At 60.3% G+C, this 55810-nt stretch carries 50 protein-coding genes and 6 pseudogenes; 26 read left to right on the top strand and 30 right to left on the bottom strand.

The annotated features are described in order from the left end of the window. Positions 1 to 94: 94 nt before the first annotated feature. The gene (locus EV665_RS27285) at positions 95 to 2509 is read right to left on the bottom strand and encodes a TOTE conflict system archaeo-eukaryotic primase domain-containing protein (protein ID WP_245507855.1); all 2415 of its coding nucleotides are present in this window, start codon (positions 2507 to 2509) and stop codon (positions 95 to 97) included. 233 nt (positions 2510 to 2742) lie between these two features. Here EV665_RS27285 and EV665_RS27290 point away from each other — a divergent pair. Next, a pseudogene (locus tag EV665_RS27290) lies at positions 2743 to 2913 on the top strand (DUF736 domain-containing protein); the annotation flags it as partial. A gap of 113 nt (positions 2914 to 3026) precedes the next feature. After that, positions 3027 to 3290, top strand: a pseudogene (locus EV665_RS27295) (type II toxin-antitoxin system prevent-host-death family antitoxin); the annotation flags it as partial. Positions 3291 to 3480: 190 nt separating this feature from the next. Here EV665_RS27295 and EV665_RS32935 read toward each other — a convergent pair. From EV665_RS32935 to phnA (EV665_RS27310), 3 genes and pseudogenes are all read right to left on the bottom strand, one after another. Next, a pseudogene (locus EV665_RS32935) lies at positions 3481 to 4749 on the bottom strand (ABC transporter substrate-binding protein); the annotation flags it as partial. Positions 4750 to 4781: 32 nt separating this feature from the next. Then, the gene (locus tag EV665_RS27305; protein ID WP_133036520.1) at positions 4782 to 6080 is read right to left on the bottom strand and encodes an alkaline phosphatase family protein; all 1299 of its coding nucleotides are present in this window, start codon (positions 6078 to 6080) and stop codon (positions 4782 to 4784) included. 4 nt (positions 6081 to 6084) lie between these two features. Then, a complete protein-coding gene (gene phnA / locus EV665_RS27310) occupies positions 6085 to 7329 on the bottom strand; it encodes a phosphonoacetate hydrolase (protein ID WP_133036521.1) in 1245 nt (414 codons plus the stop codon). Positions 7330 to 7385: 56 nt separating this feature from the next. On the opposite strand from phnA (EV665_RS27310), the gene EV665_RS27315 reads away from it, so the two are divergent. Beyond that, positions 7386 to 8312 (top strand): LysR family transcriptional regulator, encoded by a 927-nt coding sequence (locus EV665_RS27315; protein ID WP_133036522.1) that lies wholly within the window; start codon positions 7386 to 7388, stop codon positions 8310 to 8312. A gap of 26 nt (positions 8313 to 8338) precedes the next feature. Here EV665_RS27315 and EV665_RS33330 read toward each other — a convergent pair whose 3' ends face one another. The 6 genes from EV665_RS33330 to psrA all read right to left on the bottom strand — a co-directional run bounded on the left by EV665_RS33330 (position 8339) and on the right by psrA (position 15508). Further along, positions 8339 to 9157 (bottom strand): phosphodiesterase, encoded by an 819-nt coding sequence (locus EV665_RS33330; RefSeq protein ID WP_425376503.1) that lies wholly within the window; start codon positions 9155 to 9157, stop codon positions 8339 to 8341. After that, entirely contained in the window at positions 9154 to 10815 is a 1662-nt protein-coding gene (locus EV665_RS27325; protein ID WP_133036524.1) for a dipeptide ABC transporter ATP-binding protein, read from the bottom strand. The genes EV665_RS33330 and EV665_RS27325 overlap by 4 nt, the downstream gene beginning before the upstream one ends. A gap of 4 nt (positions 10816 to 10819) precedes the next feature. Then, on the bottom strand, positions 10820 to 11668 hold the full coding sequence (locus EV665_RS27330) for an ABC transporter permease (RefSeq protein WP_133036525.1): 849 nt from the start codon (positions 11666 to 11668) through the stop codon (positions 10820 to 10822). Beyond that, positions 11665 to 12633, bottom strand: a complete 969-nt coding sequence (locus EV665_RS27335) for an ABC transporter permease (RefSeq protein WP_133036526.1) — start codon at positions 12631 to 12633, stop codon at positions 11665 to 11667. The genes EV665_RS27330 and EV665_RS27335 overlap by 4 nt, the downstream gene beginning before the upstream one ends. 78 nt (positions 12634 to 12711) lie before the next feature. Further along, on the bottom strand, positions 12712 to 14268 hold the full coding sequence (locus EV665_RS27340; protein ID WP_133036527.1) for an ABC transporter substrate-binding protein: 1557 nt from the start codon (positions 14266 to 14268) through the stop codon (positions 12712 to 12714). Between the two features lie 103 nt (positions 14269 to 14371). Further along, on the bottom strand, positions 14372 to 15508 hold the full coding sequence (gene psrA / locus EV665_RS27345; RefSeq protein ID WP_210234686.1) for an iron-containing alcohol dehydrogenase PsrA: 1137 nt from the start codon (positions 15506 to 15508) through the stop codon (positions 14372 to 14374). A 78-nt stretch (positions 15509 to 15586) separates the two neighbouring features. On the opposite strand from psrA, the gene EV665_RS27350 reads away from it, so the two are divergent. The 5 genes from EV665_RS27350 to EV665_RS27370 all read left to right on the top strand — a co-directional run bounded on the left by EV665_RS27350 (position 15587) and on the right by EV665_RS27370 (position 21366). Further along, positions 15587 to 16486: a LysR substrate-binding domain-containing protein gene (locus tag EV665_RS27350; RefSeq protein WP_133036528.1), complete on the top strand. Its 900-nt coding sequence runs from the start codon at positions 15587 to 15589 to the stop codon at positions 16484 to 16486. A gap of 98 nt (positions 16487 to 16584) precedes the next feature. After that, positions 16585 to 17844 (top strand): phosphonoacetate hydrolase, encoded by a 1260-nt coding sequence (gene phnA / locus EV665_RS27355; RefSeq protein WP_133036529.1) that lies wholly within the window; start codon positions 16585 to 16587, stop codon positions 17842 to 17844. 26 nt (positions 17845 to 17870) lie between these two features. Next, positions 17871 to 19337: a phosphonoacetaldehyde dehydrogenase gene (phnY, locus tag EV665_RS27360; RefSeq protein WP_133036530.1), complete on the top strand. Its 1467-nt coding sequence runs from the start codon at positions 17871 to 17873 to the stop codon at positions 19335 to 19337. A gap of 19 nt (positions 19338 to 19356) precedes the next feature. Beyond that, positions 19357 to 21018: a Na/Pi cotransporter family protein gene (locus tag EV665_RS27365; protein ID WP_133036531.1), complete on the top strand. Its 1662-nt coding sequence runs from the start codon at positions 19357 to 19359 to the stop codon at positions 21016 to 21018. 132 nt (positions 21019 to 21150) lie between these two features. Next, entirely contained in the window at positions 21151 to 21366 is a 216-nt protein-coding gene (locus tag EV665_RS27370) for a hypothetical protein (protein ID WP_133036532.1), read from the top strand. Positions 21367 to 21481: 115 nt separating this feature from the next. Here EV665_RS27370 and EV665_RS27375 read toward each other — a convergent pair whose 3' ends face one another. Genes EV665_RS27375 through traC form a run of 4 tightly spaced genes read right to left on the bottom strand, consistent with a single transcriptional unit; the run spans position 21482 to position 24389 of the window. Beyond that, positions 21482 to 22000 (bottom strand): thermonuclease family protein, encoded by a 519-nt coding sequence (locus EV665_RS27375; RefSeq protein WP_133036533.1) that lies wholly within the window; start codon positions 21998 to 22000, stop codon positions 21482 to 21484. Beyond that, entirely contained in the window at positions 22000 to 23922 is a 1923-nt protein-coding gene (gene traG / locus EV665_RS27380; protein ID WP_380688415.1) for a Ti-type conjugative transfer system protein TraG, read from the bottom strand. The genes EV665_RS27375 and traG overlap by 1 nt, the downstream gene beginning before the upstream one ends. Then, the gene (gene traD, locus EV665_RS27385) at positions 23909 to 24115 is read right to left on the bottom strand and encodes a conjugal transfer protein TraD (protein WP_133036535.1); all 207 of its coding nucleotides are present in this window, start codon (positions 24113 to 24115) and stop codon (positions 23909 to 23911) included. Before traD ends, traG begins: the two co-directional genes overlap by 14 nt. A gap of 13 nt (positions 24116 to 24128) precedes the next feature. After that, on the bottom strand, positions 24129 to 24389 hold the full coding sequence (gene traC / locus EV665_RS27390) for a conjugal transfer protein TraC (protein WP_133036536.1): 261 nt from the start codon (positions 24387 to 24389) through the stop codon (positions 24129 to 24131). A 257-nt stretch (positions 24390 to 24646) separates the two neighbouring features. On the opposite strand from traC, the gene traA reads away from it, so the two are divergent. The 5 genes from traA to EV665_RS27415 all read left to right on the top strand — a co-directional run bounded on the left by traA (position 24647) and on the right by EV665_RS27415 (position 31501). Beyond that, positions 24647 to 28225 (top strand): Ti-type conjugative transfer relaxase TraA, encoded by a 3579-nt coding sequence (gene traA / locus EV665_RS27395; protein ID WP_133036537.1) that lies wholly within the window; start codon positions 24647 to 24649, stop codon positions 28223 to 28225. Further along, the gene (gene traF, locus EV665_RS27400) at positions 28222 to 28755 is read left to right on the top strand and encodes a conjugative transfer signal peptidase TraF (RefSeq protein ID WP_035031807.1); all 534 of its coding nucleotides are present in this window, start codon (positions 28222 to 28224) and stop codon (positions 28753 to 28755) included. Before traA ends, traF begins: the two co-directional genes overlap by 4 nt. Beyond that, entirely contained in the window at positions 28718 to 29911 is a 1194-nt protein-coding gene (locus tag EV665_RS27405; protein WP_245507858.1) for a conjugal transfer protein TraB, read from the top strand. The genes traF and EV665_RS27405 overlap by 38 nt, the downstream gene beginning before the upstream one ends. 14 nt (positions 29912 to 29925) lie before the next feature. Beyond that, positions 29926 to 30528, top strand: a complete 603-nt coding sequence (locus EV665_RS27410) for a lysozyme family protein (RefSeq protein WP_035031805.1) — start codon at positions 29926 to 29928, stop codon at positions 30526 to 30528. 235 nt (positions 30529 to 30763) lie between these two features. Further along, positions 30764 to 31501 (top strand): helix-turn-helix transcriptional regulator, encoded by a 738-nt coding sequence (locus tag EV665_RS27415; protein ID WP_063608103.1) that lies wholly within the window; start codon positions 30764 to 30766, stop codon positions 31499 to 31501. Here EV665_RS27415 and EV665_RS33200 read toward each other — a convergent pair. Further along, a complete protein-coding gene (locus EV665_RS33200) occupies positions 31485 to 32246 on the bottom strand; it encodes a transcriptional repressor TraM (protein WP_133036539.1) in 762 nt (253 codons plus the stop codon). The genes EV665_RS27415 and EV665_RS33200 overlap by 17 nt on opposite strands. 399 nt (positions 32247 to 32645) lie before the next feature. On the opposite strand from EV665_RS33200, the gene EV665_RS27425 reads away from it, so the two are divergent. Genes EV665_RS27425 through EV665_RS27435 form a run of 3 tightly spaced genes read left to right on the top strand, consistent with a single transcriptional unit; the run spans position 32646 to position 35180 of the window. Further along, positions 32646 to 33170, top strand: coding sequence for a Spy/CpxP family protein refolding chaperone (locus EV665_RS27425; protein ID WP_133036540.1), 525 nt, complete (start codon positions 32646 to 32648; stop codon positions 33168 to 33170). 36 nt (positions 33171 to 33206) lie between these two features. After that, a complete protein-coding gene (locus EV665_RS27430; RefSeq protein WP_133036541.1) occupies positions 33207 to 33902 on the top strand; it encodes a response regulator in 696 nt (231 codons plus the stop codon). A 6-nt stretch (positions 33903 to 33908) separates the two neighbouring features. Beyond that, a complete protein-coding gene (locus EV665_RS27435) occupies positions 33909 to 35180 on the top strand; it encodes a HAMP domain-containing sensor histidine kinase (RefSeq protein WP_133036542.1) in 1272 nt (423 codons plus the stop codon). Positions 35181 to 35200: 20 nt separating this feature from the next. On the opposite strand, the gene EV665_RS33405 is transcribed toward EV665_RS27435, so the two are convergent. Continuing rightward, entirely contained in the window at positions 35201 to 35440 is a 240-nt protein-coding gene (locus EV665_RS33405) for a luciferase domain-containing protein (protein ID WP_446692604.1), read from the bottom strand. Here EV665_RS33405 and EV665_RS27440 point away from each other — a divergent pair. Beyond that, complete coding sequence (locus EV665_RS27440; protein WP_133036543.1) at positions 35340 to 35909, top strand: TetR/AcrR family transcriptional regulator; 570 nt, start codon at positions 35340 to 35342, stop codon at positions 35907 to 35909. The genes EV665_RS33405 and EV665_RS27440 overlap by 101 nt on opposite strands. Positions 35910 to 36049: 140 nt before the next feature. On the opposite strand, the gene trbI is transcribed toward EV665_RS27440, so the two are convergent. The 11 genes from trbI to trbB are packed head-to-tail and all read right to left on the bottom strand — an operon-like array spanning position 36050 to position 45555. Then, positions 36050 to 37354, bottom strand: a complete 1305-nt coding sequence (gene trbI, locus EV665_RS27445; protein ID WP_035031573.1) for an IncP-type conjugal transfer protein TrbI — start codon at positions 37352 to 37354, stop codon at positions 36050 to 36052. Beyond that, positions 37351 to 37818 (bottom strand): conjugal transfer protein TrbH, encoded by a 468-nt coding sequence (gene trbH, locus EV665_RS27450; protein ID WP_035031576.1) that lies wholly within the window; start codon positions 37816 to 37818, stop codon positions 37351 to 37353. Before trbH ends, trbI begins: the two co-directional genes overlap by 4 nt. 3 nt (positions 37819 to 37821) lie before the next feature. After that, positions 37822 to 38646, bottom strand: coding sequence for a P-type conjugative transfer protein TrbG (gene trbG / locus EV665_RS27455; RefSeq protein ID WP_035031578.1), 825 nt, complete (start codon positions 38644 to 38646; stop codon positions 37822 to 37824). 19 nt (positions 38647 to 38665) lie between these two features. Next, positions 38666 to 39328 (bottom strand): conjugal transfer protein TrbF, encoded by a 663-nt coding sequence (locus EV665_RS27460; RefSeq protein ID WP_035031581.1) that lies wholly within the window; start codon positions 39326 to 39328, stop codon positions 38666 to 38668. A gap of 10 nt (positions 39329 to 39338) precedes the next feature. After that, positions 39339 to 40505: a P-type conjugative transfer protein TrbL gene (gene trbL / locus EV665_RS27465; protein WP_133036544.1), complete on the bottom strand. Its 1167-nt coding sequence runs from the start codon at positions 40503 to 40505 to the stop codon at positions 39339 to 39341. Next, positions 40486 to 40695: a DUF2749 domain-containing protein gene (locus EV665_RS27470; protein WP_133036545.1), complete on the bottom strand. Its 210-nt coding sequence runs from the start codon at positions 40693 to 40695 to the stop codon at positions 40486 to 40488. The genes trbL and EV665_RS27470 overlap by 20 nt, the downstream gene beginning before the upstream one ends. Beyond that, the gene (gene trbJ, locus EV665_RS27475) at positions 40692 to 41492 is read right to left on the bottom strand and encodes a P-type conjugative transfer protein TrbJ (RefSeq protein ID WP_133036546.1); all 801 of its coding nucleotides are present in this window, start codon (positions 41490 to 41492) and stop codon (positions 40692 to 40694) included. Before trbJ ends, EV665_RS27470 begins: the two co-directional genes overlap by 4 nt. Beyond that, complete coding sequence (locus EV665_RS27480) at positions 41464 to 43914, bottom strand: conjugal transfer protein TrbE (RefSeq protein ID WP_133036547.1); 2451 nt, start codon at positions 43912 to 43914, stop codon at positions 41464 to 41466. Before EV665_RS27480 ends, trbJ begins: the two co-directional genes overlap by 29 nt. 7 nt (positions 43915 to 43921) lie before the next feature. Continuing rightward, the gene (locus tag EV665_RS27485) at positions 43922 to 44221 is read right to left on the bottom strand and encodes a conjugal transfer protein TrbD (RefSeq protein ID WP_133036548.1); all 300 of its coding nucleotides are present in this window, start codon (positions 44219 to 44221) and stop codon (positions 43922 to 43924) included. Continuing rightward, the gene (locus tag EV665_RS27490; RefSeq protein ID WP_133036549.1) at positions 44214 to 44597 is read right to left on the bottom strand and encodes a TrbC/VirB2 family protein; all 384 of its coding nucleotides are present in this window, start codon (positions 44595 to 44597) and stop codon (positions 44214 to 44216) included. The genes EV665_RS27485 and EV665_RS27490 overlap by 8 nt, the downstream gene beginning before the upstream one ends. Then, on the bottom strand, positions 44587 to 45555 hold the full coding sequence (gene trbB / locus EV665_RS27495; RefSeq protein ID WP_133036550.1) for a P-type conjugative transfer ATPase TrbB: 969 nt from the start codon (positions 45553 to 45555) through the stop codon (positions 44587 to 44589). The genes EV665_RS27490 and trbB overlap by 11 nt, the downstream gene beginning before the upstream one ends. Before the next feature lie 473 nt (positions 45556 to 46028). Between trbB and repA the strand changes: the two genes are divergently transcribed. The 3 genes from repA (at position 46029) to repC (ending at position 49751) form a co-directional block, all read left to right on the top strand. Then, positions 46029 to 47216, top strand: a complete 1188-nt coding sequence (repA, locus tag EV665_RS27500) for a plasmid partitioning protein RepA (RefSeq protein WP_091523825.1) — start codon at positions 46029 to 46031, stop codon at positions 47214 to 47216. A 72-nt stretch (positions 47217 to 47288) separates the two neighbouring features. After that, on the top strand, positions 47289 to 48284 hold the full coding sequence (gene repB, locus EV665_RS27505) for a plasmid partitioning protein RepB (protein ID WP_091523828.1): 996 nt from the start codon (positions 47289 to 47291) through the stop codon (positions 48282 to 48284). Between the two features lie 162 nt (positions 48285 to 48446). Continuing rightward, positions 48447 to 49751 (top strand): plasmid replication protein RepC, encoded by a 1305-nt coding sequence (repC, locus tag EV665_RS27510; protein WP_133036551.1) that lies wholly within the window; start codon positions 48447 to 48449, stop codon positions 49749 to 49751. An 86-nt stretch (positions 49752 to 49837) separates the two neighbouring features. Here the strand turns inward: repC and EV665_RS32945 are convergent. Beyond that, positions 49838 to 49975 (bottom strand): annotated as a pseudogene (locus EV665_RS32945) (VapC toxin family PIN domain ribonuclease); the annotation flags it as partial. Between the two features lie 142 nt (positions 49976 to 50117). Here EV665_RS32945 and EV665_RS27520 point away from each other — a divergent pair. From EV665_RS27520 to EV665_RS27530, 3 genes and pseudogenes are all read left to right on the top strand, one after another. Beyond that, on the top strand, positions 50118 to 50384 hold the full coding sequence (locus EV665_RS27520) for a type II toxin-antitoxin system ParD family antitoxin (protein WP_091523833.1): 267 nt from the start codon (positions 50118 to 50120) through the stop codon (positions 50382 to 50384). Further along, entirely contained in the window at positions 50381 to 50677 is a 297-nt protein-coding gene (locus EV665_RS27525) for a type II toxin-antitoxin system RelE/ParE family toxin (protein WP_091523836.1), read from the top strand. Before EV665_RS27520 ends, EV665_RS27525 begins: the two co-directional genes overlap by 4 nt. 70 nt (positions 50678 to 50747) lie before the next feature. Continuing rightward, positions 50748 to 51517 (top strand): annotated as a pseudogene (locus EV665_RS27530) (IS5 family transposase). A gap of 170 nt (positions 51518 to 51687) precedes the next feature. Here EV665_RS27530 and EV665_RS27540 read toward each other — a convergent pair. Next, a complete protein-coding gene (locus tag EV665_RS27540) occupies positions 51688 to 52617 on the bottom strand; it encodes a recombinase family protein (RefSeq protein ID WP_133036554.1) in 930 nt (309 codons plus the stop codon). 281 nt (positions 52618 to 52898) lie between these two features. Here EV665_RS27540 and EV665_RS27545 point away from each other — a divergent pair, with 281 nt between their 5' ends. From EV665_RS27545 to EV665_RS27555, 3 genes are all read left to right on the top strand, one after another. Continuing rightward, a complete protein-coding gene (locus EV665_RS27545; protein ID WP_133036555.1) occupies positions 52899 to 54011 on the top strand; it encodes an RHE_PE00001 family protein in 1113 nt (370 codons plus the stop codon). 118 nt (positions 54012 to 54129) lie between these two features. Then, positions 54130 to 54723 (top strand): DUF6088 family protein, encoded by a 594-nt coding sequence (locus EV665_RS27550; protein ID WP_133036558.1) that lies wholly within the window; start codon positions 54130 to 54132, stop codon positions 54721 to 54723. Beyond that, complete coding sequence (locus EV665_RS27555) at positions 54716 to 55735, top strand: nucleotidyl transferase AbiEii/AbiGii toxin family protein (RefSeq protein ID WP_133036556.1); 1020 nt, start codon at positions 54716 to 54718, stop codon at positions 55733 to 55735. The genes EV665_RS27550 and EV665_RS27555 overlap by 8 nt, the downstream gene beginning before the upstream one ends. Here EV665_RS27555 and EV665_RS27560 read toward each other — a convergent pair. Then, positions 55729 to 55810, bottom strand: a pseudogene (locus tag EV665_RS27560) (transposase); the annotation flags it as partial. The gene EV665_RS27555 and the pseudogene EV665_RS27560 sit on opposite strands and share 7 nt — an antisense overlap.

The following is a 55810-nucleotide window of genomic DNA, read 5'->3' on the forward strand; positions in this document are numbered from 1 at the left end:
ACGCCTCCCTGGTCCAGGGCGACAAGGGCGAGCACAAGCTCATCTGGTCGCGATGAACCAGCAAGGGCGCTCCGCTCACCAGCGGGGCGCCCGGCTACTCGATCACGTAGCCCAGTGCGCGATAACCCGCTCGTCGCTTCCCAGCCATCCGGGCGAGGACGGGAACCGTCTGATCGACATAGTCCACGACCAGTACGTCACTCTTTCCGTGGTGCTCCCGATGCAGACGACCGACATACTGGGCCAGAGTTCCTTTCCAGGCGATCGGCATCGTCAGGAACAACGTGTCGAGACGCGCATCATCAAAGCCCTCGCCGATATAGCGGCCTGTCGCCAGTATCAGCCGCTCACGATCATCGGAGACATTCAATGCCATATTGGCTATCTTGCGGTCCTTCGCCGACATGCCGCCACGCAGTACCACAAGATTTTTCACGAATGGCGAGAACCTCTGCTGAAGATAATCGAGGTGGTCCTTCCGCTCCGTCAGGACGATGGGCGAACGCCTGGCCTCAAGCGATTTCAGCACATCATCGAAGATCAGATCATTCCGGGCACTGTCCTGAGCCAGCGCCGCATAGATCGCTGGCATCGACGGTCGTTCGGACGAAGTCAGCGATGCCGGGAGTTCAAACTGCGTCGAGCGATCGCGCGCGCGGTGGCGGATACCACGTTCGGCAGCTTGAACCCGTGCATCGACGCGATGGCGAACAGGGCCGCATTGCATGAAGATGATTGGATGATGTCCGTCTTTCCGGGCAACGGTAGCCGACAAGCCAACGACGTATCGTGCCTTTGATCGCCGGGCGACGAGCTCGAAGCTGGCTGCGGACAGGTGGTGGCACTCATCGACGATCAGATGGCCGTAATCGGCGACCATGTCCGCAACCTCACCCTTGCGCACCAGGCTCTGGATGAGCGCAACATCAATGATACCTGTCGGCTTTCTTTTTCCGCCGCCAATAACACCTATCTGTTTCGGGTCTATGCTCAGAAACGATCGAAGACGCTCCACCCATTGATCGAGGAGCTCGCGCCGGTGAACCAGAATGAGCGTATTTCGGGCTCGTTGCGCAACGAGCGCCGCTGCGACGACCGTCTTGCCAAACGCGGTTGTCGCGGCGAGTACACCGTTCTCATGGGGGATAAGAGCATCGAACGCTGCCAACTGCGGCCGTCGCAATTCGCCCTCGAAGGATACGTCTTCAGGAAGTGCCGTGCCAATTTCGCGTAGATCTTCCAGAGCAGCAACTGCGCCATGGCTTTTCATCAGATCGATTGCTTCCTCAAGACAACCCCGAGGTAGCGCGACATGCTGCGGATATAGCTCAGCGCACGAGACGATCCGAGGCTTGCCGAATGTCGGCAACCGCATGGCTTGTGCGCGATAGAACTCCGGGTTCTGGAAAGCTGCCAGACGAACAAGCTGCGCAATCAGATCCGGCGGGAGTTCTTTCCTGTCAATGTAAATCTGATCGGCAACCACTACCCCGATGCTGCATGGTATCGCGGCCTCAATGCGCTGCGGCGCTGCGCGGCGCGACGGCGACATCTTCCACGGCTCGTCGGCATGTTCGTCGTCCACCGGCATGCGAACGCCCAAAACTCGACCTGACAGTTCCGCCTCGTCCGCAATCCTGAAGGCCATGTCAGCCGACAATCTGGGTAGGGACGACAGATATGCCCATTGATCGTCGTAAGGCCGCAGATCCTCGTCCACAAAAACGCTGTTGCCATTCTCCCGTGCCATTCTTTGCAACGGCAGTGCAATCAGATTGCCAAAACCCCCAAGGGGCATCGTGTCCTGGCTGGGAAAGAAGCGATCATAAGATGTGAAGCCGATCTCGGGACGTTTTTCCATCGTCTCCGTGATCAGGGCAGAACCCATCTGCCTGGCGGTCCTTGCCGGAACAGGTTCGGAGAAGAATATCCAGACATGGCCACCATTCCCCGACCTCGACCGCTCGAGGGCGGCGGCGATTCCTTTCGCATGACAGGTGCCGAGCAGGGCTCTGGCATCATCCGCCCAGTTGTCCTTGTCGAAGTCCGCGGCGAGGAACCAGCATGTTTCGTCTTGCAGCAATGGATACACACCCGCGACGAAGTTACCCGAGCGGGCATCGCCGCCGCGCAGATGCTTTTCGATGATGTTCTCGGATGGCGGGACAAATGCCTGATGCGGGCATTCTCCACATTTCACCTTCGGTTTGCCACAGATCCCTCTCGCCCATTCATTGGAACAGGCTGGCGAATATCCTGAACCTCCCGTCTTCCGGTTTTCCCATCGAACCGGAAAGATATCGGGACGTCCGGCGAACAGACTGCGGAACAATTCGATTTTCTCGGCCGACGGCGAGTTGTTGGTAACGGGCGAATCGGCACGCAATGACTGCTCGGGCGAGTGATTGTGAGATTTCAGCTTCTGCTCAAGCGTTTCCACTTCGGACATGAGCCTCGCGCGCTCGCAATCGATATCGGCCAGCCGCCGCCGAATGCGCGTGATTTCCATCGAAACATCGTTCTCGTCCGCCAAAGTCGTAGCTCGTTCCCCAGGATTTAGCTCAAGGGCACCATAGACTAAAGGCAGCACACGCTTAAGGCGGACAACACGTAACTTGCGCATCAATAGCTGTCGTTATGTGGAGTAAAATCCGCACGAACGCCCGGAATCCAGGCACCTCACGCCGCTAACTCCGCATAACGACGTGCTACGCATAATCAACTTTATGCAGAGCTCTGCATAATGTTGAACTCGGCGCCGCCTGGCAAAAAACCGCCAAAGAGAGCGAGCGTGACTACCTCTCGGTCAAGCTGGACGATCCGAGCTTCCCGGCTCCCATCTACGCCACCCTGATCGAGGTGGACGGACAGGAAGGCCTCCAGCTCATCTGGTCCCGCCCCAACCGGGACTGACCCAGACCGAAGCGGCCTCGCCAACCAGGCGGGGCCGCCTTCCTTGCTGACGAGATTACAGCATATACAACAATGCTGTATTTTACAGGAAGCGGATAATGCGAGGAAAACCCATGGCACGCAGCGATACGACCTACTCGACCAGCGATTTTTCACGCAGGTCTGGCGATATCATCGCTGAAGCGCTGCGCCGCCCGGTCACAATCACCCGGCGTAGCAAGCCACGCCTGGTAATCCTCAGTATAGAAGATTACGAGCACATGTGCCGCCAGGCAGACAACCGGCTTGCCGGAACGCTTGAAACCGTGCCGGATCGGCTCCTCGATGAGGTCGAGAGCGCGATCGAGGCCTATGCGGATGATGTCGAAGCGCCCGCTCGTGAGTTTCGAGGACATTCAGACAGCCAGCGTCATTCGCTGAAAGGCCTGGATCGGGTGCGCTGATGCTTGCGCCATAAGCTGCCCGCCCGCGGCAGTTTCTTACGCATGCGACCGCGTCAATCAAGCCGGGCCGCATCCTCATGTCGCGCGGGGGACCGGGGTCGGTATCCCCGGTTCCGCCTGACCCGCAGCACTTCGAGAAAAAGTTCGACGGCTTCATCTTCCTTGGCGAACACATGACGTTCATGTCCCAGTCGTCACCTCCCAGACGTTGCTGCGCGCCTACGTCATCGAGAGCCGCATGGTCGATCTGGAAGCCGAGTTGGCGCAGCATCTGGACGATTACCTGCGCATAGTCTTCCTGCCAGGAAACAAAGCGGATGGTGTGCTCGACCGGGTTGACGCCGGCTTCCGCCAGAAGAGCCTTCGCCTTTTCCAGATCGGGCGCGCGATAGGGGTCGGCATCATGCATGGCCTGGTCGAAGTAGAAATTGCCGGGGGGCGTCATCTGGTTGGTGACCACACCGTGCTCGCCGCCTTCAAACTCCATAAAGGCCGCCTTGTCGATGGCGTGGGCAAGCGCCTGACGCACGCGAATGTCGTCGAAGGGTGCGCGTGGCGTACGGTTGTTGAACGCGACCGAAAACCAGTTGGCGTCCCCGAGAGGCGCCAGGCTGGCGATATTGGCCTGTTTGATGGTTTCCGCGGCTTCGACCGAGACCACCGCGATGTGAAGATCACCCCTTTGCAGGGCCAGCGCCTTATCGGCCTGGTCGCGCAGGTCAAACCATACCGAGGCCACCTTGGGCAAGCCGGGCACCCAATAGTCGCCAAAAGCGTTGCCGGTGAAACTGTCTTTTGGGCGCCATGTGTCGAAAGTGAAAGGGCCGGTGCCGATCGGTCGCGTGATGGTCCCGTCCCAGCCGTCCGAGCGGGGGCTGACGATCCACAATTCGGACATGAGATTGAGCAACGGGGCATAGGCGTTTTGCATCGTGATGACGACTGTAAGATCGTCTGGCGCTTCGACCTTGTCGACATAGCCCATGGCGGAGACCAGCCATCCGCCTTTGATTTCCTTCCTGACGCGCTCGATATTGGCGACGATGTCGGAAGCTTTCAGCACGTCGCCGTTATGGAACTTGACGTCCGGCCTTAATTTGAAGGTATAATTCAGCCCGTCTTCGGAGACATCGATAGATCCGGCGAGCCATGGTTCCACGCTGCCATCGCGCCCGATCGAAGTGAGCGCCTCGACATAGACCTGCTGAACGCCGATGCTTCCGGTATGGCGGTGCGGGTCGGCCGTATCGAGCCCGAGAGTTCCGATCCTGATCGTTCCCTGACGTTCCTGCGCGAACGCCAGTCCGGGTGTGTGCATCACTGCGATCGTCATTGCTGCGCTTCCCAGCAAGAAATGACGACGGTCGATGGTAGGTGATCTTGAAAACGTCATAGTATTTCCTCCTCCTATGGAATTCTACGATGTTAATTCAGCTCCTGCAGCGCCCTCCCGTCCAGGTCCGCCACGGCACGACCGAGAAAGTGCAACACGGTCGGTGCGATTTCGACGGCGGACGTTTCTGAAGTAACCGTTTCTCCTGCTTTGAACCCTCGGCCCTCGGCGATCAGGTAGGGTGATTGCTCATAGCGACCGAGGCCGCCATGCTGCCCGCAACCGGCAGGCTTCTTTTGACCATTCGCGGACAGGACCGCATAGCTGCGCCCCGGAACGCCGTATTCGTTCGTCCCGTCGTCCCAGGCCATGGCGACGCCGAATGCCAGATTGCCGCCCGCAGGGATGCCCACATCCCTGAAATTCTGCGGATCGAAAATTTGACCGCACCATGGCTGGCTTTCGAGGAAGTTCCTGATGGCTTCAATATCCGAAACCTGGCCGGGGTCGACATAGATCAACGCCGCAGTGCCGTTGGGAGCGACCACCACGTCGTCTGAGTCCAGGCTGCGCTTCAGGCCCGCATCAACCATCTCGGCGGCGATATCGACATAATCGACCGTCGTCTCATGCCCGTGGTCCGACGCCACCATGACCAGAATATCCTCGCCCTCCTCCCGGCATTGGCTGACGGCAGCGAGCACCCGCGCGACATTCCGGTCGGTCTGGCGCAGCATCTCCAGATGGCGTGGCGATCCGAGGGGGGTGATGTGCTGTGTCGTATCCGGCTCGGATAGCCAGAGAACCGCAAGCGTCGGGCGACGTTGCAAAACCACCTCATCGACAAAGCGTTCGGTTGCCGCTGTGTCGCCCTCGATCCCCTGGACAATATCGAGCGCGTTCGGGCCGTTGATCGGGACCCTCCCCGGACCGTAGGAAGCGGCGCGATGATAGACGTGACCGTGGCCATCCGGATCGTGTACATAGGCTGCGCCCGGAGACACATTGTTGAAGATGATGGCGCCGTTCATCGAGGCCAGGCGCTCGGCCATAGTGGGAATATTGAGCACGCGTCCGGTAAGTCGGCGCTTATCGTCGACAAATTGCGGTTTCCCGGCATCGTGCAGGGTCAGCTTGCCATCCTCGATTAGGCAAACCGAATTGCCTGCCAACCCGTGCTTCGCCGGCAGGCAGCCGGTTGCGACAGAAGAAGAAACCACTCGCGTGCAGGACGGAAACACGCTTCTATGGCTGGCAAACCAGGTGCCAGTCGATTTCAAATTCGCGATCACGGGCGTGTTCTCGGTCGAGATGAAATCACGACGCATTCCATCTGTTACGACAAGGACCACTCTGGGGCTGGAGCCGCCGACGTTTTGTGCAGACACCATCGTTCTACTCCGCTCCATTCAGGACAAAATGGAATATGTCGTAATTGTAAATTGGCGCGTCGCCGCGTTCCTGCAGATAGGCGGCCTTGATCGGGCGCGAAACCACAAAGGGAATGTCGCGCTCTGCAAAGCTTCCGTGGGAACGCAGGCGCGCGCCGGCCAGCTGCTCCAGTTGATGTGCTCCCTTGTGACTCCCGAGCGCAACGCCCTTGGCCCCGATCACTGCTATGTCGCCCTCCCGTTCGAAGTTGAGTTCAAGCTTCCGGCAGGCTTCTTCACGCACGAGCGCCGTGTGGACGCCCGGCGTCGAGGAGATGAAGCGCAACACCTCGTCGCGGTCGAGCCTGTCGAGAATATGCACGCGGACGAATCCGCCCAGCGCTCCGTGATGACGCACGAAGGGATCCGTGATGGGACAGATGACTTTCGTGCGGCCCTCGCCGAAACGGTTATCCAGAAGGGCGCCCAGATAGAGAATATTGGGCTCGCCGCCATGGAGGGAAAGATCGGTCATGCCATGGTCGGCGACGATACCGACGGTCGCACCGAGCCCCAGCAGCCGCGCCACCCTGGCATGGACGGCCTGCATGAAGTCATCCGACTCGCGCGCGCCCGGCGCATGGGCATGCTGCACGAAATCGGACAAGGACAAATACAAAAGATCGGCTCTGCCACTCTCGACGAGACGGACGCCCGCGTCCAGCACGAACAGGGACAGGTCCGGCGAATACTGATCGGGCAACATCCGGCCGGACATGACGTCGGCGGCGTCGACGCCGTTTTCCGCAAGGGTGCATTGATCCGCCTTCTCGGCGGAAAACGCGATACCCACATTCCCCGGCCCGACGAGGCCGGCTGCCAAGGCGCCGCGGAGTTTGTCTTTCGCCGTGACGGCAGCAACCTTCACGCCCGCCTTTGCCATCTCGGCCAGAATTGTCGGGGCCGCCAGCGGACCCGCGTTGACCATCATGACTTCCTTGCCGGCTTCACGGTCGAACCAGTAATTACCCGAGATGCCGTGCACGGAGGGCGGCGCGCCACAGACTATCGAAACATTGTTCGGATTAGTAAAACTCGGCATCGCCGACAGGCCACTTGCATAAAACCCGGTCCGGGCCATCGATGTTATGGCAGGAGAAATTCCGCGAATAGCTGAATCTGCTATATAGTTCGGATCACACCCGTCGTAGCAAATCACTACGACGGTCCTGCCAGGCAAACTATACTTCCTTCCATTGACCGTTATCATGATGTTTCCTATTTTTCACGTTCATGCTATCCGGCGACCTGTGAAGGGCAAGCGATATGATCTCACCCGATGTGAGGAAAACTCAAATTACGCCCCACCTTCCCTCATTCAGGGCCCTGATCGCCCTTGAAGCGGTCGTCCGCCATGGGAATATCGTGAAGGCCGCCGACGAGTTGGGGGTAACATCGGGAGCCGTCAGCAAGCAGCTTTCCGCCCTGGAGGGAGCTTTGGGCGCCCGGCTGTTTGAAACCGGACATCGGCTGGTGCCGCTGCCGGCCGCGCTGACTTTGTCACGATCCGTCGGTTATGCCGTCAGTATCGTGCGTGATAGCTGGAACGAAGTAGCCCAGAATGCGGCCGGACGCACGATGTTCATCGCGGCCAACGCCAGTTTCTGCATGCAGTGGTTGGCCCCGCGCTTACTCCAGGCGCAGAAGATTGTCGGCGGCCGTCCTGTGCAGATGAGTTGGCTGAGTTCTTCAGACAGTTGGATACGCAACAATGTCGACTTCGCTTTTCTGCGAGGACGAGTTCCACCCGGCGACTGGATTTGCGAGGATGTCGGCGGGGAGACCGTCACCTTTTTCGGAAATCCCGAATGGTGCAGCCGCGCGCGGGAAATGGGACCTCAAAGACTGGCCCAAGCCCGGTTCATCAAAGCAACGACGCGTCCCTTCGTGCTCGAACGTCTGCTGACGGCGGCAGGCGTTGATAGTACCGTCGATGCGCAGGAAACCACGCAGTTCTATATCGCGATCGAAGCGGCACTCGCGGGCGACGGGCTGCTGGCGGCTCCGATCGCTCTGTGTCGCGAACTCGTGATGCTGGGCCGTTTGGCCATCCCTTTTCCCGAGATCACCGTTGCAGGCGAACGAATTATCTTCGCTTCCAATCCGTCCACGTGCAGCCCGGCTGTCCAAAGACGCATGTCTCAATGGGTGCAGGAAGAGTTCCGAGCAAGCGACCGCTTGTGTACGGACTGAATTGACGCTGCCGCCTGACGGTCAAACTAACTCAGGTAATCGTGAAAATGGACCACGACCTGATCGGGCTGCATAAATATAACCCGGTATTGGGGCCCCTCGTCGGACTTGGGTACATGGTCCAGTTCCCTGAGGTCGAATGGAACCTGATGATTTGTCGCGCGCGCGCTGGAGAAGGGTATTCCCTTCCAGGAGCCCGCCATCGGCCGATGTACGTGACCGAGGAAAAGATGCTTGATCCGCGCATCGCCGCCAACAATACGGGCGATGTCCGCCTGGTCGTTCTGGCCGATGCGGTCGAGGCAGGGGATACCGCAATCAAAAGGCGGATGGTGCATGAAGAGATAGATATCCCGGTCGCCGGCATGCTCAAGCTGCCCTACCAGCCACGTCTGCCTTTCTTCGCAATAACTCCCGCCATTAGAGCCTTCTTCCACGGTGTCCATCAGGATGAAGCGGCCGACAGGCGTATCGAATGCGGATTGAACAAAGCCGTTTTCATCACTTGGCGCGACCGGAATCCTCTCCCGCAGGAGGGATCTGCGGTCATGATTTCCGATCATGAGGTGGACCGGCATGGGCAGAGGGGCCACGATCTCCCGAAAAAGATCATAGGCCGCCGGCTCGGCTTTATGCGCCAGATCGCCCAGTATGACGCAGGCGAACGCATCTGCGTGGTTTTGCACGATATCAGCGATGCAGGCACGCAGGCGCGCCTCAGGATCCAGCCCGTGAAGCATTTGACCGCCCGGTACGAGGTGCGTGTCGCAAATGCAGACGAGCTTGTGAGCAGCTGAATTTCGATCTGACATTGTTGTCTCCGGGAGTGAAGCCGACGCCATCATTGCACGGCGAGGGCCGCTTCATCCGATGCCGCCGGCCGTACATCGAACACGTTCCGCGTCGCCTCGAGAAGCAGTTGTGTGTAGGGATGCGACGGCGCAGTAAACACGTCGGAAGTCGGCCCCGCGTCGCGAACCTCGCCCGATTGCAGCACGATTACATCGTCAGCAACGCGTTTTATGACTCCGAGATCGTGGCTGATGAACAGGCAGGAAACACCGCTTTCCGCCTGCATGGACAATAGGAGATCAAGGACGCTGGCCTGAACGGAGACGTCGAGAGCCGATGTCACTTCATCGCAGATTATGAGATCGGGTCTGGCGGCGAAGGCGCGTGCAAGCGCGACCCTTTGTTGCTGGCCGCCCGAAAGCTGTCGTGGAAAGCGGTCGAGAAGTTCGGCGCGCATATCCATGCGTTCCAGCAACCGCGCCGCTTCCTGCCTCGCCTCTTCATGGCCCATGGCGAAGAAGACCCGCAACGGGCGCATGAGGATGCGCCCGATGCTCAGTCGCGGGTTGAGGGAAGAAAGCGGGTCCTGGAAAACCATCTGGATTCGTCGTCGCAGATCGGCTGGCCGCTCGGGCGCTGCCCGGTTAAGCGGGACACCGTCGAAGGCGATCTTGCCGCTTCCCGGAGGAATGATGCCCGATATCACGCTCGCGACAGTCGATTTGCCGCTTCCCGATTCACCAACCAGCCCCAGGGTTCTGCCGCGATTGATCGAGAAGGACAGATCCTGCACGGCTAGGGTTCCCGGTTTCTTCGGGGAAAATGGTATCCCGAGCCCCGTTGCGGGATACCGGTATTTCAGATTCGTGACCTCGAGTATCGGAGCCTCCCCGGAATCGGCCCTGAGGGGGCGGACCGGGCCGGAGGCATTGACCCGGGGAATCGCGTCCAGAAGACGGCGGGTGTAGCCGTGCACCGGCGATGCGAATGTTTTTCGAGTGTCGCCCGCCTCGATGACCCTGCCGTCCCGCATCACACAAATCCTGTCACACACCCGGGCAATGACATTTAGATCGTGGCTGATGTAGACGAGTGCGGTGTCGAATTGTTCGCGCAGCTGCGAAACCAGCTCCAACACGCGCAGTTCCGTCGTCTTGTCGAGCGCGGTCGTCGGTTCATCGAGGACGAGGATACCGGGTCTGCAAGCCAGCGCTGCTGCGATGACCACGCGCTGCCGCTGGCCGCCGGACAATTCGTGCGGATATCTCCGGTAGATCGCATCCGGTTCCGGCATTCCGGTAGCGGCGAGAAGTGCGACGCTCTTTTCTTGTGCCTGACGCCGCGACAACCCTTCGTGCCGGCATACGATCTCGTCGATCTGCGCGCCGACACGCATGTGAAATGTCAGGGAACTCAGCGGATTTTGCGGCACCATCGCGATACGGCTGCCCCGTATCGCGTGCTTTTGCCGATCCGGCAGTGCCAGGATATCGGTTCCGTCAAGGAAGACGTTGCCACCGACGATCTTGCTGCCGGGACGGGTATAGGCCATGAGCGCCCGCGCCAGAGTGGTCTTGCCGCAACCGCTCTCCCCCGCGATTCCGAGCGTCTCGCCCTTGTCGAGCGCCAGGCTCACGCCGTCGACGGCGATGCGGAACTGTCGATCGTCGGTACGATACCCGACCGTCAGATTCTTGACGTCCAGCAACATCACGTCACCCTTTTGTCATGCCGCGCGCGGCGTCGAGTCCGAGCGCGTTGGCGACGCCTTCCGTCGTCAGATTGAGCGCGACGACGAGAGTGCTCAGTGCGATGGACGGATAGATTACAAGCCACGGATCGGTATGGATGTATCCGACGCCCTCGGAGACCATAAGGCCCCAATCCGGCGTGGGGGGAGAGATGCCCAGGCCAAGGAAGGACAACGAACTCACCAAAAGGATTGCCGACGACATTCGTATGGCGAATTCCACGCACAATAGATCAAGGACGTTGGGCAGAAACTCCCGGCACATGATCGAAAGGTTGGATTCGCCACGCAGGACGGCCGCCGTAACGAACCCCTGTGGCGCAATTGTGAGGGCCAGAGCGCGCACGGTCCGGATCACGCCGGATACATAGACGAGCGCAATGACCAGGATCAGCACCGGTACCGATTGCCCGAATCCGGGAATGAGAACGCCGACGAGCAGAATGCTCGGTATCGCGACCTTGGTGTCGACGAGGCGCATGATCACCTCATCAATCATCCCGCCATGCCACGCTGCGGCAAGACCGAAAAATGCGCCGGCGACGATAGCAATGAAGACACCACACAGAGCCACGCTGATGGTGATGCGTCCGCCCATCAGAAGGCGGGTCAGATAATCGCGGCCGAGGATATCCGTCCCTAGCCAGAATTCGCGACTCGGCGGCTCGAAGGGCATGCCTGCCAGTTCGCTGGAGCCGTAAGGCGTAAGCCAGGGAGCAAGGGCTGCAATCGCCATGTGCGCTGTCAGAACGGCGATGCCGATCATCGTCACGGGCGAGCGCAGGATACGTTTACCGGATTTTTTCAACATCATCCCCTGCCCGCGCTGCGCCGGACACGAGGGTCCAGTGCGATGATTGACAGGTCCGCCAGCAAGTTCATCAGAAGCACGCCGACAGCGCCGAGGAAGACCGTCGCCTGCACGACCGGCACTTCGCGCTTGAGGACAGCATTGATGAGTTCCAGTCCGAGACCAGGATATGCAAACACCTTCTCGACCACGACGATGCCCGAAAGCAACCCCGCGACATAGAGAGCCGCCGCGTTCAGCGTAGGTACAAGAGAGGCGGGGACCGCATGCGTAAAGACGACGCGCCATTCACTGACTCCAGCCAGTCGCGCGCGCTCGACATAGTCGCTAACCAACGCTTCCACCAGGCCAAGCCGCAGAAGCCTGCTCAAATAGGCGATCGAACCGATTACGATTGTCGCAACCGGCAAGATGGAGACCGCCAGCATCTCAAGAATCGGCCCATCTGTGTACAGAACGATCGTTGCAGGAAATATCGGAAGCCAGATGGCGAAGATTAGAATGAGGGCGTTGCCGGAAACGAACTCGGGGATCGAGTATCCGACGATCGCGCTTGTCGAGACGATGGTGTCGGGCGCTCGATCGCGCCAATAGGCTGCCAGAATGCCGATGAAATGCGCAACCGGAATGGCGACGGCTGTCGTTGCCAGCGCCAGCAGAATTGAATTGCGCAGCGGACCCATGATGATGTCGGCGACCGGCGCGCGCGTAATGATCGTATTACCGAAATCGCCAACAAGCGCACCTGACAGCCAGGATAAATACCGTACCGCCGCTGGCCGGTCGAGGCCAAGTTCCGCCCTCATTTCCGCGAGTTGTTCCGGCGTCAGAACGGCAAGGTCGTCATCGGTCAGGCTGACGTCGAGAGCGTCGCCCGGCAGAACCTCGGTAGCGAGGAAGACGAACAGGGAAACAAGGATCAGAATCAGGAAAGACAGGCTGATCCGTCGCGCTATGGCTGCAAACATCGGGTCGCTTCGGCTAGGATGGGTGCGTCGCCGCGCCCGGGAGTTGCCCGGGGCGCGGCAGGAGGAACCGGGCGGCGCTCAGAGTCGATGCACCTCGTCAAACCGGATCGACCATGCTTGCGGGTGATTGTCGAGGCCGGCGATATTCGACTTGTGTATGAGAATGTTGCGGCGTCCGACCGGAAGAATGGCGGGCGCGTCCTCGAAGGCGATTTCCTGCATCTCGTGATAGATCTCGCGACGCGCAGACGGATCTCCGGTCACCAGCGCCTTTGCATATAGCTCCATATAGCGCTCGGCTGACTCGCCGGACCAGTAACCGCTTTCATTGTTGTCGGGCCGCATCCGGTAAAGACTGATCCCCGGATTGCGGATTCCGACCGGGCCGTAGGCGAAGCGATGCTTGCGTGTGCCTTCCGCGTCTTCCACCCGCCACTGCCGATAGCCGTCATTCGGTCTTTCCTCGATCGGCATCGTGATGCCTGCCTCACGCAGCATCTCGGACATGACCTGGAAAATTCGGGGAATTTCGGGCCAGTAGGGAGCAAAGTAGAATGTCGGCAAGGTGATGCCGTCGGGATAACCCGCCTCGGCAAGCAATGCCCGCGCCCGCTCGGTGTCATATTTGTAGGGATAGGCAAGGAAATTCGGATCGCTGCTCGCAAGCGGCGTATCGTTGCCCACCCAGCCGCCGTCAGATCCGTAGACAATGCGAGCTATGCGGTCGCGGTCGATCGCCGCGGCAATCGCCTGACGCACGCGCTTGTCGTTAAACGGCGAACCATCATATTTCGGCAGTATCATCAATGCCTGGTCGCCACCGCTGGCATAGACGATGGACGTGTCGTCACGGCCTTGAAACTGTCGCACGAAGCCGGGATCGATATTGGTGACCGCATCGAACTGCCCCGATAGGAAACCATTAACCGCGCCCTCCATCTGGCCGCCGCGGTTCACCACCTCAAGCGTTTCGAGATAGGGATGACCCGTACGCCAGTAGCGTTCATTGGCCACCATCTTGATACTGCGGCGCGGATCGAAGCCCACAGGCTTGAAAGGACCGGTTCCGATTCCGCTGAGACCGATCTTGTCCGGCTCGGCCGCAGGCATGATCATGCAGTGATATTCGGCAAGGATATAAGGAAACTCGCTGTTTCCTTCCGTTAGCCGGAAGCGCACCTTGTGATTTCCGATCGCTTCCACACTCGCAATCTGTCGTGCAAAGGAGGTTTCCGTGCGATGGAACTCGAAGGAGGAAACGACGTCTTTTGACGTCATCTCGCTGCCGTCATGAAACTCCACCCCTTCGCGTAGATCGACTTCCCAGACTTCCTGCCCATCGTCGGCCTCCCAGGAGGTCGCAAGTTCGGGCTGGAGCTCAAGATTTTCATCCACCCAGACCAGCGCGTTGTAGCAGGTACGGTTCGCCAGATCGATCCAGTTATGCGGATGCAACCCGTTGGTCGCGTCACCCAGACGATTATTCGGCGAGGTGACCGCATAAACGAGGCCGCCGCCGGGCTTTGGAGCCGGCTGAGCGGAAGCTGAGTCGATGATGCCCACTCTGGCCATGTAGGCCGCTGCCGCAGACCAGGCGGAAGCCTTCAACACTGCCCGTCGTGAAATAGTCGTCATAATCTAATCCTCCCAGATCCGAATTCATGCTGTAGCCGAAATTCGTCACGTCATCGCCCGTCATCTCGTCATCAGGCGGGATCTTCCCTCCCGGCCGTTTCCCCTATGCGGCCGATACTTTTTCCTTCAGACCGGCAGCAAGGAGCAGGTCCTGCCGGCTGCCGATGAAGTTCTGTCCGCGCTCTCCCTCGAATGCGCTTTCGATAAGGTTGCGCCACTCGGCCTCCTCGATGCCGTAGTGACGGTAGTCGGTTGCGACCCCGAGCTTTGCGAGTGTGGCTTCCAGGCGTTCGGCAGCGCCGGCTGCGTCAGCGCCGAAAATGGCCCGCAGTCCTTCGTCGCAGATTCCCTCCCGACCGGCGACGCTGCGAATGATCATCGGCAGGCTGAAGGAACAGGCAATGCCATGCGGCACGCCATGGCGCAGGGTGATCGGATAGGACAGCGAATGTGCGATCGCCGTCTTTGTGTTGGAGAAGGCGAAGCCGGCGAGCGTCGCCGCGCGGGCCATCCGTTCGCGCAGGTGAAGATTGCGCAGGTCGCCAACGAGCGCCGGAAGCGTCGAAAGGACGCCGCGTGCGGCCGCCACCGCATGCGCCATCGACACCGGGTTGGCGTTGCGGTTCCACAGGCTTTCCAGCGCGTGCGACAAGGCGTCGAGGCCGGTCTGGACCGTGAGTTCCTGCGATTTGCCAACCATGAGCGCCGGGTCGACCACCGCATATTCCGGATAGAGGCCCGGATGGGCGAGCGAATGCTTGACGCCGGCGGCGTTGTCCCAGACCGTTCCCCAGCACGTCACCTCGCTGCCTGTGCCGGCCGTCGTCGGAACGGCGATCAGCGGCCAGGGCGACACGGTTGCGGCGTCGGCCTGCTTCCTGAGATAGTTCTCCATGGCCGCAAAGTCGCCACGCGCTGCGGCGAACACCTTGGCCGAATCGATTACCGAACCGCCACCCAGCGCCACAATGGCCTCCGGCTGTTTCGCCAGCGCGGTAAAGCGCGCAGTCTGTTGCCGCAGCCTTGCGATGTCGGGATTGGGCGCGATATCGTCTATTGTCAGCAGGGGTTTTCCGGCAGACTTCTGCAGTTCTTCGGCGAGCGAACGAAAATACGGCTCACCATAGGTGACGAGGACGTAGCTGCGGCCTGCAAGCAGTTCTGCGAGGACTGCGAAGCTGCCTTGTCCGAAACGGACGTCAACCGGATTTCGATACGACCACACGGCAATTTCCTGCATTGGCGTTCTTGATGCTCCGAAGCGTGGCCGACTTCAGCACCATTGACTAATACAAATTTCCGGCGCCTATCATAGATAATGTCTATAGTTTTCACCCATCTCCGCTCCTTCAACGCCGTCGCCGAACACCGCGGCTTCACCGCCGCCGCGCGGGCGCTGAACATCAGCCAGCCGACGGTGACCACCCAGGTCAAGGAGCTGGAGGAGCGATATGGGGTGGAACTTCTGGTTCGCCGGGGCCGCAAGGTGGAACTGACGGAAACCGGCGCAACCCTTTACGACATAAGCCGCAGCATCATGCGCCTGCACGAAGAGGCCGGCGAATTGTTGCTGAGCAGCGGCCGGCTGACAATCGGGCAGTTGCGCGTTGCGGCGGTGGGACCGTTCCACGCCACCGAGATGGTCGCGCGGTTCCTGCACGACTATCCAGAGATCAAGGTGTCGATGCTGCTTGGCAATTCCGATCAGACGCTGCAACGCATTCTCGAGCTTGAGGCGGATATCGCCATCCTCGCCCATGTCGTAGACGATCCGCGGGTGTTTTCAGTGCCGTTCAGCACGCATGAGGTCGTGGTCTTTGTCGACGCCGACCATCCGTGGAACGGGCGTGACAGCATCGGCATCGGCGAGCTTGCCGGCCAGCGGCTGATCCTGCGCGAAACCGGGTCCACCACCCGCCGCGCGCTCGAACAGGCGGCTCAAACCGCCGGCGTCGAGATCGCGCCATTCCTTGAGATCGGCAGCCGCGAGGGCATCTGGAAGGCCGTCGAACGCGGACTGGGCATTGGAGTCGTCGCCGATTTCGAGTTTGTCGCCCACCCGCGCCTGACGACGATCCGCTTTTCCGACGCCGATGTCAGGACCGAATATCGTCTCGCCTGCCTGCAGGAACGCCGTCATTCACCCAAGATCGAGGCATTCCTCGCCTCCGTATTCAGCGACCGGACCGCTGCTCCGTCCCACACCACTAATCCATAGTTTTTTTCAATCATACATATCCATAATAACGATTAGGCAAATAAGGCGGCATGTTTCTAGGATGGCGCGTAGCAACTACGCGTAACCGAGGAATAACCATGGCTCTACCCTTTCCCGCCAGCGTCTCCGCGAACGACCGTTCCTATTCCTGGCCTCGCGTGTGTGCGATTGCGATCTGCCTTGACGGGTGCGAGCCTGCCTATCTGGATGCGGCGATTGCAGCGGGGCTGATGCCGGCGCTGGAGAAGATCAAGGCGAAGGGAACGGTGCGCATGGCGCATTCGGTGATCCCGAGCTTCACCAACCCGAACAATCTGTCGATCGCGACGGGCAGGCCGCCCGCGGTGCACGGCATCTGCGGCAATTACCTCTACGACCCGGCGAGCGGCGAGGAGGTGATGATGAACGACCCGAAGTTCTTGCGCGCGGGAACCGTGTTCAAGGCATTTTACGATGCCGGGGCAAGGGTCGCGGTGGTGACGGCGAAGGACAAGCTGCGCGCGCTGCTCGGCCATGGGCTGAAATATGACGAAGGCCGCGCGATCTGCTTTTCCTCGGAAAAGTCCGACAAGGCGACGAAGGACGACAATGGTATCGACGACGCCTCGGCGTGGCTGGGGCGGAAGGTGCCGGAGGTCTATTCGGCGGAACTGTCGGAATTCGTCTTTGCCGCCGGCGTCAAGCTGCTGAAGGAGTTTCGGCCGGACGTGATGTATCTGACGACGACCGACTATGTGCAGCACAAATATGCGCCGGGGGTGAAGGAGGCCAACGCCTTCTACGAGATGTTTGATCGCTATCTGGCCGAACTCGATGCGCTCGGCGCTGCGATTGTCGTCACCGCCGACCACGGCATGAAGCCGAAGCATCTGGCCGACGGCTCGCCCGATGTGATCTATGTGCAGGATGTGCTCGACGAATGGCTCGGCAAGGATGCGGCGCGGGTGATCCTGCCGATCACCGATCCTTATGTCGTCCATCACGGCGCGCTCGGCTCCTTCGCCACCGCCTATCTGCCGGAGGACGCCGACAGGGCTGACCTGATCGAAAAACTGGCGAAGCTTGACGGCATGACGGTGGTGCTTGGCCGCGAGGAGGCTTGCGCCCGTTTCGAACTGCCGGAAGACCGCATCGGCGACATTGTCATGGTGTCGGGTGAGAACAAGACGCTCGGAACGTCCGAGCACCGCCACGACCTTGCGGCGCTGAACGAGCCGCTGCGCTCGCATGGCGGGCTCAGCGAGCAGGAGGTGCCGTTCATCGTCAACCGGGTGCTGCCGGACCTGCCGGATGCGCCGACTTTACGCAATTTCGACGCCTTCTTCTACGCGACGCAGGCCGCGGCGCTCGCCGGTTGAGCGGGTAGACGCGACAGGAGCAAGTCATGACCCATTCCGACAATGACACGATCGGGGCCATAAAAGTGCGCCACGAGCCGATGCGGATCGCCGGCGAGAAGGTCGACGCCGAGGGCGTCGTCGAGGTGCGCTATCCGTGGAACGACACGGTGGTCGGCACCGTGCCGGCGGGCGGGGCCGAACATGCCCGCCGCGCCTTCCAGATCGCATCCTCCTACCAGCCGAAGCTCACCCGCTACGAGCGGCAGAAGATTTTGCTGAAGACCGCCGATCTGCTCGATGCGCGCAAGGAGGAAATCTCCGATCTCGTCACGCTGGAACTCGGCATCTCGAAGCAGGATTCGCTCTATGAGGTCGGCCGCGCCTTCGACGTCTTTACGCTTTCGGGGCAGTTGTGCCTGCTCGATGACGGCGAGATCTTCTCCTGCGACCTGACGCCCCACGGCAAGCAGCGCAAGATCTTCACCCTGCGCGAGCCGCTCAATGCGATCTCGGCGATCACGCCGTTCAACCATCCGCTCAACATGGTCTCGCACAAGGTCGCGCCGGCGATCGCCACCAACAACTGCATCGTCGTCAAGCCGACAGAACTGACGCCGATGACGGCACTGGTGCTGGCCGACATCCTCTATGAGGCGGGCCTGCCGCCTGAAATGCTCTCCGTCGTCACCGGCTGGCCGCAGGATATCGGCGACGAGATGATCACCAATCCGAACATCGACCTCATCACCTTCACCGGCGGGGTGCCTGTGGGCAAGATGATCGCGCAGAAGGCCGGCTACAAACGGCAGGTGCTGGAACTTGGCGGCAACGACCCGCTGATCATCCTCAACGATCTCGACGATGCCGACCTTGCCCGCGCTGCCGATCTCGCCGTCGCCGGTGCGACGAAGAATTCGGGCCAGCGCTGCACGGCGGTCAAGCGCATTCTTGTTCAGGAAAAGGTCGCCGACCGCTTCGTGCCGCTGGTGCTGGAGCGGGCGAAAAGGCTGAAGTTCGGCGATCCGATGGACCGCACCACGGATCTCGGCACGGTGGTGCATGAAAAGGCCGCCGCCCTGTTCGAAAAGCGCGTCCATATGGCGGCGGAGGCAGGCGCGGACATTCTCTACCATCCCGGCCGCAACGGCGCGCTGTTGCCGCCGATCGTCGTCGACAAGGTTCCGCATGCATCCGAACTCGTCATGGAAGAAACCTTCGGCCCCATCGTTCCGATCATCCGCGCGCCGGACGACGACGAGGCGCTGATCGCGCTTTCCAACTCGACCGCCTTCGGCCTGTCGTCGGGCGTATGCACCAACGACTTCCGCCGGATGCAGAAATACATCGCCGGACTGAAGGTCGGCACCGTCAACATCTGGGAGGTTCCCGGCTACCGCATCGAGATGAGCCCCTTCGGCGGCATCAAGGACTCAGGCAACGGCTACAAGGAAGGCGTCATCGAAGCCATGAAGTCCTTCACAAACGTCAAGACATTCTCGCTGCCGTGGTGAAAACGCCGCCGATCCTGCCATGAGCGGCTCTGTCGTCCTGATCCACCTTGCGGGCGCGGTTGCGCTTTTGCTTTGGGCGACGCGCATGGTGCGCACCGGCGTCGAGCGCGCCTATGGCGACGTGTTGCGGCGCAAGCTGCGCGGTACGCTGAAAAACCCGCTCGCCGCCACCGGGGCCGGTGCTGGCCTTGCCATCGCCTTCCAGAGTTCCACCGCCGTCGCCCTTCTCGTTGGCTCCTTCGTCGGTTCCGGCATCGTCGGCGCGGCCGCTGGCCTCATTGCCGTTCTCGGCGCGGATCTCGGCTCGGCCTTCGTCGTCAAGCTGCTCTCCTTCGACCTGTCGCTGCTGGTGCCCGTCGCCATCTTCTGCGGCACCGCCATCTTCCTTGCCACCGAGCGCCGCGCCTGGCGTCAGTTCGGCCGCATCCTCGTCGGCGTCGGCCTGCTGCTTTTGTCGCTGCAACTGATCGGCTCGGCCTCCGAGCCGCTGCGTGAAAGCCGCATCCTGCCCGTCGTCATCAACTATCTGTCCGGCGACGCCGTCACCGCCTTCCTCATCGCCGCCGTGATGACATGGCTGTTCCATTCCAGCGTCGCCTTCATCCTGCTGGTGGTCGCGCTCGCCGCGCGCGGTCTGATCCCGGCCGAACTCGGCGTCGTCATGGTGCTGGGCGCCAATCTCGGTGGCGGGCTGATCGCCGCGATGCTGTCGCGCACCATGCCGCCGCCAAGCCGCACCGTGCCCTTCGGCAATCTTGTCGTGCGCGGCCTTGGCGCGCTGGTCGCGCTTGCCGCTCTCGTCTGGTTCGCCCCCTCGCTGGGCCGGCTCGGCTCGACCGCCCCGTTGCAGATCGTCCACGCCCACATCGCCTTCAACGTCGCGCTGGTGATCGCGGGCATGCCGCTCGCCGGCCTCGTCACCCGCGCCATCGACCGCGCGCTCAATGCCAGCGCCACGACGGCGGCGACGCTGGAGGACCGCGAGGCAAGCGCCCTCGACCCCGACGCGCTCAACGCGCCGTCCCGCGCGCTCGCCAACGTCACCCGCGCCGTCGTCGGCGTCTGCGAGACCGTCGAGGTGATGCTGAAGAACATCATGGAGCTTTACGAGGAGCCCGACCGCGCCCGCATGGACGCGCTCGCTGCCCTCGACGACAGGGTCGATCGCAAGCATGCCGCGATCAAGCTCTATCTCGCCCGCATCGCGCCCGAGCAGATGAGCGAAGAAGACGTCCACCGCACCCGCGAACTGCTCGACGCCTGCGTGCGCCTCGAACAGGTCGGCGACATCGTCACCCGCAACATGCTCGCCCATGTGAAGAAGAAGCTCGACCGCGGCCTGACCTTCACCCCGGAAGGCTGGCGCGAACTGTCCAACCTGCATGCCTCGGTGCTCAACAACGCCCGCCTCGCCTTCAACGTCCTGATCTCGCGCGACATCGCCACCGCGCAGGAACTGGTGCGCGAAAAAGACCGCATGCGCAACCTTGAGCGCGACACCAGCCAAAGGCATTTCGAGCGGCTGCGCGAGGGCGCGAAGAAGAGCCTTGAAACCAGCTCGCTTCACCTCGACACGATCCGCGATCTCAAGCAGATCAACTCCCTGCTCGCCTCGATCGCCTATCCCGTCCTCGAAGAGCACGGCCTCCTGCGAGGGACGAGGCTCGCGGCGGCGGAGTAGGCTGGAGCATTGATCCAGCAAGTTTACATGCATAAATTATATATCTTGCATTAAACTAGTCGCTCACGCGATCCCTGACCCTTCGCCGCTCAGGTGCGGACACCTTTCGTCAGAATCGAAAGGAGACTTCAAATGGATACGACGCAAGCGCTCATGCTCATCGCCAGGCTTGCCGGCTTCAGGCATCTCGTACGAAACAACCGCTTCGGCTGCGACAGCGATCTCGCCCGTATGGCGCATGACAATGTTATCGCAGTGCTCGACAGCTACCAGGGTGAACTCGCCGAGCTGATCCAGCGCCATAAATTCCCGCTACGCCGCGGTCTACTATCGGCCGAGGGAACGTAGCGCTGTGCCTGACAAGGAAATCGAACCTTTCGATCCTGATCCCGAAATCCCATGGTGAGAACTTTTGGGAAGGCGGCTTCAGTCGCCTTCCCATTTCGCTGAGCGCCGCAACCGACTAACCAGGTTCATCAGCGAAACACCAGCCATGGCGTGACGCACTCCAAGGCCTCGCGAGACCCTCGCGCACGAGGGTCTCACCGATCGAGGTGTCATCCCGCGCCACGATACGCAGCTTGCGGCCATAACGGTCCTCGTCCCGCCATCCCGTAAGCAACGAGAATGAGCCGGCATTGAGCATATCGAGCAGCCGGTTCCTGGCAGCGATACCGGCCTGCCGCTCGCCGGCGCATTGCGGTTGGGAAATCTCCGGTGCATCGATGTCGGCAATGCGGATTTTGATACCCTCGAACCAGAAAGTGTCACCATCGACAACGCAATTGGCCCGGATCGGACCCGCGCAGAGCGTGAACTTGGCACGATGCGGATCGGGTGCCGGCGACGGATATAAGATCGGGCGAAAAGTCTCCAACGTCAGCTTGCGTTCGGGTCGGCCGAACTCGTCGCTGGTGATGACATGGGCGACACCGCCAAGCAGAAGCGCGGTAACGCCGAGGGCGATCGTTCTCGCCCTCATCACGGCTTTCCCTCCCGGTGGAACCTGTTCTGTCCGGTCACTGCTTTCATGTCGTCGCGCCGGAACCAGATCGCGCGGCCGCAGCGCAGCGGCGCATTGCCGGCGGTGAAGACGATCTGCTCGTCACCGCGCATGCGCAGCACCTCGTCGGGCAGGATTAATGGCCTGGCTGCGAGTTGCTTCGACCGCGTTCTAGACGATCCCGACATTGCCGAGGACCGGCTGAGCTGGTCGACCTCGACCGTGGTGTTGCCGCAACGCCGGGAGATGTAGTCGGCGGTCTCGGGATCATTGATCGCCGCGAACGACACCCAGGACGCACTCTCGAACCATTTCGAGGTTGCGTCGCGCCCACCATAGGTTTCGCGCATCTGGCCAATCGACTGGAACAGTAGCACGAGGCTGATGCCATATTTGCGCCCGGCATCCCGCGCAGTTTCGAGTATTCGCAGATAGCCGAGGCGGGCGACTTCATCGAGCAGGAACAGCGTTCGTCCCGCAACCTCGCCGTTGCGGTTGTAGATGGCGTTGAGCAACGCACCGATGATGGTGCGCGCCAGACCCGGATGCGTCTCCAGCGTCTTGAGATCGAGATTGACGAAGATGTCGGTCTTGCCCTCAGCGATGGCGTCGGTCGAAAAATTCGAGCCTGATACCAGCGCCGCATAATTCGGATAGCTCAGCCAGTGCGTTTCCTTGACGGCGTTGGCATAGACGCCAGAAAACGTTTCGGGAGTCATGGCAATGAAGGGCGCGACGTTCTCCTTGACGAAGTTGGATTCGGAATTGTCGTAGATCCTCTGCAGCCGTTCGCGCAGCTTGGGTTCAGGTTCGGAAAGGTTCGCCCGCATCTGCCGCAAATGCTGGTCTTCCTTTTCCGTATGTCCTGACAGACAAACGTCCGCAATCAGCGCGGTGATGAGCTGCAGCGCTGAAGCGCGGAAGAAGTCGTCACGGATCGAGGTCGAGCGTCCGGTATCGGTCACCACCCAACTGGCGACTGCGACGACGTCTTCTTCCTTCGTGCTGCCGAAGCGGCCGATCCAGTCGAGGACGTTGAAGCCAGTCTTTGGGCTCTTTGGATCGAGCACAAAGACATCGCGGCCAGCGCTGCGCCGGTGTGCGATGACCATTGGCGCAACCTCGTTCGACGGATCGAGCGCAACCAGAGAGCCACCCCATTTCAGGGCTGTGGGGATGGTGACGCTGGTCGTCTTGAAGCCACCTGAACCGGCGAAGACCAGACCGTGCGTCGAGCCAAAGGTTGTGTCGAAGCAGAGCAAAGGCGACTTACCGCCTGCGCCCCATGTCTCGGGATCATCGGCACGAAAACCACGATCTGCAACCACATCCTTGTCGACACGATAGGCTTCTCCGACAACGATGCCGCCGGCGGCAGGGAACAGCCGTTTTGCTTCATTGCGGCCCATCCATTCGGCTTCGCCGTGGATGGCGCGCTTGCCGCTAAGACGCCGTGGGGCGGTAGCCGCAAAGGCGGCATTGCCTCGGATGGCGACGCGCAGCGCGAACCCGGCCGTGATGAACGACGCCAGCCCGCCAATGGCGGTGCCGGGGTCGAGATAGGCAGTGATACTGCTTCCCGCTGGAAGCGCATCAGCAAAGGATGCGAGCCGGACGATCTCCTGGATCATGGCAATGGCCAAGACCGCAGTCGCCCCGGCCGCCACGCCCGCCCCGGCATAACGGATGGCGGTCGCGCCCTTGGCTGCAAACAGAAAGACGATGCCAGCTCCCGCCGCTGCGATATAGGGCAGGGCGATGCCCACCCGCGCAAGGGCGAGACGGGCATCCTGCGTGGTTCCAAAATCCGCCGTCCACTGCTCGATGCCGGTCAGCAAGGCGAGCGCGCCGATCATCAGGACGGCGGGCGTGATGGTCAATGCGGCTCTAGTCGGATTCACGGCCAAAGGCCTTCTCCCCGATCTCGGTGAGCCGCGCACGCTCGGCCTCGTCGCCTTTGATGCGCTGCCTGGCATCGATGAGAAGACCCATCAGCAGGGCGCGCTTTTCATAGCGCAGTCCCGCTTTTGCGATCAGGCCGCCCAGCGCGATCTTCTCACGGGTGTCCTTCTTTCTTGCCTCAGTCGTTTCCATCTGTTTTCTCCTTTCAAGCTGGGTCAGCCTGCCCCGCAGCCGGGCCAGACGTGACCGGCGCGATCGCCGGCCTGCCGCGCCCGCTTCCCTTGCGAAACTTGCCCACAATCTCCTCGAGCGCTGCAACGAGATCGCTGTCGTCGATCTCGATTTCGCCGAGCCCCGCCTTGAGCGCGAGCCGGCCGATGCGCTCGGCCTCGCGGGTCTCGGCCTGCTTTAGTTGCTCCTGGAGTTTGGCAATTTCCGCCCTGATCCGTGACGATGGCTTCTTCATTCCGATTACTCCTCTTGACCCGCTTGCTATTTGGCAGGGCCCAAGATTGGCCCGGGATCGCGTTTTGCGCGACCCGGCATAAATGCGGGGTCGGCGCAGCCGACACTTCCTGAGATGATCCCGGCGTTCCGAAGGAATGCCTCCAAGGGCGCAATTATACGTCGCTGGCGCGACGCGTTGCTTCGCCGGCCGGGATGCCGGGTCGCGGCATTTCCTTCGGACTGGTCATGTCGACCGGAAGAGGGAGCCTGTCACCAGTGGCTATCGCGCATTTCTCAGCCAGCATCATCAGCCGCGGCGATGGCCGTAGCGCGGTGCTGTCGGCGGCCTACCGCCATTGCGCAAAGATGGAGTTCGAGCGCGAGGCGAGGACGGTCGACTACACGCGCAAGATCGGACTGCTGCACGAGGAGTTTATGGTTCCGGAGGACGCGCCGGACTGGCTTCGCCAGATGATTGCCGATCGTTCGGTGGCGGAAGCGTCCCAGGATTTCTGGAACAAGGTCGAGGCGTTCGAGAAGCGCTCCGATGCCCAGCTCGCCAAGGACATCAATTTTTCCCTGCCGCTGGAATTGACGCCCGAGCAGAACATCGCCTTCGTGCGCGACTTCCTCGCAACCGAGATCCTTTCGCGGGGGATGGTGGCGGATTGGGTCTATCACGACAATCCTGGCAATCCGCATGTGCATCTGATGATGACCTTGCGGCCGCTGACCGAAGACGGCTTCGGCGCAAAGAAGGTCGCGGTGCTTGGTGAGGATGGCCAGCCAGTCAGAACCAAAGCCGGCAAGATCCTCTACGAGCTTTGGGCGGGGGGGACGGATGACTTCAACGCCGTTCGCGATGCCTGGTTCGTCCGGCTCAACCATCATCTGGCGCTGAACGGGATCGCGTTGCGCGTCGATGGACGCTCTTACGAAAAGCAGGGTATCGCGCTCATGCCGACCATTCATCTCGGAGTTGGCGCCAAGGCGATGGACCGCAAGGCGCAGGCGCTCGGTGAGCGGCTGGAGTTGGAGCGGCTCGAGATCTTTGAGGCGCGCCGCGCCGAAAATGCCCGGCGCATTGCGCAGTATCCTGAACTGGTCCTGGATCTGATCAGCCGCGAGAAGAGCGTCTTCAACGAGCGCGATGTCGCCAAGGTGCTGCATCGCTATGTCGACGATGCAGGTCTGTTCCAGAACCTGCTGGCCCGCGTCCTGCAGAGTCCCGAGATCCTGCGGCTGCAGCGCGAGCAGGTCTCGCTGGCGACCGGCAGAAGGGAGCCGGCAAAGCTGACAACGCAGGAACTGATCCGGATTGAGGCAGGGATGGCGTCGCGGGCGATCTGGCTGTCTCGCCGCTCATCGCATGGCGTCAGCAGCACTGTCCTGGAACGTAGCTTCGCGCGCCATGAGCACCTGTCGGCCGAGCAGCGCGCCGCCATCGAGCGTGTTGCCGGCAATGCGCGCATCGCCGCCATTGTCGGGCGTGCCGGTGCCGGCAAGACCACGATGATGAAAGCTGCACGCGAGGCATGGGAATCTGGCGGCTATCGTGTTGTCGGCGGCACGTTGGCGGGCAAGGCGGCCGAGGGCCTGGAGAAGGAAGCGGGCATTACGTCTCGGACGCTGTCGTCATGGGAGTTGCGCTGGCGACAAGACCGGGACCGCCTCGACGAGAAAACCATCTTCGTTCTCGATGAAGCCGGCATGGTGTCGTCGCGGCAGATGGCGCTCTTCGTCGAGGCCGTCTCCAAGGCCGGCGCCAAGCTCGTCTTAGTCGGTGATCCCGATCAGCTCCAGCCGATCGAGGCGGGTGCGGCGTTCCGGGCGATTACGGAGCGTATCGGCTATGCCGAACTCGGGCTCATCTACCGCCAGCGTGAGATCTGGATGCGGCAGGCATCGTCCGATCTTGCCGGTGGCCGGATCGGTGCGGCACTTGCTGCCTATGATGATGCCGGCATGGTCAGAACCGAATGGAGCCGGGAAGAGGCCATCGCCTCGCTGATCAGCGACTGGAACCGCGATTACGATCCGACGAGGACCGCTCTGATCCTGGCGCATCGCCGTGCCGATGTGCGCATGCTCAACGAACGCGCTCGCGACAAACTCGTCGAACGCGGTATCGTCGGTGAAGGTTTTGCTTTTCGTACCGAGGATGGAAGCCGCAACTTTGCCGCTGGCGACCAGATTGTGTTCCTCAAGAACGAAGGGTCGCTCGGCGTCAAGAACGGCATGCTGGCCAGGGTTGTCAATGCCTCCGCCGGGCGCATCGTGGCGGCGATCGGTGAGGGTGACGATTGCCGTGAGGTCGTGGTCGAACAGCGCTTCTACGCCAATGTCGATCACGGTTACGCGACGACGGTGCACAAAAGCCAGGGCGCTACGGTCGATAGCGTAAAGGTGCTAGCCTCACGAACGCTCGATCGTCACTTGACCTATGTTGCGCTCACCCGCCATCGCGATGATGCCCAGCTCTATGTAGGCCTCAGTGAGTACACGCAGCGCGGCGGCATTCTCGTCGATCATGGTGTCGCGCCCTATGAGGACAAGCCGGACAACCGCAACAGCTATTTCGTGACGCTGGAAGCCAGCGACGGCCGGCAGAACACAATCTGGGGCGTCGATCTCGAACGCGCCATGAAGGAGGCAGCACCAGAGATCGGCGATCGGATCGGCCTTGAACATAAGGGCTCCCAGCCGGTCGTGCTTCCGAACGGCCAAACCGTTGAGCGCTATGCCTGGAAGGTGGTCGATGTACGGGCACACGTCTTGGAACGGCTTGTCGAACGCCTGTCGCGTGACGCGTCGAAGGAAACCACGCTCGATTATGCAGGCGCATCCGCCTATCGCGCCGCCCTGCGCTTTGCCGAAAACCGCGGGCTCAACCTCATAAATGTAGCGCGCACCATCGTCCGCGACCGGCTCAACTGGACCGTGGGGCAAAAGCAGCGCCTTGCCAATCTCGGTTCCCGCCTGGTCGCTCTGGCGGGCCGACTGGGACTCGTATCCGGCTCTGCACGGCGAACGCCTTCCAGCCAGATCAACGAGATCGAACCCATGGTTGCCGGCATCACCATCTTCCCCAAATCGGTCGAACAGGCCGCCGAGAACAAGCTTGCGGCCGACCCGACGCTGAAGGCGCAGTGGGAGGACGTCTCGACGCGCTTCCGCCTGGTCTATGCGCAGCCGGAAGCGGCTTTCAGCGCCATCAATGTCGACGCCATGCTCAAGGATCCGGCGCTGGCCAAAGCCACAGTCGAAAAAATTGTCGCTGACCCGGAAGGCTTCGGGGCCCTCAAGGGTAAGACTGGCCTGCTCGCCAGCCGCACCGATAAGCAGGATCGCGAAACCGCGAGACTCAATGCGCCGGCATTGGCCCGCAACCTCGAGAATTACATGCGCCAGCGTGCTGAGGCCGAGCGCAAGCATGAGGCCGAAGAGCGTGCCCGTCGCCTTAAGGTTTCGGTCGACATCCCCGCGCTCTCCGATCATGCCAAACAGGTGCTCGAGCGCGTGCGTGACGCCATCGACCGCAATGACCTGCCCGCCGCGCTCGGCTTCGCTCTTGCCGACAGGATAGCGAAGGCGGAGATCGACACGTTTAACAAGGCGGTGTCCGAGCGGTTCGGCGAGCGCAGTCTGCTCTCCCATGCGGCGAAAGATGCGAGCGGTTCCCCATTTGAAAAGCAGGCATTTGGCATGTCGCCGGGCGAGCGCCAAAAGCTGGCGACGGCGTGGCCGATGATGCGGGCCGGACAGCAGCTCGCCGCGCACGAGCGCACGGTGCAGGCATTGAAGGAAACCGAGGCGCTTCGCCAGTCCCAGCGCCAGTCGCAGGTGCTGAAATGACGATAAGCTGGCGACGCGTCATTATCGTTGCATCGATCGTCGCTCTGCCGACCGTGATGCTCGCTGCCTCCTATGGCGCTGGGATTCGTCTCAATCTGACACCCAGCTATCCGCTCGGACTCTGGCGGATCGAGGCGCTGGTCCGGCCGGTGGTTGTTGGCGATCTGGTCTTCGTCTGCCCGCCTGAAACGGCCGCCTTCGCGCTTGGTCTCGAGCGCGGATACGTCCGGCGCGGCCTTTGTCCGGACTGGTTGAGCCCGCTCATCAAAACTGTGGTCGCGCTGCCTGGCCAGCACATCGAGATAGATGATGTCGTCATGATCGACGGTCGGGAGCTGCCGCAGTCGGTTGTTCGCACTGTCGATGCAGATGGCAGAGCGCTTCCATCCCATCCCGGCGGCAGTGTGCCGACGGACCACCTCTTTCTTCATTCCAGCTTTGCAGGTTCATATGACTCGAGATATTTCGGGCCAATCCCCGCTTCGGGCGTTCTTGGTCTCGCTCGTCCGATCCTCACGGTCGTGCCCTGACAGTGTAAAGTCGGTAATTCTCACTGTCGCCGCCATCGCCATCGGCATTATCGGCTGGAGTGGCAATCCCTTCCTTCTTCCGGTTGCCATGCTGTTCCCGGCCCTCTGGGCGATGGCGCCGGCGCGGACAGGCGCGGCGCTGGTCGCGGCCGGATGTTTTCTCGCCGCCTCACACGGGCTGCCGCAAGGGGTCGTCAACTTTTATGGCGGCGGCATTGGAGCGGGACTTACGCTCTGGGTTGCTGCGTCGGCTGGCTTTGTGCTCGTTCACACCGTGCTCTGGACCGCATGTCCGGGATGGGGCCGCGTACTGCGCTATGGCATTGCAGCGGTGCTGATGAGCGTCCCGCCTTTCGGTATCGTTGGATGGGCGCATCCGATCACTGGCGCTGGCATGGTGTTCTCCGGTTGGGGCTGGCTAGGTCTGGGGGCCGCCATGATGGGCCTTCTGGCGATGACGACGAGAATCTGGCCAATCGTGACGCTCGCCATGGCAGGGTTATGCCTGTGGTCCGCAGCGACGTGGGCGCCTCCCGACGTTCCTGAAGGCTGGGTCGTTGTCGATACCCGGTTTCGCGGTGAGAATGGACGATACGCCGACTATGCGCAGCAGATCGCAACCATTGCTCTTGTCATGGAAGCAGCCGACGATGGCGCCAAGGTGGTCGTGTTGCCGGAGAGCGCAGCAGGCATCTGGACGCCGACAACAGCTCATCTCTGGAGCAAAGCGCTCGAGGGCGCGGGCCTGACCGTCATAGCCGGCGCGATCATCGTTGACCCAAACGGTTACGACAATGTCATGGTTGAAATTTCCGAAGAGGGGTCTCGGATCCTCTACCGCGAGCGGATGCCGGTGCCGGTGTCGATGTGGCAGCCCTGGCGTGCGCTTATCGGTGAGCCGGCAGGGGCGCGAGCGCATTTCTTCGATAACCCGGCTGTCGAAATCGATGGCGTCAGGGTCGCGCCGCTGATCTGCTACGAGCAACTCATCATCTGGCCGATCCTGCAATCCGCCTTGCACAACCCGGACGTCATTATCGCAACGGGCAATGGCTGGTGGACCGGGAACACCAATATCGTCGCCATCCAGCGCGCAAGTGCGAACGCTTGGGCGCGATTGTTTTCGCTTCCGCTCATCGTCTCGTTCAACACCTGAAAGAAAGGCTTGCCATGATCGACGCCGCACTGATCCATCAATGTGCTGATCCGCAAATCGAAATCGCAATTGTCGAGCGCTTTATTGCCGAGGCGGGATCGGACAATCCCCTGTCCGTAACCATCACGTCCGGCGACAGGATTATTCTGCCACAGGTGCCGCAAAACGCGGATGATGCAGTAAGACTGATCCGGCGTTTCGCTGGTCAGGCTACGGTGCGTGTCGGCCTTACCCAATATCCGGCGGGCTACGGCGTTTCGGATGCCGCGCAAATTTCGGTGGACCTCGTTGATGCCTGCCAAAACATCCGCATGGGTTCGGCGCTGTTTGGAAAGGTCTATCGCATTGTTGCCCATGCGCGGGGCGAAGCCGGCTCGAGCGTGTTTCGTGAAGCCCTCAACGCCTGGCGTTCGGGAATGTTTCAGGACGACTATGTATTTGGTCTAGCAGATCCCGGTCCACTTTCTGGAGAAGAGAATGTCTCGATGTATCCGCCAGAAGCGATTGTGGATGCAGAACCCGACAGCACGACACTGGCGCCCGAACAGAACCACGATCCACATGCCGCCGGAATACGCGTCGATCTCTCCCCGCTTAAAGACCAGGGCGAACCATGAATTGCAGGATGTTGCGCTGCAGTTTCAAGCACTTAGTCATTGTGAACGAACAGCCGGTAACGCCGATGTGACCTGGAACAGTCGATTTGTCGCGGATGCAGATTGAGTTCCTGAGGTTTCAAAACCAGAATGGCTAAAGAAATTCACCGCTTAAAGGCGCCGCGAAGTCTGGAACAGGAGGTAACCCCAAAGGAATTCGATAATCGCGGCAAAGCTATGTCGTGAGGAGGACGAAATGCATCCTGCAAGGCGAACAAACCCGTTGTCGGACCAGATCTCTGGCTTGCTTGAAGCGCTGGAACTCAACCGCGACGAACGTGCCGTACGTGCCGCGTTGCATAAGTTTACGGTCGCCGCGGGGTTGCAACGTTTTGCCTATGTCGGGGTAAGCAGCGATGGCGCTCGTACTCTCACCGATCTGCCGCAAGTGTGGGAAGACTATTATCTCGACGCGCAGCTGTCGGTCGTCGATCCGGTTGTAAAACAGGCCCGCAAGGCGGCCACGCCGTTCTGGTGGTCTTTGGCGCGAATGGATTTGACTGAACCTGTGGCTCGAAAATATCGCGACGAGATCGGTGATTTCGGCGTCGTGTCCGGCATGACCATTCCAATGCGCGCCGGGTTTGGGAGAACGGCGATGCTGACGTTCATGTCCGAATCCGACATGGACGCACCCTATAATATTTCCGCGCTTAAATCTGCTGTGGCTGCCGTCGCCTACACCCACATGCATGTATCCAATGCGGATTTTGCGGCACGACAGATGCTTTCCAATCCACTTACCCCCAGAGAACTTGACTGTGTCATGTGGACGTCGCTGGGTAAGACAAAAGCCGAGATCGCCCAGATGCATGGAATCTCGGAAAAGACAGTCCGCTTTCACATCGATAATGCCCAAGCCAAGCTGAAGGCCACCAATGGGCCTCATATGGTACGAATTGCACTCGATCGCGGGCTCATTTCTCGTCGGTAGGGCCTTTCTGATCGATAGTCGGGATATAGCCGAGTCGGTCTGTCAGGGATGCGACGAGGCTCATCTGGGCCTGATGGTTTTTCAGGGCATTTAGGTAGGTGCGCTCGAGCTTTTGCAGTTCGTGACGATCAGTGGCGGGAGCGGACTTTGCTTGCTCCCATTGCTGATGGGCCTCCTCCGCGCATTGCAACAGGTAGCGGTATTCTTTGATTGCCTCGACCGCAAGGGTCAAAAGCTGATCGTCATCGAGGGGATCGATCAACGGGTCGAGTTTCCCCGACAGATCGGCAATCTGGTTCTTAAGCGAAGGGTCCCGCATTGTCAGTCGACCTTTAGGCAGGTGAATTGCGGTACGCCCCCGCAATCGATAATCCTGTGAACCCAAGCCGGGGTTTCGAAACTGCGTCCACCGCAGCCCTGTGACCTTTAGCACCGAGGCACCTGGACATACGTCGCAGGACCCCGGCCAATGGCCATAGGATCGCGGTGCCGTAACGGCCGGCACCAACCGGTGGACAGGGGTTTCGAAGCCCCAAAGCGGCGCGTACCGCCTCAAGGAAACAATATGAAACAAAACGTTAAAGTTCCAGCGTGAATGAGCATCAGCTGAATATTTCGTACAAGCGCGATTACAACGAAGACGAGAGTTGGGAATTCTACCCGTGCCCCTGAATCGTTCGATTGCCGTCAACGTACACGTGCGCGTACGCGCCGAACGGTAAGGGGGACTGGTTAGGTAGACCATCGCAAATCAGATAGGATCCCTGGACGCGATGCCATCGGATCCGACGCAATTCCTGGCTAGAAACCTTGCTGTCTTTCATCAGCGATAGCTCACCGGTCGAAGCGTCCCATCAGGCTCCACCAGATTCGTTTCCATGTGAGGCACAATGTCGGTGTTGTGTGCCGAGGCACAGCTCCAAGTGGAAGAACAACTCAGTGGCACGTCATTGCGGTGCGATCCCGAGTCAGAAAGGCAGCAACGGGGTGGAATCCTGACGATCCGGTTCTGGAAACGATGAGAGATAAGCGGACATTCGGCACCCTCCCACATTTCTTAACAATCGTCCGGAACGGCAGAAACATTCCCCTCCTATGTTGGCTCCATCGCGGCAATAAGGCCGCATGAAGAAGGAGCTTCATCATGGAACAGGACAGGCAGGACACCACGGTCAACACCGCTTCCCCGAATGGGGGCAAGCGCCGCTCAAGATGGATCGTCGCCGGCGGTGTCGCCGTTCTGGCGCTCGCAGGAATCGGCGCAGCAGGCGCGATGGGCGGCGGCGGCATGGGCCATCATGTGATGGAGGTCGGCATGAAGCATGGCGGTCATTTCGCCGGACGCGGGATCGACCGGGTGCTTGGTTCGGTGGACGCGACTGCCGAACAGGAAGAGCGCATCTGGGCGATCATCGATGGCGCCCACGCCGAACTGCGGCCGATGATGCGCGAATTCCGCGACGCGCGCGGCGAGGTGATGGAACTGATGACAGCTCCCACGATCGACCGCGCCGCCGCCGAAACCCTGCGGGCCGAGCACATCGCCGCCATCGACGAGGCATCGAAGAAGATGACCGCCGCCGCCCTCGACGCCGCCGAGGTGCTGACCCCGGAGCAACGCGCCACGCTGGTCGAGAAAATGGAGGAGCGCAGAGGGTCGCGTTGGTGATAGGATTTCGCTCCTGACACCGACGGGGCGCAAGGCATGGCGGAACAGATACTTATCGTCGATGACGACACGCGGCTTTCCGCCATGCTCAGCGACTATCTTTCCGGAAGCGGCTATGCGACGCGCACGGCCGCTTCCGCGCTTGCAGGCCTCGACGAGATCAGGCGAAACCCGCCGGATGCCGTAATCCTCGACGTGATGCTGCCCGACCTCGACGGCTTCGAGACCTGCCGCCGCATCCGTGCGACCTCGGATGTACCGATCCTGATGCTGACCGCCAAGGGCGAAGAGACCGACCGCATCGTCGGCCTTGAGCTTGGGGCTGATGACTACCTGCCCAAGCCTTTCAACCCGCGCGAACTGCTGGCACGCCTGCGCGCCATCCTGCGTCGGCGCACAGGCGGCAGGAGTGACCACATCATGCGTTTCGGCAGGCTGGAAATCGATCCCGCCTCACGCGTGGCCAGAGTGGACGGAAGGAACTGCGAGATGACCGGGCACCAGTTCGACATCCTGGTGGCGCTCGCCGAGAATGCCGGACGCACGATGTCACGCGAGCAGTTGATGGACAGGCTCGGCGGCGAAGGTTCCGACGCTCTCGATCGTTCGATCGATGTCCACATCTCGCGCATCCGCGCCGCGATAGAAGACGACCCGAGGCGGCCGCGGCGCATCATCACGGTGCGCGGCGCGGGATATGTGTTCGCCCGCCGCCAGGACGAGGAAGGATAGGAGTTCATGCGCGGCAGCCTCTTCCTGAAGATCTATCTGACTCTGCTTGCGAGCCTCGTGGTGGTGGCGCTGGCGGCCGCAACGCTTGTGTGGCTGTCACGCGGGGAGGACGATCGCGGCTGGATGGCGAGGCGCGACGCCTTCATCGCGGCGATGCTTCCCGCCGACGCCGATATCGAGGAAACGCGGCTCGTCCTGGCGCGGCTTGGGGCAGCCCTTGAGGCTGACATCACGGTCTTCGCCCCCGATGGCGACGTGGTCGCGAGCGTCGGGAATCCTGTCGCTTTCCCTGCGCCGGGTGAGAGGGAGAATATCCGGAGCGGGGACGATCGCCGCATCTTGTCGGCGCGTCTTCCGGACGGGCGCGTAGTCGTCGCCCGCCTCGGCGACAGCGCCTTCGGACCTCCCCGCGCCAGGCCGCTTCTATGGCTGGCCCTGATCGCCGCCGCCATTGGCGTTGTCGCCTGGCCAGTGGTGCGACGCCTGACGGGACGGCTTGAACGCTTGCGGCGGGGGGTCGAGACATGGGGCGATGGCAACCTGGCCCTGCGTGTTCCCGTCGAGGGCAAGGATGAGGTGGCGGCGGTCGCTGCCAGCTTCAACCAAGCGGCCAGGCGGGTCGAGGAGCTGATTATCGCCCACCGTTCCCTGCTCGCCAACGCCAGCCACGAGTTACGCTCACCGCTCGCGCGCCTGCGCATGGCGAGCGAGTTGCACGAGGTCGCGCCCAGCGAGGAACGCCGCCACGAGATCACGCGCAACCTCGCCGAGCTGGACGGACTGGTAGAGGAAATACTGCTGGCGAGTCGGCTCGACCACGTCGAGGAGATCGACCTTGGTGACGAGGTCGATCTCTTGGCACTCGCGGCTGAAGAAGGCGCGCGCCAAGGCATCGAGGTCAGCGGCGACCCTGCTACCGTCAGGGGCGATGCCCTTCTTCTCGCGCGTCTCGTGCGCAACCTTATGCAAAATGCGCTACGCCACGGCGAACCCCCAGTCCACGCGGAAATCCGCCGCGACGGCGAGGGGGTGGAAATCGTGGTGCGCGACCACGGACCGGGTATTGCGGAGGCCGAGCGCGAACGGGTGTTTGAGCCCTTCTATCGCCCGTCCGGCCGCGGCGAGCATGCCGGGGGCTGGGGGCTGGGCCTTGCGCTGGTGCGCCAGATCGCCCGCCACCACGGCGCGAGCGTGCGGCAGGAAACGCCAGCCGATGGCGGCGCACGGTTCGTCGTCACTTTTCCATCAACGCGCGCGTCAATGCCTCATCGCTCGTGACATGGCTGGAGCCCTGGCTGTTAAGCGGGTCTGATGCCGCCCAGGCCCAATGGGTGACCGGTCTGATCTACCCTGTTCCCGCCAGCAGCCAGATAGGCTTCCTCGACGATCCGCGCGCAGACAGCGAGTTCCTCTTCGTTACGAGGGCCGTAGAGCATTATGACCACAGGTGGAATGACCCCCGGTTTTACTAGGCAGTGGTATTCCCCCCAGGCCGCCGAGGCTCTGATCACTGAAACCGGCGGCCTGCATTTCACCATGGACCTGGTCGCCGCCAGGGCTGGCATCAGCAAGGGTGGGCTGACCTACAGCTATCCCACCAAGGATGCACTGATCGAGGACATGTTGCGCCGGGAGCTTCAACGCTTCGTTTCCCTTCGGGAATCCGAAACCAAGGGAAATGCGCCGCACGACAGATTGGCGGCGCATATCAGGGTTTCTGCCGAGCAGAAGGCTGTCTACCTGACGCGCGCGGCTCACCTGATGGCGGCATTATCCAGCCATCCCGTTCATCGTAAGCAAGTACAGGCATTCTATCGCGAAGCCTTCGAGCTTGCCGATCCTGCCACCGAAGAAGGTCGACGAGCCCGCAAGGCCTTCCTTTCGATTGAAGGGCTGTTTCTCTTGAGGGGGCTCGGCCTGATGCAGGTCAGCGATCAGGAATGGGACGATGTTTTTGCTGATGCGCTGGCGGGTTTGAAGCAGGCGACAACGCATCTAGCGCGTTGATTTTAGGATGACATCGGTCCATGCGGGGAAGTCATTTGAGGAACGGGACCTAAGGGCTTCGAGCCTACAAAATGACCGCTTCTGAATTCTGTTCGGCCGGTCCAGGATGACCGCAATGCGGTCGACAACTGCCATTGCACCTACCGAACCGCGCCGGGAAACACGATGTCCTGGTCGACAAGCACGTTGAAGCGGTATCCGGGCCGGATTTCGAGCGTCGGCTGGACATTGAGGTTCCGCGACAGGGTCTGCTGCGACATCTGGCCGAAGGTTTCGGCAAATGAGCGCCTGGCGGCATCCTCGGCGCTGTTGGAGTTTCCGAACGCGTTGCGATCTTGCGGGATCATCATTTCCGTACCGGCACCGATCAAGGCAACTAGAACGGCGGATCCGAAGGTACGAAGATAGTGGTTGTCGACGCGATCCCTGAACCCGCCAAAGCCAGCGGCATCGGTTCCAGCCATACCGCCGAGCTGCAGCGTTGACCCGTTCGGGAAAATAATATCGGTCCAGATGACCAGCACTCGGTTCTGCCCAAAGGAGACATTGGAATCATATCGTCCGAACAGCTTTGTGCCCTGCGGGATGAGGAGATGTCGGCCGGTGGCGCTGTCATAGACGTTCTGACTGACCTGGGCTGTGATGCGACCGGGAAGATCGGAATTGATGCCGGTTATGAGCGTTGCCGGAATGACCGAGCCGCGCTTGAGCTCATAGGGCGACATCTGTGGCACGACCGGGTTTGGCAGATAGCCGAGTTCCGCGATGTCCTGATTGAAGAATCGCTCCTTTCCGGCCTGCCCGTTCGGGTCGCCGTTGGGACTGGTGAGGCCACCTTGCATCGCGGCCGCATAAAGGTCGAGTGCGCTTGCGGGCCGTCCGGGCTGGCCTGCCACAGAAGCTCCTCCAGCTGCTTCCGTTGTCGGTTCCCGATTGAGGTCATTGATGCTGACAGCAATCGGAGAATCGTAGGCAGCGTCATTCGCCTGTAGCCGCGCCATGCGCTGTCGGTGCTGTTCGCGCAGATATTGCTCGTGCTGTTCCCGCTCAAGCCGCGCGCGCCAGACCTCTTCGGGTTCGATCTTTGACGTGGCAGGTTGGGGGTCCGTTTGAGGTAGGTTCTCTGCTGCCGGGAAGGGATTGGCTGGGGTCTCCGCTGTTGCGGGCGGAAACGGCTGGAATTGCGGCTGGGCAGGCTCGCCGATGATGCCGTCGGGAACGCCACGGGTCAGCTGGTCGGCATAGGTCGATGCCGATTGCGATCCCGCGGCACCAGCACCGCCATCGTCGCGAAACCGCAGTCCTCGCGACGTCAGCCCATAGAAGATGACAGCAAGAAAAATCACCACCAGCGCGATTGCACCGATAATCGGCAGCCGGTTCAGCCGCCGGATCTTTGGGGCGGATGCGGTGTCAGTACCGCCAAGCTTCAACGACGGTGTCATGCTGTGCCTGCCGAGCCATGTTGCCGAATCGATAGTGGGCTGACCGGGGTGGCTCCTTCGGCACCGGGCTTGTACATTCGGGTAAGATCGAAGCGCAGCGTCGATAGCCTGACCAGAACGGCTCCCTCGAACTCGTCAACCGTATAGGCGAGGGCGAGGATATTGGTGTCGTCGGTCTTCTGGTCAGTGATGACGGCATAACCCCAGTCTTGCAACGACGCCTGCAGCGCCTGGCCGAATACGGAACCATCGGGTGTGAACCGGATCGTCGTGCCGCCGGGACCTGCCTGTTCGGCAAGCCTGCCCACCATGTCGCCGGCGATGCTGCTGGCGGCTTCCGGCGACAATTGCGCCGTCACCGTGCTTTGGATCAGCCCGGCTTGCCCCAGCGTCTGACAGGCGGAGAGTAGCCCGGCTAAAATGATCGCAGCGATGAGGCGGCCGGGCACGGAAAATCTGTGCATCCCCTACCCTCCCCGCCGGATGGTTATCTTTTGCTGCTGGCGGCCGACACCGGAAACGAGAATGGCGTGATCGATATGATAGTCGACCACCATCATAGAGCCGCTCATTCGATAGTTGACGATGCGGTTTTCACCACCGGACACGACGAATAACACCGGAGCATCCTGGCCGGAAAGCGACGATGGAAACTGGATATAGGTCTTTTGGCCGTCGCTATAGATCCGCGTTGGCCGCCAGCGCGCCGAGCCGCTCGTCCGAAACCCAAAGTTCAGCTGGTCGGCAGGCACGCCGGCGCCCGGAACGATGCTGGCTTCCATGCGTGCGCTGATCTCGGCAAAGCGGGCATTGACGTCTTCCGCGTATTCAAAGCCGACCCGGGCCATATACTGGCTTTGATGCGATTTGAGCTGGATGTGATAGGTCCGCCGCGAGGTCGTCACCACCATGGACGTGACGAGCCCGGCCTCCGACGGCTTGACGATCAGATGCACGGCCTGGCCGCCGGGCGCGCCAGAAGTTGCCGGTTCGACCTTCCAGCGCACGGTGTCACCAAGCAGAACGTCGCGGACGATCTCGCCGGCTTGCAATTCGATATCGCAGACCTGCAGTGGAGAGCAGACGACCGAAGGCTGGACCTCGCCATAGAGGAAGATGACCTTGCCGTCATTGCCACGGGTTACAACCCCCTGCCCCGATTGCCACTGCCCGGAAAGGCCCGTTGCGCGCGCTTCGTTCGCGTTCAGCGCTTGCGCCTGAGCAGATGTCGGCATTGCCGACAGGAGGAGAGCCGCGCAGAAAACGACGCCCCTTGTCCTCGAAAAGTTCATGATACTCTCCTGCCGGCACTCACAGTTGCGCCGTCCACTCGAAATCTCTCAAATAAAGCCCGATCGGGTTGAAACGGATGACAGCTTCGTCCTGCGGTGGGGTCAGTGTCACGGTGGCGATGCCACGGTAACGACGCGTGCCAAGTTCCTTGCCCTGCCGGTCGCGCTGGAATTCCGTCCAGTCGACCTGGTAGCTCTGGTTTGAGAGGGGCACGATGTTGGTCACCTCGATGGCGACAGTCATGGTGACGGCGCGATCAAATGGCGAATTGCCCCGGAACCAGGCATTGATCTTCTCGGTGGCGGGGTCTGATGTGCGCAGCAGCGCATAGGTGCGGTCGATATATTGCTTCTGGACGACGGCGTCTGGCGTGACCGAGCGGAAGTTGCTCACGAAACTGCCGAGTGTGGCGCGCACGACCCTTGCATCGGCGTATTCGATCTGCTGCGGGAACCCGGCGCTGGCGGCCGTTCCCAGCCGGTCGACCTCGACGATATAGGGGACGAGTTTGACCTGCGTACTTTGATAAAGCGCATAGGAGAAGCCGATCACCGCCATCAGCATGCCGGTGACGCCGACAATGCGCCAGGCACGCGCCGCCATCACATAAGAACCATAGCGCTCGTTCCATTCCTGGCGTGCGGCAAGGTAGGGATTTTCGGGTGGATTGCGCCCAGCCATATTTTGTCACTCACGCCTTATCGTCGCTGGAGGGTTTGCGCGTCGATCGGCCCTGGGACTGATCGAGCTTGGAATTGGCAAGACCGAGCGTGGACGCGCCCCATGTTCCCGGAACACCGATTGCTTTGTCACGCGCAGCGCCCGCCAGCGCGCCGCCGGCAGCACCGGCGCCCGAGGCCATGCCTTTGAGCGCGGCAGCTCCAAAGGAGACGCCGGCGGTACGGGTGTCAGAAAAGGCCGCCGCCCCTGCCCTTGCGCCGCCCGCAGCAAGCGCCGCGCCGCCGACAGCAAAGCTTGTCGCCTGCCCGCCATGCCGGATCGTCTCCATGCCCCCGGTCACCGAAACGCCCTGCACCACGCCCTGGATGATGTTGGGTACATAGATCGAGATGATGAAGACCACGACGGAAATGCCGGCAATGGCGAGCGTCGACAGATATTCGTCCGAACTAGCCGGGCCGCTCGCCAGATTGACGAGCACCTGCGATCCAATGCGGGCGATCATCACCAGCGCCATCAATTTCATGCCGACACTGAAGGCATAGATGAGGTAGCGGACGGCAAAATCCTTTGTGAAGCTCGAGCCTCCGAGTCCGAGCATGATCATGCCAGCGAGCAGCCCGACATACATTTCCACCATCACCGAGATGAAGATCGCGGCAACCAGGCTGAAACAGATGACGACGACGATCATGGCAAAGACCGCAGCAATGGCGAGCGCATTGTCTTCGAAGAGGCCGAACTGGGCCTTGCTCGACATGGCGCTTGCGACCTGAAGGCCGGCATTGAAGACATTGGCCGGCGAGGCCGAGCCACCGCCGGCGCCGATCTGGAACAGGCTATCGACCATGGCTTTTGCAAAGGCCGGCCCCTGTTCAAGAATGAAGACGAAGAGGCCAATGAACATGATGCGGCGCACCAGTTCGGCAAACCATGTATCGAGCGATGCCGCCGCCAGCGCCAGCCAGACGGCGGCTATGCCGATCTCAATGCCGGCAAGGATCCAGAACAGCGAGCGGGCCGCCTGCAGGACGGTTGTCTCCCAGCCCTGGGCAGCACTTGCCACCTCATTTTCCAGATTGGTCAGCAGTGAGCCATCCTGCGCGAAGGCCGGCTCGATCAGGATCGATAGCCCAAGCAGGGTGACGAGCGCCGCCCTAATTGCTGGCGGCGTCATTGCCCTGCTCCTCTCGTGCGTCCCAGCGCGGCCGCATTTCCTGGCCACCGGTCATGTCGAATTGTTGCACCGGTACGGCCGCTGGTGCAGTTGAGGCTGGACTGCGGGCATTGTCAGGACGAATCCAGACCAGGACGACAATGCCGATCACGACGATGACGGCTGCAATGATGAGGAAAAACCTGTTCACCAGCGCGGCTCCATCATCTGACCGCCCGAGCTTGACGGTGCAGTTGACCTGAAAAATTCCTCACGCCTTGTCTGGGCTAGGTCCTTCGCCGCCTGCTCGGACTGATACCAGGTGGCCATCATCGTCATTTGCTGCGACACCAGCCCGCGCAACTTCTGGGACTGCGCTACCTGCTGGGCGGCAATCTGATGCCCGGCCTGAAGGGCCTGCATCTGGCCAACCGCGCTTTCCGACATGGAGCGTAACTGCGCCATGGTCGCTTCCTCGCTCCCGAATTGTTCCGCAGTGAAGCCGGCGGCACGCAATGTCGATGCGATGGTGTCGCGATTGGTGTCGGACCAGTCTTGATAGCTCGAGGAAAAGCTCTCGCCATTGGCAAGGCCAGTCTTGAACTCGGCAAAGCTCTGGAACCGCTGCTTTAACACATCGTCGATATTGCCCATCGAGAATGCGATCCCCTGCCCCTGATTGACGAGACCCTGAAGGCGGGCAAGATCGTTTTCGACCTGGCCCCAGATATGGCTGGGAAGCTGCAACGTGTTTTGCAGCATGTTCTCGTAGATTCGGATTTGGTTCTGGATCTGTTCGGCCAGGTGAGCGATCTGCTGCACCTGGTTCTGGATTTGCTCGGCGGATTGACCGACCAGCCCCACCAGCTCGGTATTGTTGAGCAATTGTGTCCATTCGGTCGCTTGCCCGGTGACAGCACCGGCATATGCGGGCGCAGACGGGACCATGCTGGCGGTAGCGAACACAGCAACGGCGATCCTAACGGTATGCGAGAATGGTTTCGGCATTGCCGATCCCCCTTTCCATAAGCCAGACCTTTGGCCAGTTCGCGCCATGGTCATGGTCAAGCTGCTCAATGCGTTTGAGATCGTCCTTGCCGGTGGCCCCAACAAAGGACAGCGCGACCGGTCCCAGCGCCATGTCGAACAGGCGTCTTCCTTCAGGCGAGGCGACGTAATATTCCCGTTTGGGTGTGGCCAATGCGACAATCTCGATCTGGCGTTCATTGAAGCCGATGCGCTCGTAAAATTCGCGTGTGCCCGGTTCACGGGCCGCGCCATTCGGCAGGCAGATTTTGGTCGGACAGCTTTCCTTCAGCACATCGATGATGCCAGAGCGCTCGGCGTCCGAAATTGATTGCGTGGCGAGCAACACCGCGCAATTGGCCTTGCGCAACACTTTAAGCCATTCGCGGATTTTATCCCTGAATGTCGGATGGCCCAGCATCAGCCAGGCTTCATCGAGCACAATCAGGCTTGGAGCACCGGTGAGGCGCTTTTCGATACGACGGAAGAGATAAAGCAGGACCGGCACGAGATTGCGCTCGCCCATATTCATCAGTTCCTCGATCTCAAAACACTGGAAGGTGCCGAGCGTCAGACCATCCTGTTCTGCGTCGAGTAACTGGCCCATTGGTCCGTCGACGGTGTAATGGTGAAGCGCATCCTTGATCTCGCGCAGCTGCACGCCGCTGACAAAATCCGAGAGAGAGCGGCCGGGCGCAGAGGCCATCAGCCTGATCTGGCGCGAGATCGCATTGCGATGGTCGGGCGTGATGGTCACGCCTTGCATGGCAACCAGTGTTTCGATCCATTCGGCTGCCCAGGCGCGGTCACCATCTGTGTCGAGCTCGGCCAGCGGACAGAAGGCCAGCATGGCATCGGCCTCCCCTGCCCCGATCTCGTAATGATCGCTCCCAGTGGCCAGTGTCAGCGGCAGAAGTGACCTGCCCTTATCAAAAGCGAAGATCTGCGCATCGCGGTAGCGGCGGAATTGTGCGGCGATCAGGGCTAGCAGCGTTGACTTACCGGATCCGGTTGGGCCGAACACCAGCGTATGGCCGACATCATCAACATGAAGGTTTAACCGGAACGGCGTAGAGCCGCTGGCAACCTGCATCAGCGGTGGTGAATTGGGCGGGTAGAATGGACAGGGTGCCGTCGCGCTGCCCGACCATACCGAATTGACCGGGATAAGGTCGGCGAGGTTGCGCGTGTTGATCAGAGGTTCGCGAATGTTGGCGTACCAGTTGCCCGGCAGTGAGCCGAGATAGGCTTCGGTGGCGTTCAACGTTTCGATGCGCGCGCCAAAGCCTTCCGCTTGGATCAGCCTGCGCACCGCCTCGGCCTGTTCGCGCAAGCGGCTATCATCATGATCGAACATGACGATGACGGGGGTATAGTAGCCATAGGCAACCAGTTGCGATGCGGCTTCTGCGATCGCGTCCTCAGCTTCGGCCACCATCAGTATGGCGTCCTGATCGACCGATCGGCTCTGGGTCTGGAACAGCTGGTCGAAGAAGGGGCGCACTTTCTGCTGCCACTTCTTGCGGGTGCGCTCGAGCTTTTGCCGTGCGTCCTGCTCATCCAGGAAGACGAAGCGGCTTGACCAGCGATAGGTCAGCGGCATCAGGTCAAGGTGGTTCAGGATGCCGGGCCAGCTTTCGGCCGGGAAACCGTCTATGGCGACGACTGCCAGATAATGGCCATCGACCATTGGCGATAGCCCATGATGGAACTCGGCGGTCGCCAGCCAGTCGAGATACATCGGGATTTCCGGCAGGCGGACCGGATGGTTCTCCCCTACGATGCAGAAGCGGATGAACTGGAAGAGTTCATCGTAGCGCGCTTCGCGTCCGGTCCCGGGATCAATAACGGTCCGCGTGACCATGCGGCGGATCGAAAGAACGTTCGCCAGATATTGCTCGACCTCGCGGATCGATGTCCGGAAATTGTCGAGAACAGTGTCTGCATAGGTCTCGGAACGGCTTTCGGCATCGGAATAGACATAGCGTGTCATGGCTGACCTGCGCCGCTCGGGCGGGCGATAGGTGAGGATCAAGGCATGTTGGCTCTCAAAATGGCCGCGCTCGGCTTCGAAATGGGTGCGCCGCTCGTTGTCGATAGCCGCGGTCACAGCATCGGGGAAATAACTTCCCTCGCGTGACGGATAGGAATCGGTCGGCACCCGCACGGCCTCGACCTGGATCATCCAACCGGAGCCGAGGCGAGACAGGATCGCGTTGATCTGGCGTGACACCTCGTTGCGCTCAGGATTGGTCGAACTGTCCGAATCCGGTCCTGCGAAGTACCATCCAGCCATCAAGCTGCCGTCCTTAAGCAAGATCACGCCATCGTCAACGAGACCCGCGTAAGGGATCAGATCGGAAAAGGACGGATTTATGTTACGAAACTGACGAAGTTCTACCATGGGCGGGTCAGTACCTGCGCCATGGCGTGGACGTCGGGCGGTAATTCTGTCGGTAGCCGATATGGCGCAAATAGACCTGTCGCATCAACGGATCGGCCTTGGCCATCATCCGCAGTGCGCCAACGACACCAATCCAGATTGCGATGCCGAGCAGCGCAGAGAACCAGGTCAGGACCACGAAGATCAAAATGACCGTCGCCAGCCCAGTCAGCAAAACCAGTTCGCGATCGGCACCCATCAAATGGTTCGGGCGCGACAGCGCCCGATGAATGCGGGATCGTGCGAGCGGAGCGACTGGCTCAGCCATCACCGCCCTCCCCTGCCCCGCCCTTTCTTGCAAGGGTCGACTGGACAGTTTCGACTGTGCCGATAGATGCGCCGGAGGCACCGAAGAGCCCGACGATTTGGGTTGCGCCAAGCAGAATGCCGGCAACCAGCACGACATACATTAGCCGTCTGGCAAAATCGTTCAGCTCGCCGCCGAAGATCAGCATTCCGCCGGCGACGGCAACTGCCGCGAGTGCAATAAAGCCCGCCACCGGCCCGGTGATCGATTGCTGTATCTGTTGCAGGGGCCCTTCCCATGGCAGACCGCCGCCGCCGGAGGCCAGAGCGGGCTCGATGGACAGGATGAAAACGGTGATGCTCGCCGTCAGAAAGGCGACGGTCCTGTTATGCTGCATCGAGGCGCCCCTCTTCCGAATAAGTTTCGATTTGATAGTTCCCGTCACGCCAGACCTCGACATGGATGACGTCCCGCACACGCCGTCCTGTCGGTGTGCGCTCAATCGAGACGACCAAGTCCACCGCCTCGCCGATCACGTCGTGCATTGGCTGCTGACTTGCTTCGGCGGTGAGTTGCTCAAGCCGTCGCAGGGCCGAAAACGCATTGTTGGCGTGGATGGTGGTGATGCCGCCCGGATGACCGGTATTCCATGCCTTGAGCATGGTGAGTGCCGCACCATCGCGGACCTCGCCGACAATGATACGATCGGGCCGTAACCGCATGGTGCTCTTCAGCAGCCGGGCCATATCTACCGTATCGGTGGTGTGGAGCTGCACTGCATTCTCGGCTGCGCACTGGATCTCGGCCGTATCTTCCAGGATCACCAGCCTGTGTTCCGGCGCTGTCCGTACCATCTCGGCGATGACGGCATTGGCGAGCGTCGTCTTCCCCGAACCAGTGCCGCCGGAAATGACGATGTTGAGGCGCGCCTTGATCGCCTTGCGAACGAGGGTGGCCTGTTCGCACGTCATGATGGCGCTTCGGATGTAGTCCTCCAGCGGGATCAAGCGCGAAGCTCGTTTGCGGATGGTGAAGCTTGGACCTGCCACCACGGGCGGCAGCAGCCCTTCAAAACGGTGGCCACCTATCGGCAACTCACCGGAGATAATCGGCTGGTCTTCATCGGCTTCCGTCTGCAGTGCATGCGCGACGCTGCCGATGATGATTTCGGCGGCACCTGGCTGCAGGGTGCCCATGCTGTCGATCCCCTGCCCCAATCGCTCGACGAACAGCTTTCCGTCCGGGTTCAGCATGATCTCGACCACGGATGTATCTTCAAGCGCGGAACAGATGGTCTCGCCAAGCGCATCCTGCAGCTTACGGACCAGACGGAGGTGGGAGCGCGAGGCGGTCATGCCAGACGCCTGCTCTCATAACGCAAAGCCGTCGGCATACGCCTGGACATAGGATCAGGAATTTGTTGCTGCCACATGTGGAATCGCTGCCCCCTTCTGATAGGGCAACATCAACATCACATAGGCAGATGCGTCAGCCCGGCATAAATGCCGGGTATGGAGCTTAGTGAGTCGCTTCTATCCTTGAAGACCCATTGGTGGCAGGAAGACCGAGTGGAGCCTTCAAGAGCTACTTTCCCCCTGGCATTTCTACCGGGCCGCTTTAGCTGGGTGCCAGAACAGGAAGTCTGGCTAACTAGCGGGAATCGTGGAGAGATTCGCCTTAGTGTGTGATCAAGGAGTTGACGAACCAACGCTTCCGTTAAGGTCTTGTTAACCTTATTCTTCTTGCCAACCGGACAGAATCGGAGATACTGGCGCTAAATTCGACCAAATGATGAATTTGGCGCTATTATCGTTAAGGATGAGATGGGATGAGTTCGCTTCCGTCATTTGAGTTCGACGAGAAGATCTTGGCGCAAGGCGCGGAGATCTCGCGGAAGCTCGACCAACTTCGACTGGAGAAATTTCCGCCCAACGCAAAGAAGACCCTACGTCGCTTTCCGATGGCAGAAGTAGCCCACTATCTCGGCGTCAGTCCCAATAACCTAAAACGTTTACACCTCGAGGGGAAAGGACCTGAACCCCATATCGCCTCGGGTGGCCGTCGTTTCTATTCAGCCGAGCAGATGATCGAATTGCGCGATTATCTGGACAAAAACGGCCGTTCGGACGCGAAGAAGTACGCCCCTTTTCGCAAGGAAGGCGAGAAATTACAGGTTATTGCTGTCGTCAACTTCAAGGGAGGCTCAGGGAAGACGACGACCACGGCGCATCTTGGTCAACATCTTGCTCTGACCGGACATCGTGTGCTCGCAGTTGATCTCGATCCCCAAGCATCACTCTCTGCACTGCATGGCTTTCAGCCTGAGCTAGATCGTAATCCGTCACTTTACGATGCAATCAGGTACGATGAAAAACGACGACCGGTCGCTGACGTCATTATGTCAACCAACTTTCCACTGTTGGACATCATACCGGCGAACCTTGAGTTGCAGGAGTATGAGTACGACACGCCTCTCTCGATGCAGACTTCGAATGAGGGAAAGCGGTTTTATACACGGCTAGGACGTGCCCTGGAGGAGGTCGATGATCGATATGATGTCGTCGTGATCGATTGCCCTCCCCAACTCGGCTTTCTGACATTGACTGCACTTACCGCGTCGACATCGGTATTGATAACCGTCCATCCACAAATGCTCGACCTCATGTCGATGAGCCAGTTCCTGCTGATGCTAGGCAACTTCGTCAAAACGATCCGCGAAAAAGGTGCGCCAGTCAAAATGGACTGGCTGCGCTATTTGATTACGCGCTACGAACCGACTGACATTCCGCAGGCTCAGATGCTTGGTTTCATGCAATCTATGCTTGCTGAGGAAATTCTTAAAAATCCCATGCTGAAGTCAACCGCGATTTCAGATGCTGGCTTGACGAAGCAGACACTGTACGAAGTCGAACGCGCGAAATTTAATAGGGAGACGTACGATCGAGCGATCGAATCTCTTGATGCAGTCAATTTTGAGATTCAAGCACTTATTCATCAGGCATGGGGGCGGCTCTAATGTTGACTGCCGTAAAAAGTAAGGAAAAACCCTTCATTATCAAGCAAGTAAGTGGGCAGACGAGGTTAAGTGATGGCTCGTAAAAATCCATTCGCGAGCGTTCTTGACGACAATGATAAGCCAGCGTCGCCGTCTGCCGTGCAATACGCAGCTAGAGGCGCGTCGCGGTCTATTCTGAGTTCACTTGATGAGATAGCGGCACGGGCTGATAAGCTTGTCGAGGGCGAAACCATCGTTGAGATTGATCCGGACCTGATCGATCCGTCGTTCGTGCGTGATCGGCGTAGCGATGATGAACAGGAGTTCAAGGAACTCCTCGATGCAATTCGCGAAGGTGGCCAGAACTCACCTATACTCGTCCGACCTCACTCACATGCCGCCGGCCGATACATGGCTGTGTTCGGTCACAGGCGACTAAAGGTTGCGAAAGTGCTCGGCCGAAAGGTGCGGGCCATAGTTAAGGATATGCAGGATAGGGAGCATATTCTGGCGCTAGGGCACGAAAACTCCGCTCGCGCGAATGTGCCGTTTATCGAGAAAGCGCGATTTGCAGCGGATGTTGCTCGACTCCGATACGAAGAAGATAACTCCACCATCCTGAGTGCTCTCTCGATCGATCGCACTACGCTCTCCAAAATGCTTTCGGTCGCGAGCTTACCCGAAGCAATTTTGGACGCTATCGGCGAAGCAAAGACGATTGGCAGAGATCGCTGGTACGACCTCAAACTGTTGCTCGATAATCCGGCTAACCTTGAAGTCGCCACCACGATGGTTGCTGAAGATAGTTTCACTACGGTTCCAAGTGAGGAGCGGTTTGACCTTTTAGTGCAGCGTTTGAAGGCAGCGGCATCGCGAAAAGGCGCTAGGCCGAAGCCAACGAAACGTAGTTGGGCACCGAAAGACAATTCATTAACTGCGGAGATGGTCGCGGACAGTAAGCGCTTCACTATGGCGGTGAAGTCAAAAAACTCGGACGCACGAGAATTTGGCGAGTTTCTGTCGAGGAACCTCGATCAACTCTATGATGCGTTTCGCGAACGTACCGATATCAAAACTAAAGGAGGCTAATCCGCAAAAGAAAAAGGCCCCCCGAAACAGCGTCCGGAAGACCTTCTCTGTAGTTTGGCGACTTAGAGAATCTCATTTCCGCGAATCAGTGTCAAGCCCAACTCGGCCTGAGTAGTCGTTTCGGCGAGCAGGTTTCTTTTGCCTAGCGATAGGTGAAGGACAATGCAGACGCATATCTCAACGACGCCCTTCGGGCGGCGAACGATGACGCTTGGCCAGATTGCAAATCAGGCAAGAGCAAAGGCGATGCCGAAAGAGGCAGTCGTCAATAAATGGCAGGTGTTTCAAAACATCCGTGAAGCCCGTGAACTGCTTGGCGCAACGGACCGCTCACTGGCGATTCTCAACGCCTTGCTGTCGTTCCACAGAGAAACAGAACTCTCGGCCGAGGGCGAACTTATCGTCTGGCCGTCGAACGAGCAACTGATCGCCCGCGCTAACGGAGTTTCGCCAGCAACGCTTCGGCGGCATCTTGCCATTCTGGTCGAGTGTGGATTGATCATCCGGCGCGACAGCCCGAACGGCAAGCGCTTCGCGCGTCGCAGCAGGGCAGGGGAGATCGAGCAGGCTTATGGCTTCGATCTGTCGCCGATCGTCGCCCGTGCTGCTGAATTCAATGATCTGGCAGAAGCAGTACAAGCCGAGAAGAAGGCCTTCCGCGTCGCCCGGGAGCGTTTGACGCTGCTACGGCGTGATATCGTCAAGATGATCGATGCCGGGATCGATGAGGGGGCGCCAGGGAACTGGGGCAGGGTGCTTCAGACCTATCAGGCCACCATCTCCAGACTTCCCCGCACGGCCTCGAGGCAACTCATTGAAGACATTTGCGCCGAGCTTCACGATCTGCACGCTGAAATCCGGGATGTATTGGAATCTTTCGCAAAAACCCAGAATCTGAACGCCAATGAGTCTCATTTTGAACGCCACATACAGAATTCAAACCCAGACTCCATTTCTGAATCTGAAAATAGCTGTCGAGAAAAGAAAGAAGCGAACGGCAGCGTTGCGGAAACTGACAACGTACGCAGCCTGCCGAAACGGGATCTGCCGTTAAGCATTGTGCTGGATGCCTGCCCAAATATGCGAGATGCGGCCCAGACGGGCGAAATCCGCCACTGGCGCGACTTTCTGGCCGCAGCGGAACTGGTGCGAACGATGCTGGGGGTCAGTCCGAGCGCTTGGGCCGCGGCTCGAGAGGCCATGGGCGAGGTTCAGGCAGCAATTGCACTGGCGGCGATCTATCAGCGAGCAGACCAGATCAACAGCGCCGGCGGCTATCTGCGCAGCCTGACCGACAAGGCGCGCGACGGGAAATTCTCGACCTGGCCGATGGTGATGGCCCTACTGCGTGCACGGCTGGACGAGGGGAAGCAGCAACAAACCCCGGAAAGCGTGACATCGGAACCCGGGGCACGACTTGAGGTATCGGATTCACTTCTGAACAGCCTGCGAAAGCGGAAGCTGTGAACCCGTTACGCTCATCACCTGACAGAAGACGCTGGATCAATTGGGTGGAATTGGATGGGAGAATAGCTAGCCACAGGATGGGTCGATGTCCACGGATTGCAGAGATCGATCTCTAAGCTGCCGAAATCCAAGATGTTGCGCGTTGCAAGAGTGAGGTTGTGCGCGATTGCGGTGGCGCCGATCAAGCCATCCATTGACGACAGGCCGCGACGCTTTGAAAGGCCATCAAAGCTTCTCAAGCTAGCTCGGTTCCCGAGAGCCCGACCCGAAGGATGACGCTCAAATCTTCATCATCCGCGCAATCAGGACTTGATAACAGTTATTAAATGCCTCATTTTTAGAAGAAATCAGGAGCGAGGTGACGTCATGATCAGTGCCGACCTGGGCAAACAACTGGAAAGCTACGTCAAGCAGCTTGTCGATACGGGCCGCTATGGCTCAAAGAGCGAAGTTCTGCGCGAAGGCGTCCGGCTGATTCAGGATAGAGAGACACGTCTTGCTGCGCTGGATGCTTCGATCATGCGTGGTGTTGCCGATGCTGAAGCTGGCCGAACCGCGCCGGCCGGGAAGGTCTTCGATCGACTTGAGGCCAAGTACAAGGCTATGGCTCAAGAGGCAGAACGCTCCGCATGATCGTGGAACTCACGGATGAGGCGGAAGGCGATCTGGAAAGGATCGCCGACTACATTGCACGGGACAATCCCCGGCGGGCTCTAACCTTCATTCAGGAGCTTCGGACCAGCTGCCTGGAGCTGGCAGACACGCCGGAGGGCTTCGCGTTGGTGCCTCGCTATGAACGTCACGGCATTCGCCGCAGGGTTCATGGCAGTTATCTGATTTTCTATCGCGTCCAGGGAGAGCGGATCATTGTGATCCACATCCTTCATGGCGCGACCGACTACGCGGAGGTTCTTTTCGCAAGCTAGGCCGCAAACTCATAAACGGACTACCGCTTTGTGACGCGTTCTGATTCAAGGCTCCTTTTTGGAGGCTTGAATGCGTCGTTACGAACTAAGCGATTTTGAATGGGGCGTGATCGAGCCTCATCTTCCCAACAAGGTTCGCGGTGTGCCGCGCGTTGACGACCGCAAGGTTCTCAACGGCATTCTGTGGCGGTTTCGGACCGGGTCGCCCTGGGCGGACGTTCCGGAACGCTATGGTCCCTATACGACATGCTACAACCGGTTCGTGCGATGGCGCAAAGCCGGGGTTTGGGATCGGCTGCTCGCGGCGGTTTCCAAGGCTTTCGACGGCGAGATCGTCATGATCGACAGCTCCTGTGTCCGCGTCCACCAGCACGCGGCCACGGCAAAAAAGGGGGCGATGACGATGGTTGCATGGGACGTTCCCGTGGTGGGCTCACCACGAAAATCCATGCGCTTGTCGATGCCGAAGGCCGGCCGATCGATCTCGTCCTGACGGCCGGACAGGCGCATGACGGTAAGCCCGCCATCGACATGCTCGAGGTTCTCCAGCCCGATACGATCCTGCTCGCCGACCGCGCTTACGACAGTGACGCCATCCGCAGCCTTGCCGCCCAGAAGCGGGCCTGGGCCAACATCCCACCGAAGAAGAACAGAACCGGCAGCTTCTCATTCAGCCGCTGGGTCTACAAGCAACGCAATCTCGTCGAGCGATACTTCAACAAGCTAAAGCATTTCAGAGGCATAGCGACCAGATACGACCGCGACCCGCTGAACTTCCTAACCGCCATCAAACTTGCTTCCGTCCGAATATGGCTGCGCGCTTATGAGTCTGCGGCCTAGTTCGGCCGTAGCCGCCCGAGGGGACGCTTATCTTTCGCCGGCGTCCTTGTGGGATTTCTCCTTGCGGATGACGATGCGGTCATTAGCGTCGATGCCGGGGGTAATGACCAAGTTTAAGCTGTCGCCGTCTTCGTGACCGTAGAGCATTCTGACCTTGGTCTTGCCATAGATTACACGGTCTTGCTTGGCAAAAGTCCGGATCGTTTGGCGCGATCGAGCAGGTTTTTGACCGAGGAAGGCGACCATTTTGTCCCGCCGCGCGGTGTGCGCTCATGCAGTTGCTCGAGCTGGCTGGCGATTTCACGCAATGTCAGGCCAGGATTGGATGAATGGATGCCGGCAACCAGGGTCATCAGGCGATCTTCTGGCAGGCGAGGTGGCGATCTACGAAGCAGGGCTGCATCAGCCATGCCCTCGGCAACCATCCATTTGACCGCGCGTCGAAGACGTTCCGGTGTCCAGTCGAGGTCGCGTTGCTTCAGAACACGGGCGATATCGTCCCAAGTGTGATCGGGCCGCATGCGCTTCACGGTTGGAAGCCACTGGTTTGCTGTTGCCTGGATGCGTGTTCCGTAGGCCGCCTTCTGCGCGGCCGTCATTTTAGCCAGCGCTTCCGGCCGGCGCTCGCGTATTCCCGGATTACCTGGCAACCGCCCTTTGGCTTTGGCAGCCTTTATCCCGGCCTTGGTGCGTTCGGAAATGAGAGAGCGCTCCAGCTGCGCCACGGCACCGAGCACCTGCAGCGAAAACATGCCTTGCGGCGTCGAGGTGTCAATGGGATCACGCAGCGACCGGAAATGCACGCCTTTTTCAGTCAGCCCCTCAATGACCTCGAGAAGATGGCTGACGGAGCGCGCCAAGCGGTCGATCCGGACGACGGCGAGGGTATCACCGTTGCTGATGTCGCGAAGGAGCTTGGACAGAACTGGGCGCGCGCGTGAAGCACCGGATCCGTGTTCCTGGACGATAGTCTCGCAGCCGGCCGCACGCAGCTCCATTTCCTGCGCTTCGGTGGTCTGCTCGTCCGTAGACACGCGGGCGTAGCCGATAAGCCGGCCCTGTGGTTGACGGGAAGCACGATTTTGCATGTCAGCGGCCATTTGCAGCGCCTGAGAGAGTAGGGGAGGGCAATTTTCCAAATACACAAGATACGGATAAAGGATCGTTTGTAAACGTCTCTTGAGGTGCGTTTTCGAAAGGGAGGGCCCTCAAAAGCCCGGGAAAACGGGCTTTTTCGTCGATCTGAGGTCCGGCCGACCGTGCTCTGTTCAATCTGGGAGGCCCAGCGCTTCAATATCGTATACGCGCGGAAACATTTGTCTCTATGACGGAAATGAAATGCATGATAGCTTCCGTTTAATGAATATTGCTGTGTAGAACAATGACTTATACGATCGAGAGTTTGCCTCTGCAGACTTTGCTCCCGGCCATCGGAAGGGCAGAGGATCAGCTCGCGCGATTGGATGAGCAGGTCCGGCGCACTCCGGTCGGAGAGGGATTCATCGAGCGGGGCCACTTCTTCGATGCAGCGGCCAGCATGTGGGTCGGGGGAGAGCTTGTCCATGTGGAGGATCTGGTTCTCCACGACGCGCGTATGGATGTTCGGGCGCCGACCCATGAGTTGACCATCGCTCACCGAATCCTCCGAGCACGACGACGGATCGCCGGGACCAAGCCAGCATGGGCGGTGAGCGATGCGGGGATCGGAGCACTGACCGGATATGGTTATCATGATCAGGAAGTCGGGGCAGGGGAGGGGACACCGCCCGTCGAAGAGCCGACAGACTTCGCCCGGTTGGCTGAAGACGATCCGTTTGCTCGCGAGCTCGCCAATGTCGACGCTTTACTCGAGCAGTCGCAGCGGCTCCTCGACAAGGTGTCCGGAGCCAAGGGGGGAGGCCGGGATGAACTCATTGTCGACGAACTCGTGGTTCGAGACCCCGACTGGGACGAGGTGGATCGGCTGTCTCAATGGAAGCATATTCTACGTGACGTCGGAGATCTGCCCCCGACACTTGGCGCTGCGCTCCTCTGGGATGCCTGGGAGTCGTTGGAACCGATGCAACGCCAGCACTGGCTTGGCACGCTGTTGGTTAGCGCGCATCTTCGCGCGCAAGGAAAGGTGGCATCCCACCTGTTCGGCTTCAATGTCGGGCTGAAGGCCGTGCCTAGGGAGCGTCGGCGTTCCGTAAACCGTCTGACCCGTCTGCTCGCCTTTCTCGACGCTATGACCGCTTCGGCCGAGAGTGGCGTAAAGGAGATCGCTCGGTTGGTACAAGCGCGCGAGCAGATGATGCGGCGTCTGAACGGCCGCCGATCGTCAAGCAGCCTGCCAACGACCATCGAGCTGGTCTTGTCACGGCCGATCGTGTCGGCGCCAATGATCGCCAAGTCCGCCAAGGTGACGCAGCGGGCTGCCCTCAACCTCATCGGCGAACTCGGGGTGAGGGAGATGACGGGTCGTGGCCGTTACCGGGCGTGGGGCATCCTTTAGTCGCAGTAGCGAATGTCTAGCCAGAAGGAACTCAGACTCCCACTTGCATGTCAGAAAAAGATACCCTATTTTCTGACACATGAAAAAGCTTGCAACAATTTCGGTTCCCGATCGGATCATGCAGCGCGCCCGTGCCACTGGGCGCGGCGGCGTCTTCACGCCAAGTGATTTCCTCGATCTGGCGAGCCGCGCCGCAGTTGACCAGGCTCTTTCCCGCCTCACCAGGAACGGAAAGCTGCGCCGTCTGGCCCGTGGCCTCTACGACTATCCGAAGGCCCACCCGAAGCTTGGCCTATTGTCCCCGGCTCCCGACGACGTCGCACGCGCCCTGGCCCGCGAGACTGGTTCGCAGGCGCAAATCGCGGGGGCGCATGCCGCGAATGCGCTTGGTCTTTCGACACAGGTTCCCGCAAAAAGCCTTTATCTCACGAACGGACCCTCTCGTCGGATCGTGCTGGGCAAGCGCGTCGTCGATCTGCGTCACGCCTCGCCCAAGCATTTGATCGCGCCAGGCAGTCCCGCAGGAACCGTCGTTCAGGCCCTTCGTCATGTGGGGCCGGTCCGTGCCGGCGACGTGGCCCGGGTTGCCGCCAATCGGCTGTCGGCAAAGGACCAGAAGGTTCTCGCCTCCAGTGCGAGCCAGGCTCCCGCATGGATGCGTCCCACTCTCGTCTCGATCGGCAACGCTGCTTCGGAGTTGGCCGATGGATAAGGTCGCGATCCTCCCTGCCGACGATCGTGCCGCGCTCTTTGGCGAAACCGGTGCCGGCCGCGGTGTCGCCAACTCGATCATCGAGAAGGATTTCTGGGTATGTTGGACGCTGAAACGCTTGTTCAATCTTCACGAGGATGCCGCCGCCAGCCTGGTCTTTAAGGGTGGTACGTCGCTCTCCAAGGCCTTCGGCATCATCCGGAGGTTCTCGGAAGACATCGACCTGTCCTTCGATCGCACCGATCTCGGCTATACCGGCGACCGTGATCCTGAGAAGGAAGGCATCAGCCGCAAGAAGGCGGGTCAGCTCATTGATGCCCTCCTCGCGGAGGTCGAAAAGCACATCGCCGAGAATCTCTTTCCTGCTCTCCAAGCTGCAATCGTTGAGCAACTCGGGGAGCCTTCAGCAGGAGGCTGGTCACTAGCGATCGATGTCGCGGACCCACAGACACTTAACTTCCATTACCCGGTCTCGCTTCCGTCGGCCGACTATCAGGGGATGGCCTATATCACGCCCCGCGTGAAGCTCGAGCTCGGCGCGCGTGGGGACCCATGGCCTGCCGAGAGCAAGGTCATTCGTTCGTACGCGGCAGAGGACTTCCCGGACTTCTTCGAAGATTTGGATGCGACCGTCACAGTGCTGTCGGCGCGCCGTCCCTTCTGGGAAAAGGCAACGGCTTTGCACGCGGAGGCCCATCGCCCGGCCGCCTCGCCGACGCCGCAATATTTCTCACGCCACTACTATGATCTTGCCATGCTGCTTGCTTCCGACGAAGGCATTGCCGCCGCTGCAGATCTTGAACTTCTTGCCACGGTGGCAAAGCACAAGGCCACTTTCTTTCGCTCCAGCTGGGCGAATTACGGCAAGGCCCAGCCAGGCACATTGCAACTTGTTCCAGGAGCTCCCCGCGTCAAGGATCTCAGAGCTGACTATCGCGCAATGGCGCCGATGATGTTCGATGATACGCCGCCATCATTCGATGATATACTATCTATGGTCAGGACTCATTGATTTAGCCAGAATATAACTGTTGCTGCGATGCAGATGGCGGAAAAGAATGTGTGAGCGCAGCGGTCATACCTTGTA

Source organism: Shinella granuli, from assembly GCF_004341885.1.
Classification (GTDB): Bacteria; Pseudomonadota; Alphaproteobacteria; order Rhizobiales; family Rhizobiaceae; genus Shinella; species Shinella granuli.

Bases quoted from the DNA above. Each gene is read 5' to 3' on its own strand.
- EV665_RS27285 (WP_245507855.1), bottom strand. From the start codon at position 2,509: ATGGAAATCACGCGCATTCGGCGGCGGCTGGCCGATATCGATTGCGAG.
- EV665_RS27305 (WP_133036520.1), bottom strand. From the start codon at position 6,080: ATGGTGTCTGCACAAAACGTCGGCGGCTCCAGCCCCAGAGTGGTCCTT.
- phnA (WP_133036521.1), bottom strand. From the start codon at position 7,329: ATGATAACGGTCAATGGAAGGAAGTATAGTTTGCCTGGCAGGACCGTC.
- EV665_RS27315 (WP_133036522.1), top strand. From the start codon at position 7,386: ATGATCTCACCCGATGTGAGGAAAACTCAAATTACGCCCCACCTTCCC.
- EV665_RS33330 (WP_425376503.1), bottom strand. From the start codon at position 9,157: ATGATGGCGTCGGCTTCACTCCCGGAGACAACAATGTCAGATCGAAAT.
- EV665_RS27325 (WP_133036524.1), bottom strand. From the start codon at position 10,815: ATGTTGCTGGACGTCAAGAATCTGACGGTCGGGTATCGTACCGACGAT.
- EV665_RS27330 (WP_133036525.1), bottom strand. From the start codon at position 11,668: ATGATGTTGAAAAAATCCGGTAAACGTATCCTGCGCTCGCCCGTGACG.
- EV665_RS27335 (WP_133036526.1), bottom strand. From the start codon at position 12,633: ATGTTTGCAGCCATAGCGCGACGGATCAGCCTGTCTTTCCTGATTCTG.
- EV665_RS27340 (WP_133036527.1), bottom strand. From the start codon at position 14,268: ATGACGACTATTTCACGACGGGCAGTGTTGAAGGCTTCCGCCTGGTCT.
- psrA (WP_210234686.1), bottom strand. From the start codon at position 15,508: ATGCAGGAAATTGCCGTGTGGTCGTATCGAAATCCGGTTGACGTCCGT.
- EV665_RS27350 (WP_133036528.1), top strand. From the start codon at position 15,587: ATGTCTATAGTTTTCACCCATCTCCGCTCCTTCAACGCCGTCGCCGAA.
- phnA (WP_133036529.1), top strand. From the start codon at position 16,585: ATGGCTCTACCCTTTCCCGCCAGCGTCTCCGCGAACGACCGTTCCTAT.
- phnY (WP_133036530.1), top strand. From the start codon at position 17,871: ATGACCCATTCCGACAATGACACGATCGGGGCCATAAAAGTGCGCCAC.
- EV665_RS27365 (WP_133036531.1), top strand. From the start codon at position 19,357: ATGAGCGGCTCTGTCGTCCTGATCCACCTTGCGGGCGCGGTTGCGCTT.
- EV665_RS27370 (WP_133036532.1), top strand. From the start codon at position 21,151: ATGGATACGACGCAAGCGCTCATGCTCATCGCCAGGCTTGCCGGCTTC.
- EV665_RS27375 (WP_133036533.1), bottom strand. From the start codon at position 22,000: ATGAGGGCGAGAACGATCGCCCTCGGCGTTACCGCGCTTCTGCTTGGC.
- traD (WP_133036535.1), bottom strand. From the start codon at position 24,115: ATGGAAACGACTGAGGCAAGAAAGAAGGACACCCGTGAGAAGATCGCG.
- traC (WP_133036536.1), bottom strand. From the start codon at position 24,389: ATGAAGAAGCCATCGTCACGGATCAGGGCGGAAATTGCCAAACTCCAG.
- traF (WP_035031807.1), top strand. From the start codon at position 28,222: ATGACGATAAGCTGGCGACGCGTCATTATCGTTGCATCGATCGTCGCT.
- EV665_RS27410 (WP_035031805.1), top strand. From the start codon at position 29,926: ATGATCGACGCCGCACTGATCCATCAATGTGCTGATCCGCAAATCGAA.
- EV665_RS27415 (WP_063608103.1), top strand. From the start codon at position 30,764: ATGCATCCTGCAAGGCGAACAAACCCGTTGTCGGACCAGATCTCTGGC.
- EV665_RS33200 (WP_133036539.1), bottom strand. From the start codon at position 32,246: ATGGTCTACCTAACCAGTCCCCCTTACCGTTCGGCGCGTACGCGCACG.
- EV665_RS27425 (WP_133036540.1), top strand. From the start codon at position 32,646: ATGGAACAGGACAGGCAGGACACCACGGTCAACACCGCTTCCCCGAAT.
- EV665_RS27430 (WP_133036541.1), top strand. From the start codon at position 33,207: ATGGCGGAACAGATACTTATCGTCGATGACGACACGCGGCTTTCCGCC.
- EV665_RS27435 (WP_133036542.1), top strand. From the start codon at position 33,909: ATGCGCGGCAGCCTCTTCCTGAAGATCTATCTGACTCTGCTTGCGAGC.
- EV665_RS27440 (WP_133036543.1), top strand. From the start codon at position 35,340: ATGACCACAGGTGGAATGACCCCCGGTTTTACTAGGCAGTGGTATTCC.
- EV665_RS33405 (WP_446692604.1), bottom strand. From the start codon at position 35,440: ATGGTGAAATGCAGGCCGCCGGTTTCAGTGATCAGAGCCTCGGCGGCC.
- trbI (WP_035031573.1), bottom strand. From the start codon at position 37,354: ATGACACCGTCGTTGAAGCTTGGCGGTACTGACACCGCATCCGCCCCA.
- trbH (WP_035031576.1), bottom strand. From the start codon at position 37,818: ATGCACAGATTTTCCGTGCCCGGCCGCCTCATCGCTGCGATCATTTTA.
- trbG (WP_035031578.1), bottom strand. From the start codon at position 38,646: ATGAACTTTTCGAGGACAAGGGGCGTCGTTTTCTGCGCGGCTCTCCTC.
- EV665_RS27460 (WP_035031581.1), bottom strand. From the start codon at position 39,328: ATGGCTGGGCGCAATCCACCCGAAAATCCCTACCTTGCCGCACGCCAG.
- trbL (WP_133036544.1), bottom strand. From the start codon at position 40,505: ATGACGCCGCCAGCAATTAGGGCGGCGCTCGTCACCCTGCTTGGGCTA.
- trbJ (WP_133036546.1), bottom strand. From the start codon at position 41,492: ATGCCGAAACCATTCTCGCATACCGTTAGGATCGCCGTTGCTGTGTTC.
- EV665_RS27480 (WP_133036547.1), bottom strand. From the start codon at position 43,914: ATGGTAGAACTTCGTCAGTTTCGTAACATAAATCCGTCCTTTTCCGAT.
- EV665_RS27485 (WP_133036548.1), bottom strand. From the start codon at position 44,221: ATGGCTGAGCCAGTCGCTCCGCTCGCACGATCCCGCATTCATCGGGCG.
- EV665_RS27490 (WP_133036549.1), bottom strand. From the start codon at position 44,597: ATGCAGCATAACAGGACCGTCGCCTTTCTGACGGCGAGCATCACCGTT.
- trbB (WP_133036550.1), bottom strand. From the start codon at position 45,555: ATGACCGCCTCGCGCTCCCACCTCCGTCTGGTCCGTAAGCTGCAGGAT.
- repA (WP_091523825.1), top strand. From the start codon at position 46,029: ATGAGTTCGCTTCCGTCATTTGAGTTCGACGAGAAGATCTTGGCGCAA.
- repB (WP_091523828.1), top strand. From the start codon at position 47,289: ATGGCTCGTAAAAATCCATTCGCGAGCGTTCTTGACGACAATGATAAG.
- repC (WP_133036551.1), top strand. From the start codon at position 48,447: ATGCAGACGCATATCTCAACGACGCCCTTCGGGCGGCGAACGATGACG.
- EV665_RS27520 (WP_091523833.1), top strand. From the start codon at position 50,118: ATGATCAGTGCCGACCTGGGCAAACAACTGGAAAGCTACGTCAAGCAG.
- EV665_RS27525 (WP_091523836.1), top strand. From the start codon at position 50,381: ATGATCGTGGAACTCACGGATGAGGCGGAAGGCGATCTGGAAAGGATC.
- EV665_RS27540 (WP_133036554.1), bottom strand. From the start codon at position 52,617: ATGGCCGCTGACATGCAAAATCGTGCTTCCCGTCAACCACAGGGCCGG.
- EV665_RS27545 (WP_133036555.1), top strand. From the start codon at position 52,899: ATGACTTATACGATCGAGAGTTTGCCTCTGCAGACTTTGCTCCCGGCC.
- EV665_RS27550 (WP_133036558.1), top strand. From the start codon at position 54,130: ATGCAGCGCGCCCGTGCCACTGGGCGCGGCGGCGTCTTCACGCCAAGT.
- EV665_RS27555 (WP_133036556.1), top strand. From the start codon at position 54,716: ATGGATAAGGTCGCGATCCTCCCTGCCGACGATCGTGCCGCGCTCTTT.